Origin of the sequence: Algoriphagus sp. Y33, assembly GCF_014838715.1 — a bacterium.
Classification (GTDB): Bacteria; Bacteroidota; Bacteroidia; order Cytophagales; family Cyclobacteriaceae; genus Algoriphagus.
The window spans coordinates 4791372-4849042 of the sequence record NZ_CP061947.1 but is presented as its reverse complement, the minus strand read 5'-3'; the positions used below and the strand labels follow the sequence as shown (position 1 = coordinate 4849042).

51 protein-coding genes (2 of these 51 cut by a window edge) are annotated in these 57671 nt (G+C 42.4%); 24 read left to right on the top strand and 27 right to left on the bottom strand.

The annotated features are described in order from the left end of the window. Nucleotides 1–404, bottom strand: partial view of a sensor histidine kinase gene (locus ID165_RS19695; RefSeq protein ID WP_192347138.1) — the beginning only. It extends 1414 nt beyond the left edge of the window; the window shows 404 of its 1818 coding nt (coding positions 1–404); the start codon lies at nt 402–404; the stop codon falls past the left edge of the window. Nucleotides 405–855: 451 nt separating this feature from the next. On the opposite strand from ID165_RS19695, the gene ID165_RS19690 reads away from it, so the two are divergent. The 3 genes from ID165_RS19690 (at nt 856) to ID165_RS19680 (ending at nt 4780) form a co-directional block, all read left to right on the top strand. Next, nucleotides 856–3303, top strand: coding sequence for a TonB-dependent receptor domain-containing protein (locus ID165_RS19690; protein ID WP_192347137.1), 2448 nt, complete (start codon nt 856–858; stop codon nt 3301–3303). Nucleotides 3304–3331: 28 nt separating this feature from the next. Continuing rightward, nucleotides 3332–4051: a DNA alkylation repair protein gene (locus ID165_RS19685; RefSeq protein ID WP_192347136.1), complete on the top strand. Its 720-nt coding sequence runs from the start codon at nt 3332–3334 to the stop codon at nt 4049–4051. Between the two features lie 126 nt (nt 4052–4177). Beyond that, nucleotides 4178–4780 carry a nitroreductase gene (locus ID165_RS19680; protein ID WP_192347135.1) on the top strand — a complete coding sequence of 201 codons (603 nt, stop codon included), beginning with the start codon at nt 4178–4180 and terminating at the stop codon, nt 4778–4780. Nucleotides 4781–4844: 64 nt separating this feature from the next. On the opposite strand, the gene ID165_RS19675 is transcribed toward ID165_RS19680, so the two are convergent. Continuing rightward, on the bottom strand, nt 4845–5375 hold the full coding sequence (locus tag ID165_RS19675) for a DinB family protein (protein ID WP_192347134.1): 531 nt from the start codon (nt 5373–5375) through the stop codon (nt 4845–4847). A 76-nt stretch (nt 5376–5451) separates the two neighbouring features. On the opposite strand from ID165_RS19675, the gene ID165_RS19670 reads away from it, so the two are divergent. Continuing rightward, nucleotides 5452–6024, top strand: a complete 573-nt coding sequence (locus tag ID165_RS19670) for a gliding motility lipoprotein GldD (RefSeq protein ID WP_192347133.1) — start codon at nt 5452–5454, stop codon at nt 6022–6024. On the opposite strand, the gene ID165_RS19665 is transcribed toward ID165_RS19670, so the two are convergent. Further along, nucleotides 6021–7796: a sodium:solute symporter family protein gene (locus ID165_RS19665; RefSeq protein ID WP_192347132.1), complete on the bottom strand. Its 1776-nt coding sequence runs from the start codon at nt 7794–7796 to the stop codon at nt 6021–6023. The genes ID165_RS19670 and ID165_RS19665 overlap by 4 nt on opposite strands. Before the next feature lie 462 nt (nt 7797–8258). Between ID165_RS19665 and ID165_RS19660 the strand changes: the two genes are divergently transcribed. Together ID165_RS19660 and recG are read left to right on the top strand one after the other, a co-directional pair. Next, entirely contained in the window at nt 8259–9323 is a 1065-nt protein-coding gene (locus ID165_RS19660) for a phosphotransferase enzyme family protein (protein ID WP_192347131.1), read from the top strand. An 85-nt stretch (nt 9324–9408) separates the two neighbouring features. Beyond that, nucleotides 9409–11502 carry an ATP-dependent DNA helicase RecG gene (recG, locus tag ID165_RS19655; RefSeq protein WP_192347130.1) on the top strand — a complete coding sequence of 698 codons (2094 nt, stop codon included), beginning with the start codon at nt 9409–9411 and terminating at the stop codon, nt 11500–11502. 2 nt (nt 11503–11504) lie between these two features. Here the strand turns inward: recG and ID165_RS19650 are convergent, their stop codons facing one another. Both ID165_RS19650 and ID165_RS19645 read right to left on the bottom strand, forming a co-directional pair. Continuing rightward, entirely contained in the window at nt 11505–12128 is a 624-nt protein-coding gene (locus ID165_RS19650) for a family 16 glycoside hydrolase (protein WP_192347129.1), read from the bottom strand. Between the two features lie 338 nt (nt 12129–12466). After that, nucleotides 12467–13858 carry a hypothetical protein gene (locus tag ID165_RS19645; RefSeq protein ID WP_192347128.1) on the bottom strand — a complete coding sequence of 464 codons (1392 nt, stop codon included), beginning with the start codon at nt 13856–13858 and terminating at the stop codon, nt 12467–12469. 164 nt (nt 13859–14022) lie between these two features. Here ID165_RS19645 and ID165_RS19640 point away from each other — a divergent pair, with 164 nt between their 5' ends. Continuing rightward, nucleotides 14023–15321 (top strand): hypothetical protein, encoded by a 1299-nt coding sequence (locus ID165_RS19640; protein WP_192347127.1) that lies wholly within the window; start codon nt 14023–14025, stop codon nt 15319–15321. 1 nt (nt 15322) lies between these two features. Here the strand turns inward: ID165_RS19640 and ID165_RS19635 are convergent, their stop codons facing one another. The 5 genes from ID165_RS19635 to pdhA form a co-directional block, all read right to left on the bottom strand. Then, nucleotides 15323–15649 (bottom strand): DUF6787 family protein, encoded by a 327-nt coding sequence (locus ID165_RS19635; protein ID WP_192347126.1) that lies wholly within the window; start codon nt 15647–15649, stop codon nt 15323–15325. Nucleotides 15650–15826: 177 nt separating this feature from the next. Continuing rightward, complete coding sequence (locus tag ID165_RS19630) at nt 15827–17146, bottom strand: aspartate kinase (RefSeq protein WP_192347125.1); 1320 nt, start codon at nt 17144–17146, stop codon at nt 15827–15829. A 35-nt stretch (nt 17147–17181) separates the two neighbouring features. After that, the gene (gene ribH, locus ID165_RS19625; protein WP_192347124.1) at nt 17182–17658 is read right to left on the bottom strand and encodes a 6,7-dimethyl-8-ribityllumazine synthase; all 477 of its coding nucleotides are present in this window, start codon (nt 17656–17658) and stop codon (nt 17182–17184) included. A gap of 166 nt (nt 17659–17824) precedes the next feature. Beyond that, nucleotides 17825–18538, bottom strand: coding sequence for a tetratricopeptide repeat protein (locus tag ID165_RS19620; RefSeq protein WP_192347123.1), 714 nt, complete (start codon nt 18536–18538; stop codon nt 17825–17827). A 115-nt stretch (nt 18539–18653) separates the two neighbouring features. Further along, entirely contained in the window at nt 18654–19673 is a 1020-nt protein-coding gene (gene pdhA / locus ID165_RS19615) for a pyruvate dehydrogenase (acetyl-transferring) E1 component subunit alpha (RefSeq protein WP_192347122.1), read from the bottom strand. 92 nt (nt 19674–19765) lie between these two features. Between pdhA and ID165_RS19610 the strand changes: the two genes are divergently transcribed. Continuing rightward, nucleotides 19766–20875, top strand: a complete 1110-nt coding sequence (locus ID165_RS19610; protein WP_192347121.1) for a DNA replication/repair protein RecF — start codon at nt 19766–19768, stop codon at nt 20873–20875. 25 nt (nt 20876–20900) lie between these two features. Here ID165_RS19610 and ID165_RS19605 read toward each other — a convergent pair whose 3' ends face one another. After that, nucleotides 20901–21806, bottom strand: coding sequence for a sugar phosphate nucleotidyltransferase (locus ID165_RS19605; protein ID WP_192347120.1), 906 nt, complete (start codon nt 21804–21806; stop codon nt 20901–20903). Between the two features lie 278 nt (nt 21807–22084). Here ID165_RS19605 and ID165_RS19600 point away from each other — a divergent pair, with 278 nt between their 5' ends. Beyond that, nucleotides 22085–22423, top strand: a complete 339-nt coding sequence (locus ID165_RS19600) for a P-II family nitrogen regulator (RefSeq protein ID WP_192347119.1) — start codon at nt 22085–22087, stop codon at nt 22421–22423. A 36-nt stretch (nt 22424–22459) separates the two neighbouring features. Then, nucleotides 22460–23689 carry an ammonium transporter gene (locus tag ID165_RS19595; RefSeq protein ID WP_192347118.1) on the top strand — a complete coding sequence of 410 codons (1230 nt, stop codon included), beginning with the start codon at nt 22460–22462 and terminating at the stop codon, nt 23687–23689. A 63-nt stretch (nt 23690–23752) separates the two neighbouring features. On the opposite strand, the gene ID165_RS19590 is transcribed toward ID165_RS19595, so the two are convergent. Next, nucleotides 23753–23941: a hypothetical protein gene (locus tag ID165_RS19590; protein ID WP_192347117.1), complete on the bottom strand. Its 189-nt coding sequence runs from the start codon at nt 23939–23941 to the stop codon at nt 23753–23755. Nucleotides 23942–24054: 113 nt separating this feature from the next. On the opposite strand from ID165_RS19590, the gene ID165_RS19585 reads away from it, so the two are divergent. Genes ID165_RS19585 through ID165_RS19575 form a run of 3 tightly spaced genes read left to right on the top strand, consistent with a single transcriptional unit; the run spans nt 24055 to nt 27927 of the window. Then, nucleotides 24055–25503: a BatD family protein gene (locus ID165_RS19585; protein WP_192347116.1), complete on the top strand. Its 1449-nt coding sequence runs from the start codon at nt 24055–24057 to the stop codon at nt 25501–25503. Continuing rightward, complete coding sequence (gene aroC / locus ID165_RS19580) at nt 25503–26588, top strand: chorismate synthase (RefSeq protein ID WP_192347115.1); 1086 nt, start codon at nt 25503–25505, stop codon at nt 26586–26588. The genes ID165_RS19585 and aroC overlap by 1 nt, the downstream gene beginning before the upstream one ends. Nucleotides 26589–26598: 10 nt before the next feature. After that, nucleotides 26599–27927, top strand: coding sequence for a dicarboxylate/amino acid:cation symporter (locus tag ID165_RS19575; RefSeq protein WP_192347114.1), 1329 nt, complete (start codon nt 26599–26601; stop codon nt 27925–27927). A gap of 224 nt (nt 27928–28151) precedes the next feature. Here ID165_RS19575 and fumC read toward each other — a convergent pair whose 3' ends face one another. From fumC to mazG, 4 genes are all read right to left on the bottom strand, one after another. Next, on the bottom strand, nt 28152–29552 hold the full coding sequence (gene fumC / locus ID165_RS19570; protein WP_192347113.1) for a class II fumarate hydratase: 1401 nt from the start codon (nt 29550–29552) through the stop codon (nt 28152–28154). A 76-nt stretch (nt 29553–29628) separates the two neighbouring features. Then, nucleotides 29629–30114, bottom strand: coding sequence for a hypothetical protein (locus ID165_RS19565; protein WP_192347112.1), 486 nt, complete (start codon nt 30112–30114; stop codon nt 29629–29631). A 6-nt stretch (nt 30115–30120) separates the two neighbouring features. Continuing rightward, a complete protein-coding gene (locus ID165_RS19560; protein WP_192347111.1) occupies nt 30121–30501 on the bottom strand; it encodes a RidA family protein in 381 nt (126 codons plus the stop codon). 72 nt (nt 30502–30573) lie between these two features. Continuing rightward, on the bottom strand, nt 30574–31374 hold the full coding sequence (gene mazG, locus ID165_RS19555; RefSeq protein WP_192347110.1) for a nucleoside triphosphate pyrophosphohydrolase: 801 nt from the start codon (nt 31372–31374) through the stop codon (nt 30574–30576). Nucleotides 31375–31446: 72 nt separating this feature from the next. On the opposite strand from mazG, the gene ID165_RS19550 reads away from it, so the two are divergent. Genes ID165_RS19550 through ID165_RS19540 form a run of 3 tightly spaced genes read left to right on the top strand, consistent with a single transcriptional unit; the run spans nt 31447 to nt 34316 of the window. Beyond that, on the top strand, nt 31447–31677 hold the full coding sequence (locus ID165_RS19550) for a hypothetical protein (RefSeq protein WP_192347109.1): 231 nt from the start codon (nt 31447–31449) through the stop codon (nt 31675–31677). Nucleotides 31678–31737: 60 nt separating this feature from the next. Next, a complete protein-coding gene (gene glmM / locus ID165_RS19545; protein WP_192347108.1) occupies nt 31738–33132 on the top strand; it encodes a phosphoglucosamine mutase in 1395 nt (464 codons plus the stop codon). 41 nt (nt 33133–33173) lie between these two features. Continuing rightward, nucleotides 33174–34316 (top strand): cysteine desulfurase family protein, encoded by a 1143-nt coding sequence (locus ID165_RS19540; protein ID WP_192347107.1) that lies wholly within the window; start codon nt 33174–33176, stop codon nt 34314–34316. A 325-nt stretch (nt 34317–34641) separates the two neighbouring features. Here ID165_RS19540 and ID165_RS19535 read toward each other — a convergent pair whose 3' ends face one another. Continuing rightward, entirely contained in the window at nt 34642–35382 is a 741-nt protein-coding gene (locus ID165_RS19535; RefSeq protein WP_192347106.1) for a hypothetical protein, read from the bottom strand. A 246-nt stretch (nt 35383–35628) separates the two neighbouring features. Between ID165_RS19535 and ID165_RS19530 the strand changes: the two genes are divergently transcribed. Further along, a complete protein-coding gene (locus ID165_RS19530) occupies nt 35629–36897 on the top strand; it encodes an APC family permease (protein ID WP_192347105.1) in 1269 nt (422 codons plus the stop codon). A 206-nt stretch (nt 36898–37103) separates the two neighbouring features. After that, nucleotides 37104–39224, top strand: coding sequence for a PQQ-binding-like beta-propeller repeat protein (locus tag ID165_RS19525; RefSeq protein WP_192347104.1), 2121 nt, complete (start codon nt 37104–37106; stop codon nt 39222–39224). A 300-nt stretch (nt 39225–39524) separates the two neighbouring features. Here the strand turns inward: ID165_RS19525 and ID165_RS19520 are convergent, their stop codons facing one another. The 10 genes from ID165_RS19520 to ID165_RS19475 form a co-directional block, all read right to left on the bottom strand. Beyond that, nucleotides 39525–39935: a DoxX family protein gene (locus ID165_RS19520; protein WP_192347103.1), complete on the bottom strand. Its 411-nt coding sequence runs from the start codon at nt 39933–39935 to the stop codon at nt 39525–39527. A 160-nt stretch (nt 39936–40095) separates the two neighbouring features. Next, nucleotides 40096–40818 carry a sugar transferase gene (locus tag ID165_RS19515; RefSeq protein ID WP_192347102.1) on the bottom strand — a complete coding sequence of 241 codons (723 nt, stop codon included), beginning with the start codon at nt 40816–40818 and terminating at the stop codon, nt 40096–40098. 162 nt (nt 40819–40980) lie between these two features. Next, a complete protein-coding gene (locus ID165_RS19510; RefSeq protein ID WP_192347101.1) occupies nt 40981–41907 on the bottom strand; it encodes a glycosyltransferase family 2 protein in 927 nt (308 codons plus the stop codon). Between the two features lie 10 nt (nt 41908–41917). Further along, entirely contained in the window at nt 41918–43618 is a 1701-nt protein-coding gene (locus tag ID165_RS19505; RefSeq protein WP_192347100.1) for a right-handed parallel beta-helix repeat-containing protein, read from the bottom strand. Nucleotides 43619–43683: 65 nt separating this feature from the next. Next, on the bottom strand, nt 43684–44685 hold the full coding sequence (locus tag ID165_RS19500) for a glycosyltransferase family 1 protein (protein WP_192347099.1): 1002 nt from the start codon (nt 44683–44685) through the stop codon (nt 43684–43686). Continuing rightward, on the bottom strand, nt 44682–45899 hold the full coding sequence (locus ID165_RS19495; RefSeq protein ID WP_192347098.1) for an O-antigen ligase: 1218 nt from the start codon (nt 45897–45899) through the stop codon (nt 44682–44684). Before ID165_RS19495 ends, ID165_RS19500 begins: the two co-directional genes overlap by 4 nt. Continuing rightward, nucleotides 45896–47107 carry a glycosyltransferase family 4 protein gene (locus ID165_RS19490; protein ID WP_192347097.1) on the bottom strand — a complete coding sequence of 404 codons (1212 nt, stop codon included), beginning with the start codon at nt 47105–47107 and terminating at the stop codon, nt 45896–45898. Before ID165_RS19490 ends, ID165_RS19495 begins: the two co-directional genes overlap by 4 nt. A 166-nt stretch (nt 47108–47273) precedes the next feature. Then, complete coding sequence (locus ID165_RS19485) at nt 47274–48344, bottom strand: glycosyltransferase (protein ID WP_192347096.1); 1071 nt, start codon at nt 48342–48344, stop codon at nt 47274–47276. 5 nt (nt 48345–48349) lie between these two features. After that, entirely contained in the window at nt 48350–49294 is a 945-nt protein-coding gene (locus ID165_RS19480; RefSeq protein ID WP_192347095.1) for a glycosyltransferase family 2 protein, read from the bottom strand. Then, nucleotides 49281–50828 carry a lipopolysaccharide biosynthesis protein gene (locus ID165_RS19475; protein ID WP_192347094.1) on the bottom strand — a complete coding sequence of 516 codons (1548 nt, stop codon included), beginning with the start codon at nt 50826–50828 and terminating at the stop codon, nt 49281–49283. The genes ID165_RS19480 and ID165_RS19475 overlap by 14 nt, the downstream gene beginning before the upstream one ends. A 224-nt stretch (nt 50829–51052) precedes the next feature. Between ID165_RS19475 and ID165_RS19470 the strand changes: the two genes are divergently transcribed. From ID165_RS19470 to argJ, 6 genes are all read left to right on the top strand, one after another. Further along, a complete protein-coding gene (locus ID165_RS19470) occupies nt 51053–52246 on the top strand; it encodes a polysaccharide pyruvyl transferase family protein (protein ID WP_192347093.1) in 1194 nt (397 codons plus the stop codon). Nucleotides 52247–52289: 43 nt separating this feature from the next. Next, complete coding sequence (locus ID165_RS19465) at nt 52290–53435, top strand: ATP-binding protein (protein ID WP_192347092.1); 1146 nt, start codon at nt 52290–52292, stop codon at nt 53433–53435. Nucleotides 53436–53783: 348 nt separating this feature from the next. Then, nucleotides 53784–54596, top strand: a complete 813-nt coding sequence (gene argB / locus ID165_RS19460; RefSeq protein ID WP_192347091.1) for an acetylglutamate kinase — start codon at nt 53784–53786, stop codon at nt 54594–54596. Between the two features lie 6 nt (nt 54597–54602). Then, nucleotides 54603–55796 carry an aspartate aminotransferase family protein gene (locus ID165_RS19455; RefSeq protein WP_192347090.1) on the top strand — a complete coding sequence of 398 codons (1194 nt, stop codon included), beginning with the start codon at nt 54603–54605 and terminating at the stop codon, nt 55794–55796. A gap of 1 nt (nt 55797) precedes the next feature. Next, on the top strand, nt 55798–56841 hold the full coding sequence (argC, locus tag ID165_RS19450; RefSeq protein ID WP_192347089.1) for an N-acetyl-gamma-glutamyl-phosphate reductase: 1044 nt from the start codon (nt 55798–55800) through the stop codon (nt 56839–56841). Between the two features lie 11 nt (nt 56842–56852). Continuing rightward, a protein-coding gene (gene argJ, locus ID165_RS19445; RefSeq protein ID WP_192347088.1) for a bifunctional glutamate N-acetyltransferase/amino-acid acetyltransferase ArgJ crosses the window boundary here: on the top strand, nt 56853–57671 show its 5' portion. It continues 393 nt past the right edge of the window; only the first 819 of its 1212 coding nucleotides appear in the window; its start codon is at nt 56853–56855; its stop codon lies off the right edge, out of view.

Below are 57671 nucleotides of genomic sequence, written 5' to 3'. Positions count from 1 at the left end.
TGCACGTATTCATTATCCCCAAGTGCCGTATAGATATCTCGGGCAGTTTGGTAATCCCCCATGCCGCCCAGTAGCTCTCCTTTATAGTCCTTTGCCTGACCTCTGAAGAAGAAAGAGTCTGCGATGAAAATAGAATCCATCTCAGTGAATCTGTCGATGGCTTCACCGTATTCGTAAATAGCCGAGTCAAATTGTTCGACACTGAAATATATGCCGGCCAATTTTAGGTGAAGATTTCCTCTGTCCTCCGATGTGCTTATCTGATCTTCATGTGCAATTACCTTTTTGAGCACTTTCTTTTTTAATACCGGGTCTTGGACTGAAGGAGAGGGAAGGTTGCTAAGACGAATGGCAAGGTCAGCCATATAGTCATATTTACTTTCTTTCTCACTGATATTAATCATCTTTATCATATAGATTCCCGCGATAGAATCACTTGGTTCTACACTGTCTAGTAGAACGTTTAGTTCACCAAGAGTGCTTGAGTGAACATCGCTTTGAGTGGTTTGGGCGAGGGAACTTATACCTGCTACACATGTGGCTAGTATGCAGCAGAATGAGAGGGGTATTCGAATCATTTTTAAAGATAAGTATATCGCCGATTGGCAGATCATTTATTTCTCTTCGGATATAGATGCTGACATGTAGGCGGAAAAGTAATACCGTTTGAACAGTTAAATTTCTCACCATCCTGACATCTCCCCATCGAACAAGTTTTATAAAAAAATTAAAACCCTATACTGATTTTTAAGGTTGTAGTAGAGAGGGGTCTTATTAATTGATTGATATGTAGTTGTTTATCAGAATATTTGGTGAGAGTCGCCTCATTTACATAACCCGCTCCAACCTAATAGTATGAACAAGATTTCGCTAATTACCACTCTTTTATTTTTCACAATTTTATCTCTAGATTCCTTAGCTCAGGATGTACGTTTAAGGGGAAAAGTGATGGATGGAAATCGCGAAATAGCTCTTGAGTTTGCAAATGTTGCATTGCTTTCATCGTCAGATTCTACAGTCGTCACGGGAGGAATGAGTGATTTGGATGGCAGTTTTGAGTTTCCGGCACCTGCCGGAGCTTATATTTTGAGAGTAGGTTTTATAGGCTATGTGGAATTCTATGAGAGGATTACATTAACTGCAAATAAGAACTCGGTCAATTTAGGTACGATCACCTTGGTGGAAGATGCGCAAAATCTTGACGAAGTGGTAGTGGAGGGAGTGACATCGATGTTTGAATCCGATATTGATAAGCGTACTTATAATGTCGAAAATAGTATTGTGGCAGAAGGTCAAACGGCTTCGCAATTGTTGAGCACATTGCCGTCCATTCAGGTAGATGATGAGGGGGGAATCACGATGAGGGGAAGTGGAAATATTTTGATTTACATCAATGGACGGCCATCTAATCTTTCGGGCGATGACACGGAGAGTATTTTGTCTCAATTTCCCGCAAATAGTATCAAGTCAGTGGAATTGATCACTAATCCATCTTCGCGTTATGATGCTACCGGAGTCGGTGGGATTATCAATATTGTGTTGAAAAAAAATGAAAAAACGGGCTTCAACGGCCAGGTGAATGCCTCTATAGGAACTAGGGAGAAATATCAAGCAGGCATCAATCTTAATTATGGGATCGAAAAAGCGAATTTCTATGCCTCCTACAATTGGCAGGATCGCCGTCAATTGGAAAATGGTGAAAGTGCTAGAAACAATTACCTCGAAGGATTTTCTCCCCGGCTTGAGCAGATTCAGGATGGGCATGAAGTAGAACAAACCCATTTAATCAGAGCGGGTGTGGATTATAATATTTCTGACAGAGGATTGTTGGGTGTTTATTTTCAGGGGAATTTCGACGATGAAGTAGAATTTTCTGATATAAGACAGCGTAACTTAAGCCAGAACGGCTCATTGGATTCGAGTTCTGTCAGGATTAATGATGAGTTTAGTAACAGTGGAAATTATGAAGGTGGGATAAATTATACATGGAACATCGACAGTCTCGGACAGAAGCTTTACACTTCACTTTCTTACGCTTATGATGACAGAGACCAGATGGATTTTTCAGATCAGGCATATTTCGATGCCGATGGGAATTCTGATCTGACCAAGCGTTTTATTCAAAGAAACGATAGACCTAGGACGAGCACGCTCTATGTAGCTCAGATGGATTATGAAAAACCTTTTCAAAATGGAGCATCCGTCGAAACTGGGCTCAAAGCCACAATCGGTAATTGGCAGCGGAGTCAGGAGTTCGCTCAGGGGGATGAGTTTACGGATTTCGTGCCTGCTGTAGTAGATTCGCTGAGCGATGGATATGACTTCAATGAGAAAGTTTATGCTGCCTATTTTACATATAGAAATACCATGGGCAAATTTGGCTATCAGCTCGGTCTGAGAGGGGAGTATACAGAGACTCTGGGAGAGACTGTCCGAGATCAGGAAAGCATCCCAAATAACTATTTTAATGTGTTCCCAAGTGCTTTTTTGAGTTATTCTATAGCTGAAGAGAATGAGCTTACACTTAACTATACACGAAGGATTTCTAGACCAGGTATCTGGGGTTTGGCACCTCTCTATAGATTAAGGGATCAGTACAATTTCAGTATTGGTAATCCGTATTTGCAACCGGAGTTTACAGACAGCTATGAAGTAGGCTACATGAAAGGCTGGGAGAGGTACCTTCTCAATGCGACCGTTTATCACCGCTACAGTACGGATGTGGAAACCAGAATTACAATTCTGACAGATGATAATGTGGCAATCCAAAGCCGTCAAAATGCAGATACCAGATCCAGTACAGGTTTTGAGTTGATCAACCAGGTCCAAGTCTTTAATAATCTTGATGCGACATTGACCGGAAATCTTTTCTATTCCAAGGTCAATGCAGAGAATATAGAGGAGGAATTTAGCAATGAGAACTTCAGTTGGACGCTAAACCTACTGGCAAATTGGCTGATCCCCAAATGGTTTAACGTACAGGTCCAGGGGAATTACAGAGGCCCTATTGTCTTACCGCAAGGACAAATAGAGCCTCAGTATAGTGTGAATGTAGGGTTGCGGAAAGACCTATTTAATGGTAAAGCAACCATATCGGCCAATGTAAGCGACATCTTCAATACCCGGAATTTCAGAATCACGACCAACAATCCACGATTTGACGAAAAGCGGGTTTTCCAGAGGGAAACCCGAATAGGAACTCTTGCATTCACATACCGTTTTGGGGGATTTAAAGAAAAAAACGGAAGTAATAGAAGCCACAGAGAAGGCGGAGATGATTTTGGTGGAGGTGATGACTTTTAATAAAAGGTAGAGTTATTTACCTTTATCCATGAGTTTACTGACGGAGCAGATCGTAGCATCACTTACAGATAATGTAATTCCAGGAAAAGCTGAATACTTTCCCCGATTCTTCAAGTCAGGGCAGGGAGAGTATGGCGAAGGGGATCAATTCCTGGGTGTAACCGTGCCAGTGCAAAGAAAAATAGCTAAAGCGGTATATAAGGAAATCAGCTTAGGTGAGATCGAAGAACTTTTGCATAACAACTATCACGAAGTAAGGCTTACTGCCTTGTTCATTCTTGTTTACCGTTATCAAAAGCTAACAAACGAAGCAGAACGCAAACTGCTAGTTGATTTCTACCTGAAAAATCTCGACTGTGTGAACAACTGGGATCTAGTTGACAGCTCTTGTCATCATATTTTAGGACATTATTATCTGGAGAAGGAGAAGGCGCTTTTTTTTGCCTTGGCGGATTCAGGTCACCTCTGGAGACAGCGGATAGCCATGATCAGCTCATACTATTGGATCAAAAGGGGCTTTTTCGAGGATGCTTTGGGACTTGCTGAGAAACTAATCAATCACCCTCATGATCTGATCCATAAGGCTGTTGGTTGGATGCTAAGGGAGATAGGAAATCAGGATTTTGAAGTAGAAATGGCCTTTTTGAGAAAGCACTATGCTATAATGCCCCGAACGGCTTTGCGGTACGCTATTGAGAAATTTGATCCAAGCTTGAGAAGGCTATTCCTTGACGGATCATTTGAGTAAGTATTTTAGTGTTTGATAAATTGACCCAGTCAGAAGTACGAAAATGTAAATCCGTGATCAAGGAAACTTTTGTTGATTAATATTACTTAATCTCATTCAACCCCAGAATTAAACGTTACCCTAGTTATGCAAAAACCCGATTTCAATATCGAAGAAGTAAACAAAATTATCCGTGGACGCAGATCCATGTTTGCGGCACAGTTCAAAGAAAATGATCCGGTAGATGATTCTATTATCGAAGAAATGCTGGAAAATGCACGCTGGGCACCGACACACAAAATGACCCAGCCATGGAGATTTATAGTCTATACCGGTGATGGTTTGAAGAAGTTTGCGGATTATCAGGCTGACATGTATAAGCTTCGTGCAGAAAAGAACGGCACTCCATTTTTGGAACCTACCTATGAGAAATTCAAGCAGCAACCGCTAAAAGCTTCTCATGTGATCGCTATACTGATGAAACGCTCTCAGGGAATTCCTCTGATGGAGGAGATAGCTGCTGTTTCTATGGCTGTCCAGAACATGTATCTCACTGCTTCTGCCCATGGATTGGCGGCATATTGGGGAACCGGCGGCCCTACCTTCTGGCAGGAAGCCAGAGAAGATTTTGGCCTGGAAGGTGAGGATACGCTAATGGGATTTTTCTATGTAGCCAAACCGGCAACAGACAGCTGGCCCGAAGGAAAACGGGAAAGTATGGATGAAAAAGTAGCTTGGATAAGGGAATAATTTCTGAAAAAAAACCGGCAATGAATTAATTTCATAGCCGGTTTTTTATAGGTGCTTTAACAGGTTAAAAACCTACAAATGCAGGAGGCTCTACTCCTTGCACACGTAAGTAGGCAATAGCTGATCCTCTATGATGAGTACTGTGATCCATGAGCAGGGCCATTACCTGCCGTCTGGTGACATTGTTTCCGAAAACTTCGATTGTTTCTGCTCCATCAGCCTCCGAAAGGGCTTTCATCGCAGAAGTCCCGTAATCGTAGCATTTAGAGACATAATCTGCCAAGTCTGCTCTGGAGGCAGTAGCCAAATCGATGGTAAAGCCCGGATCCCCGCCTTTTAGGAATCCTTGGGAAATTCCCACGATGGCATTTCCAATATGATGAATCTGTTCTTTAAAGGACATGGCTCCGGGATCAGTCTTATAATCCATGCCAGAATCAGGCATTTTATCCAAAACATCAAGTGTAAACTGTTTGCTGTTGACCCATTTGCCAAGAAACTCGTCTTTTGTGGTCTGGGCAGAAGCGGCCGTAGCAGCAATCATAAAAATGGCGGCCATGAAGACACCGGCAAGTAATTGTAGTGATTTTTTCATTTGTATAGAGATTGGTTATTTGGTTAAATTTCAATTATTCTCCGGCCAAATCAAACTCTTTACCTAATTTTAAACCATGAGGAAACATCTATGGATTGGTCTGTTGCTAGTTGGATTAGTAGGATGCGATCAGACTTATTTGCCCAAGCCTCCTGGGTATAATCGTATTGATTTACCTGTTCATTCTTTTGAGAGGCTGGCAGAGGGCTATCCGTATCAATTAGACTATTCCAGTTATTCGAGAGTGGAAGTGGATTCTTTTAATATAGAAGAAGATGCTTGGGTCAATTTGAACTATGCTAATTTTGGGGCAAAAGTACATTTGACTTATAAGCGGATCGGAGATAAGGTGGATTTTAAAAAATTGTCCAATGATGCCTTTAAGTTAACGGCACAGCATCAGGTCAAAGCATATGGAATAGAGGAAGCTGTGCTATTAACTCCCGAAGGATATACAGGAGTGGTTGCAGAACTTACCGGAGAAGTACCGACACAGTTTCAGTTCTTTGTGACCGATTCTACTGAGAATTTTCTCCGAGGGGCCCTGTATTTCAATACCGCAATGAAAAATGATTCTCTTTCTCCTGTAATAGAATTCATCAAGGAGGACATGGCCCACTTGATGAATTCAGTAAAATTTGTTGACTAACTCAGCTTTTTCCAAGAGCGTATAATAATTATTCCTCCGATCAGGGCGATGGCGCCCGCAATAAATCCTGCCATCATATTTCCATAGATGAAGAATCCTGTGGAGAATAAAGCCGAATACACCATTACAGACCCGATCATCATCAGGCCGATTTCCTTTGGCAGTTGGCCGATTACCTGCTTTTCGGCAGGGTATCTATCGAGTACTTTTTTCCAACCAAAAGCGGCAGGAGTTACTTTTCTGTAGAAAGAAAGCAATACTTCATCCTTTTCCGGAGCAGTCATGAACGTAACGATTAACCAACCAATCGTAGTGATGCTGACACTATAGATTAGCTTCAGGTATGCTTGGTTTTCGGGAATCATGATCCAGTTTACCTTCGGATTGATCACTTCGAAGAAAATGGCCACTACAAATGAAATTGCCATGGCGGAAATTTCAGTATAGGCGTTGATTCTCCACCAGAACCATCTTAGAATAAAAATCAGACCTGTTCCGGCACCGATTTGCAGGAGGATGTTGAAGGCATCCAAGGCACTGGAAAGCGCCAGTGCCAAGATTGCGGATAGGATCATCAAGACCACCGTGGAGATTCTTCCCATTGCTACCAGTTCTTTGTCTGAAGCTTCCGGCTTCAGAAATCTCAGGTAGAAATCATTTACTATATAAGATGATCCCCAGTTTAGATGCGTAGAAAGCGTAGACATCACCGCCGCTATCAACGAGGCTAGTACTATACCAATCAATCCTGTCGGTAGATAGGTCAGCATGGCCGAGTATGCCAAATCATCTCCCAGCTTATCCACGGGGATGTTTGGAAATGCAGTTTGCAAATCCGAAATATTAGGGAAAATAATCAGGGACGAAAGTGCAATCAGGATCCATGGCCATGGACGCATAGCATAATGTGCGATGTTGAAAAATAAGGTTGCGCCGATGGCATTCTTTTCATCTTTTGCAGAAAGCATTCGCTGGGCTATGTATCCTCCACCTCCAGGCTCCGCACCCGGATACCAAGTGGCCCACCACTGTATAGCGATAGGCATCAGGAAAAGCGGGATGTAAGCATTGGGATCAGAGAAATCAGGGAGAAAGTCCAGCTTTCCCGCCACATTCTCGTGCGTCAGGAGATTATTCAAACTTCCGATCTCAGGCAAATCTAAGATGTAATATGCAGCCCCAAACGAGCCGATCATCGCAATAAAAAACTGAAAGAAGTCAGTCAATAAAACGCCTTTCAAACCACCTAATGAGCTATAGACCACGGTGACAATAGAAGCAATCAGTAACGTCTGAATAGGGCTCAGTCCCAGCATTACCCCGCCGATTTTGATGGCTGCGAGCGAAACTGTCGCCATAATCACCACATTAAAGAATACACCAAGGTAAAGTGCCCGGAATGCCCTTAAGAAGGCGGCTCCCTTGCCTGAGTATCTTAATTCATAGAATTCCAAATCAGTGGTAACCTCAGACCTTCTCCATAGTTTGGCATAGACAAATACGGTCAGCATGCCTGTAAGCAAAAACGCCCACCATGCCCAGTTGCCGGCGACACCGTTTTTCCTCACGATGTCCGTCACTAGGTTTGGAGTATCGGCAGAGAAGGTAGTCGCCACCATAGATACACCCAGTAACCACCATGGCATATTCCTACCCGAAAGGAAAAATTCCTTGGCAGAAGATCCGGCTTTTTTCGATGTATAAATTCCTATCAATAGGGAAATAACAAAGAAAGCGGCAATGATCGCCCAATCAATAGAGGTTACATTCATAATATACGGGATTAATATATTCTTTAATTTTTTTTATAAAATACCTTCTACTTAAATAATAAATTTCGCTAATGTATTTATTTTCTGTCAAATGGAAAAAGTCTGATGCAGAAGTTTACTCAGATTTTTGCCTAATTTGATCAAATCCAAAATAAAAAGGAATAAAAAGATCAGCCTTTTGGCTAAATGGATCGGTTTCACGGTGGATTCAGCATTTACTTTTTGCTGATATCAGTCATTTTAGATGAATAGCCAGAGGATCAAAGCCCGATCTCCCCTGTATTCTTAAAACTTCGGCGAGTTAGGATGATGGATTGAATTGCTTTGATACCGGCATTAATGGCAGTTTTACTGGATTAGTTGAATGATGGGCGAAGATTGAATTATTTTAAGGATGATCAATAGGAAGATTTTTTTTGTGCTGATAATTCTGATTTGTAAGCTATCCTATAGCTTTGGAGTATGGTAAAAGAAAACATAGCCGGTATTCTTGCTGCATATTCTTTCAATTCTTTTGAAGATTTTACATTTCATCCTTTTGGGGCAGGCCTCATTCACGGTACTTACCTGGTCGAATCGGGGGATTCAAAATACATCTTACAGGAGTTTAACAATGCAGTTTTCCAATTTCCGGAACGGATTTCTACCAATCAGCGATTGGTAAAGACACAGCTTGACGAAAAGCTATTGCCTTTCCAGTTGCCTCTGCCCTTACTAAATTCAGATGAAAAACTAATTACAGGATGGAATGGAAAGTTATTCCGCTTGTTTAAATTCATATCCGGACAAACCATCCAAGAAATAACCTCCTTAGATCAGGCCTATTTGGCGGCAAAGGCTTACGGGATGTTTGCAGAATGGGGAAAAGTGGTGGATACAAAGCAACTGCAGGAATGTATTCCGGATTTTCACCGGCTGGATCTACGCTTTGCAAAGCTTAAGGAAGTCGCAAGTGAACGAGGAAATCTATCTGCCGAAGAGCAGGGACTATTGGCTTTCTACTTAGGACAGCATGAGCTGATTGCTGAATATAAAGATTATCAGGAAGTCTTACCGAACCGATTGACGCATAATGATACCAAAATCAACAATCTGATTTTTTCCCATGATCTTCAGAAAGTCGAGGCCTTGGTGGATTTGGATACGCTGATGAGTGGATATCTGATGTATGATTTCGGAGATATGGTGCGTACCATTGCATGCTCTGAGTCAGAGATCAGCGGAAATTGGGATGCTATAAAAGTTGAAATCCCTGTATTCGAACAACTGCTTAAAGGCTATTGGGAAGGAGTAAAATCCCTGTGCTCAGAGGAAGAAACAATGTCCCTGCTCTTGGCGGGAGAAGTGATGACTTGTATTATGGGACTTCGGTTTTTGACAGATCATTTGCAGGGCAATATTTACTACAAAGTGAATTATCCCGGGCAGAATTTTCACAGAGCAAAAAACCAGATGATTTTGCTTCAAAGCCTTCAGGCAAATAAGGCTGAATTGGAGAAAATCTGGAAGTCGATCACCCAATCTTAAAATTGATTTCAGACAATTCCAGTCATTTTTATTGGCAATTGCGCTAAGTGGGTTTAATTTGTCTTATCCCAAAAAACAAATTTCCTTGTCCGGTTTTTTTGATACCAAGATAGAATTTCTCAAAGGAGTAGGTCCTCAGCGTGCCGCTCTGATCAACAAGGAGTTGAATATTTTCACCTTCGGGGAATTGCTACAGCATTATCCGTTTCGCTATGAAGACCGCACAAAATTTTTTAAGATCAGGGAGCTTCACTCGGATATGGAATCTGTGCAGGTGATTGCCAAAATCCGAAAGGTAGAATTGGTGGGAATGGGCAATAAAAAACGTCTGGTTGCCCATGTGGCTGATGAAACTGGAGAGATGGAAATGACTTGGTTCAAGGGAATCGCGTGGGTGCAAAAAAATATCGTGGGGGGTGCAGCGTATGTTTTCTTGGGAAAACCTGCCCAGTTTGGCAGAAAGTGGAGTATAGCACATCCTGAAATGGAGCCCTTGACTACAGCCAATGAAAAAAGAAACAATTTTCAACCTATTTATTCCACTACTGAAAAGCTAAGAGCAAGATTTTTAGATTCCAAGGGGATTTCCAAAATCATGGAACAATTGGTTCAGGTGTGTTTTCCGCACATCCAAGAGACCATGTCTGGCGGGATTTTGGAGCAATATCAGCTGATAGGAAAAAAGGAAGCGATACGGCAGATTCATTTTCCCACAGAGCCCACTCTTCTGCAGCGTGCTAGAAAGCGTTTGAAGTTTGAAGAGTTTTTCTATTTACAGCTTCGTCTGCTCATGCTAAAAGTAGCTAGAACAGAGAAGTACCGCGGGCAGGTATTGAATAATACCGAATTGCTGACGGAATTTTATACCAATCATATTCCCTTCGAACTCACCAATGCCCAGAAGCGGGTAATTCGGGAGGCTTATGGGGATTTGAAGTCTGGTAAACAGATGAACCGCCTGATCCAGGGCGATGTGGGAAGTGGCAAAACCATGGTGGCATTTATCTGCACATTGATAGCGATCAGTTCCGGTGCACAGGCTTGCCTGATGGCGCCTACTGAGATTTTGGCTACGCAGCATTATTCAGGGTTGAAAGAATTTGCTGATATGATGGGGTTGAAAATTGCCTTGCTGACAGGATCAACCAAGAAATCGGCCCGTAAAGTAATTCACGAAGAGTTGCTTTCCGGTGAACTCAAGATTCTGATCGGCACGCATGCGCTTTTGGAAGATATAGTACAGTTTCAAAACTTAGCACTGGCCATCGTGGATGAGCAGCACCGTTTTGGCGTGGCTCAGCGGGCCAAACTTTGGGCAAAGAATGAAGAATTTATCCCCCATGTGCTGGTCATGACGGCTACACCTATTCCACGGACGCTGGCGATGACGCTATACGGAGACTTGGATGTGTCGGTAATCGATGAAATGCCTGCAGGTAGAAAGCCGATTCAGACCGTGCATCGCTATGACAAAGACCGACTGAAGGTTTTTGGCTTTATCAATGAGGAAATCAAAAAGGGTAGGCAAGTTTACATCGTCTATCCTCTGATCGAGGAATCCGAAAAAATGGATTTGAAAAATGTCATGGATGGCTACGAAAGTATTTCCCGAGCATTTCCAAACTATCCGATCAGCATAGTAAATGGCAGTATGAAGGCAGACGCTAAGGAGTACGAAATGCAGCGTTTCGTGAAAGGTGAGACGAAAATCATGGTGGCGACCACGGTGATTGAGGTGGGTGTGAACGTACCCAATGCTTCGGTAATGATCATTGAGAACGCAGAGCGTTTTGGGTTGTCCCAATTACATCAGCTTCGGGGAAGAGTAGGTAGAGGTGCTGAGCAGAGTTATTGCATACTGATGAGCAAATATGAGCTTTCTAAAGATTCCCGGGTCAGACTGGAAACCATGGTTCGGACGAATGATGGTTTTGAGATCGCCGATGTGGATTTGAGATTACGCGGCCCCGGGGATTTGATGGGAACCCAGCAAAGCGGAATCACCGATTTGCTGATTGCGGATCTGAGCAAGGATGCACCGATATTGACTTTGGCCAGAGATGCTGCGCAGCAACTATTGGCTGTAGATCCTGAATTGGCTCAGCCCGAAAATGCACCTGTGCTTCGACAAGTAAAGCAGCAGAAGAAGAGTGCGGTGAATTGGAGTAGAATTTCTTGAAATTATAACGTGATTTTAAGATTTTTAAATTCTCCCTTCGACAAATGTCCTACCCAAAGTCCAATCATCCCATGATTATTTTTAGAGAGGCTTGACACTACCAAACAAGGGTCGGGCTGGTTGTTTACGTAAACGCTGATCTTACCGTTGAGCTTAGTGATACGTACATGAAACCAGTCATTTGGATTCAGAGCAGGTTCAAGAGAGTTTTCGTATTTACCCGGGAATTTTTCCCGAAGCACATCCCATGTATAATCAGGATTATAAGTATACTGGACAGCATGGGCCTTTCGTGCTTCGTTTTGAAAATTAAAAGGTCTAAAGTAAAGTGTTTCATACTCATACTCACTTTGGATATTGAAAGCCAAGCCTACAAAACTTGCACCCTGTTTATCTTCCCCTTTGACATCAAGCTCTATACTTCCATTTTCAAAATCAAAGTTTTTTAAGACCATCATTCCATCTCCTTCCTGAGCATTCAGTTTTATGCCGTTGGTCGTTGTTTTTGATGCGGCTCTATTCTGGACATACCAGAGATTGACATCGTGTAGGTTTGGTGTAAACTCTTGTGCAAATGCAACTTGAGCTAGCGTCACTAATACAAAAGAAATTATGGTGTTTTTCATGTGGTTGTATTTTTAGTTTTTAGCGAAATAATCGAGTGAGTTTACTGAGTTTTTAAATATCCTCTTGTGTAAAGCTTGAGTGATGCTTGATTTCATATGATTATATTTTTTTTCAGTCGCCATATGGAATCTTGCATGGCTTATAATCATCCCAGTATGTGTCGCTCTCGACATGCTCGATTTCATGTGTTTATTAATTTGTTTTTCAAAGGGCATAACCTGTCTCGACCTTCGGGAGAATCTCACCTGATGGATAATCATCCCAGGATAGGCCATTTAGAATTATGCTCTATTTATCTTAAAATTATTTTCCAGTTATTTATCATTAGAATTCGGAGTTAATCCTTTTTCTTTTTCAAAGTCGCAAATTTTTCTCCATTGAAAATAATCTCCAACCCTGATACTACCTTATTGCTATCAAAGAGAAACTGAAATTCAGCATCGAAATCTCTCACAAAAAAAAGACTGTCAGATTTTGGATAGGCAGTTGCGTTTATATAATTCTGACTTTTAAAAATTAAGGAGTAAGTATCGCTGGCGATGGTAAGTTCGATTCCATCATTTGTGAGGTATTTTCCTTCAAATAGTTGCAAACGCTCAGCTGACAGTTGGACTATACGATGGTCGAAACTAGGGTCAGGAGAGATGGTAATACCTTCCAGATTTTCCATTCTGGCAATTGCACCCGATCCCCAATATTGATTTGCAATACCAATCAACAACTCGTTAGAGCCTTTTTTTAAAGACAGTTGAAAAGAGGTATTCTCGACAGAGATCCGACCGTCTGGATTTTTTGCCATCAGTCTTCCTTCCAGATTCTTGTCCAAATAAGTAATTTGACCATTGAGGAAAACCCAAACTCCTGTCAAAAAGCCGAAGTCAACCCGCTTTTCTTGATCTGTTTCCGAGTCGACTCTTACTTTGAGCCAGACAAGCCTGTTTCCTTCTGTATTTCCAAATTGGCGTATGATATTTACCAAGCCTCTCCGCTCCGTACTGATCACTTCCCATTTAGTAGCCGGACTGGGTAGAAATCCGTAATCAAAATCAATTTTTCCCGGTACTTGGATGGGTTCACTAATCGCCCACTTCCGGATGTACCTTGGATTATTGGTTGTTGGGTCTATTCCGGATTTTGGAGTTAATCCAGTGACAGTAGCGGTGTCAATAGACAAGTTTGAGATTTCGGTATCTCCCTCAAAGCCTAATAGTCCTGTCTCAAAATTTCCCTCCAGATGATCCACTTCTAAAGTTGGAGTTTCACTGTTGATATAGATTTCCATTCTGGAACCTGAGACTACAAACTTGAAATGGTTCTTTCCCTCCAGACTAAAATTGGCATTTGATTGAAATTGAGGATAAATATTCCACATTAATACGCCATCTATGTAGGGGGCATACTGAATAGCATCCATGGCGGTGGAATCTCCGGCCCTAGCAGTTCTTAGGTAGAAATACTCATTTTCATCCTTATCTTTCATTCTGAAGAAAAAAGAGAGTGCCTTGGTGGCAAATGAATCAAACTCGATAGTCCCATTGCTAAACTCAATGTTCTTGGCAATTACTTTTCCTGACGAAGGAGAAATAAGCATTTTTTCAACCCCATTCTCAGTTTTGAATTCAACAGAATTCGGCTTGAAATTCCAACTTTCGGGATTAAGCGGAATTGATTGACTATACGCATTGAAAAAAAGGAAAAGTACAGCGCTATGTAGAATTAGTTTTTTCATTTTTGTTGGTTTAGGGAGCGAGAATATGGTTGCCAATTTAAGAGCACACTCATTGAACCAAGGCTCAAAGGCTGTTCAAAAGCTGTTCAAGGCTTTTCACGAACTTTTTTCTGTTGACAAAAAAGCAAACTGTTATCTTTCTTTGTAGAAATTGAAAAGAGCAAATGCCAATTGATCCATCCAGTTTAAAAAAATGCTTAGCACTGATTGAAGAAAATCTAGGTTGGGGTGACAGCCAGCATTGGAAAAATAGTGATTTCGAATTATTGAGTGAGAAGATTTTTTCCAAAACAGGAGTAAACCTGAGCACAAGTACCCTAAGGAGACTTTGGGGAAAGGTGAAATATGAGAGCGAACCCCAGATTACCACCTTAAACGCATTGGCTAAATTTGTTGGATTTGATAGCTTTAGAGCTTTTAATGACTCAATTCACGAGGAGGATGAAATAGAAATCCCTGAACCCGGGAAGCCGGAAGATGCACCGTTGCATAAAAAGGGGATGTTGAAGTGGCTTTCAAAGCAAATTTCCGCCTTATTAGTTGTTGCTGCTTTGATTACAGTGATCCTAGTCGGATGGGACTTTTTGGATAAGAAACCTGAACAGGCAGTGGATCCGGCAACATTTACTTTTAGTAGCCAGCCTGTCACTTCCGGGGTTCCTAATTCGGTAGTATTTGAGTTTGATGTTTCAAGTGCGTCCACAGATTCTCTTTTTATTCAGCAATCCTGGGACACAAGCAAGAGGTTTAAAATCGACAAAAATCAAGATCAAGCTACTTCCGTCTATTATTATCCGGGCTATTTTAGGGCAAAACTGATCATGGGAGAAGAAGTGATGCAGGAACATGACCTTTTAATAGCCACAGATGGATGGCTTTCACTTGTCGAAAAAGATCCAGTCCCCATTTATTTCAAAAAAGAGGTAGTTATCAAAAATGGCAAATTAGCTCTTTCTGAAAGCGATCTTCTGAGCAAGAACGTCAGTTTACAACCGGAATTGCCAATTTCCCGGTTTTATTATGTGGAGGATTTTGGGGGGCTATCCAGTGATTCTTTTTCTTTGGAAACGCGTTTTAGGAATACCTATTCGGAGGGTAGTGGAACCTGTCAGTTTTCCCAGTTGGTAATTATTTGTCAGAATAGTGCCTTAATGATCCCGGTTTCGATTCCGGGATGCTCCTCTGAGATTGGTGTGTTTTTGGCAGGGGAAAGTATAGAGGGGAAAAAGGCTGACTTGTCAGGTTTTGGTGTGGATTCTTCAGAATGGGCTGAAATGCAAGTTTCTGTAATAAATAAGGAAGTGAAAGTTCACATGGCTGATAAATTGGTTTTACAAAAATCATTTTCTGAAGATGCGGGGGATATAGTTGGTGTTGCCTACTTTTTTGAAGGTATAGGTGAAATTGATTTTCTAAGACTTTTCGATAAAAACCAGAAGGTAATCCTTAAGGAAGAGTTTTAGATTATTTCTTTTTAGAAAACAATCCCCCAATCCTTCTGAAAATCTGCTTTTCCTTTTCCCAGAAGAAGTTAAACTGGCCGAAAATAAAGCCGTAGATCAGCAAAAAAATCTGGTACAGCGGCAACACCAACAAGAGGTATAAAAGTGTGTTGACAAAGCCGCCTTTCTCAACCCCGAAAAAATCCAGGATTGGGTTTTTGATAAAAAGTATAGTGAAACCCGTACAGGCAAAAACGACCAAAACCAAAATGACTTGGAGCAGGCTTTCTAATTTCCACTTGGTTTGTAGGCGTTGAAGAAAGCCCGGCTTATCGTTTTTCGCTGACATCCTCCAAAAGTAATAAGAATCAGTCTAAATAAAATGAGGGTGTCTCAAAAGTCAAAGAAAACGTCATCGCGAGTGAAACGAAGCGATCCCAAAGTTGATTTAAATGGAATTTGCTAAGATTGCTTCTCCGCCTGTGGCGGATCGCAATGACGAAATACTTCTGACCCATCCTTGTTTTTACCAAATAAACAAATCCTTATTGAGGCTTTGTAATGCCTCCTTTTTGAATTTGGAATCCACCAAGACAGACACATTGTGGCGGCTACCGCCAAATGAAACCATCCGTACAGGATATTCTATCAGAGAATCGATGACGGATTGGATTGCACCTTTGCTTTCCGAAACCATATTTCCCACGATACAGATGATGGTCTGATCCCGGTCTACTTCCACACTGCAGAATGTGCCTAGTTCTTCCAGAATATGCTCCAAATGACTCAAATCGTCAATAGTGACAGAAACCGCCACTTCAGAAGTGGTAATCATGTCAATGGGTGTTTTATATTTCTCGAAGATCTCAAAGACCTTTCTCAAGAAACCGTATGCCAACAGCATGCGGCTGGATTTGATTTTGATAGCTGTGATTCCGTCTTTAGCGGCGATTGCTTTTACTCCCACAGAATCTACTTTTGCTTTGATCAGCGTGCCGTGGGCTTCCGGTTGCATGGTGTTGAGCAGTTTCACGGGCACGTTGAATTGCTGGGCTGGCCAGATCGACGCAGGGTGGAGAATTTTGGCCCCGAAGTAGGCGAGCTCTGCCGCCTCGTCAAATGACATCTCTGCGATGGGGCGGGTTTTGTCGACTATTCTAGGATCATTGTTGTGCATGCCGTCGATGTCTGTCCAGATCTCACAGGCAGTAGCTTGGATTGCCGCTGCTACCAATGAGGCAGTATAATCGCTTCCACCACGTTTTAAGTTATCCACTTCATTTAGGTGATTTTTGCAAATAAACCCTTGAGTGATGAAAATAGTATCATCGGGATGCTGGGCGAGAATTGACTTCAACCGGTCTGAGATTTTTTGCAATTCCGGTTCGGCATTTTCATCAATACTCATGAAATCCAGTGCGGACAAGAATACAGCAGGAATCTCCAGTTCCTCCAAGAGGGTGTGAAAAAGCTTGGTAGAAAGCAATTCTCCCTGAGCTAGAATATCACGGTTGATCGCTTCATTGAAGGATATTTTCAGCAGGATATTCAGAAACTCAAAATGCTCTTTAATAATTTCCTGAGCTTTTTCTCTAGCTGTTTCAGTAGTGACAAGCTTGGGATAAAAGTCATTGTAATGCGCATGAAGTTCATCTATTCGGGATTTCGCAAGAACTTTATCTGCCGCTGCCAAAGCCTCACCGATGCTCACCAAGGAATTGGTGGTACCTGAAAGAGCAGAGAGAACTACGATTTTTGATTCATCACCACGGGTGATCAGGTCTTTTACCTGGTGCATGCGTTCTGGACGGCCCACAGAGGTGCCTCCAAATTTCATGATCTTCATAAGGATTTTATTTATAGGTTAATAGGTTTTTGCTGTTAGAACCCAAGCATTTTGACAGCGGTGATTGCTGCTTCGTCGCCTTTGTTGCCATGCTTTCCCCCTGCACGATCCATAGCTTGTTGCTGGGTATTTGGAGTCAATACTCCGAAAATCACAGGCTTGTTATATTTCAGAGCTACGTTGGTGATGCCATGAGCTACCGCGTCGCAGATAAAGTCAAAGTGTTTAGTTTCACCTTGAATTACACAGCCTAGACAGATTACCGCATCTATGCTTTCTTCCTGGGCTAGCCATTGAGCTGCCAGCGTGAGTTCAAACGACCCCGGAACATTTTTACGGATTATATTTTCTTTTTTTGCGCCATTTTCCAACAATGTCTGGTAGGCACCGGAATAGAGTGCTTCGGTCACATCCTCATTCCATTCGGAGACGATGATTCCAAACGTTTTTTTGCTGATGTCCTGAATGTTTTTGGAGGAGTGGGAACTTAGGCTTTTAAGGGAAGTTGCCATATGGAGAAGCTTTTAGAGTTTAAGATTTAAGAATCAAGAATCAAGAACCAAGAACCTGGATTTTGGAACCGTTGGATTATCGTATTCTGGGAAAGTAGAACTGATTAAACAAAAAAAGAGTAAGACCATAGGGTCTTACTCTTCTTAGTATGCTGTTCAAGAAGCATTACTTAGAGGCAAGACCTTCTAAGCGAGCTTTATGTTTTCGTGCATTAGCAAATTCGAATGACTCGAAATACTTGTCCTCGATCTGTCCGTAAGCTGCGATTGCTTCAGCGTTTTTACCTGCTGCTTCGTATGCAATAGCCAATTTGTTCAAATATTTAGGCGTGAAAAACTTGTTTTCATCGTACTCAGCCGCTTTTTTGTAGTTGGAAATGGCTTTGTCGGTGTTACCAAGTTCCATGTGGGCATCACCGATAAGTGAATAGGCCTTTGCCTGTACCAGAAAATCATCAGCTGAGAATTGCTCCAATTCTTTTAATGCTTCTTCGTATTTTCTCTCAGAAAGGTAAATAGAGCCAATGTAGAAATGGGCAAGATTGGCAGCATCCGTACGCGGATAGTTATCCACTATGGTTAGAAACCCGGCATTGATGCCATCACCGTTCAATGCTAACTGCACACTGTCCTGCTCGTAGAAATAAACAGCTTGGAACATTTCCTTCTGTGCTTTCTCATTTTGATTCTGTGTGTTGATTTGGAAAAATAAGATTCCTCCTATCAAAACCACCGCCGCGATTAATACGCCAGCCAGTACCTTGCTATTCTGCTTTAAAAAAGCCTCACCTCTGCCTAGTCTTGATGCTATCTCGGAAGGATCTTCCAAAATATCATTGTGATGTTCCGGGTGTACTTTTTTAGTTTGTTTCGTTGCCATGCTACTCAAATTTCAGCCGCAAATATACGGTTTTTATAATTTCCTCAAAGCCCAATAAAAAAGCCATGAAAGCTTTCTGTCTTCATGGCTTTTAAGACGTTAGGATTATGTTGATTTATTCCATTACAAAAGGATAGTCTTCTTGGATGTAAACATCCTTGAAGGCATCCTGCCCATCAGGCCAAGGGGATTCTTCGGCAAATTTCACTGCGTCGGTCACTTTTTGTTTTACCCCTTTGATGATTTCTTCGATTTCTTCTTCGCTAAGGATATTATTTTCCTTGATCGTAGCAAGTACCTGCTCCACAGGATCGCGCTGCTTGTACTCTTCTACCTCCTCCTTAGTTCTGTATTTCTGAGGATCGGACATCGAATGGCCTTTGTATCGGTATGTTCTCATCTCAAGCAAAGTTGGACCATCGCCTCTTCTTGCTCTATCAGCCGCTTCCGCTACTGCTTCGTGTACAGCCTCTACACTCATTCCGTCTACGGCAAAAGAAGGCATGTCATAAGACTCGCCCAATGTAGAAAGATCTTCCACGTTGGATGATCTCCTGACAGGCGTTCCCATAGCGTAGCCATTGTTTTCAATTACGAAAATCACCGGAGTTTTGTAAAGCATGGCCAAGTTTAATGCTTCATGAAAAGCCCCTTGACGTACAGCACCATCTCCCATATAGCAAATTGCTAGGTTTTTAGTGCCTTTATATTTCTCTGCGAAGCCCATTCCAAGACCCATAGGAATTTGTGCCCCTACGATTCCATGCCCCCCCATGAAGTTCTTCTCTTTGTCAAAAATATGCATAGAACCACCTTTTCCTTTGGTAGTACCTGTGGCTTTGCCGAAAAGCTCTGCCATGACAGCTCCCGGATCAGTGCCCAGGCCAAGTGGGTGTGCGTGACATCGGTAAGCTGTAATCCACTTGTCATCTTTGGTCAAAGCAGAAATTGCACCTGAAGCACAAGCTTCCTGACCTATATATAAATGACAGAATCCTCTGATTTTTTGTTGACCGTAAAGTTGTCCCGCTTTTTCTTCAAACCTCCTCATTAAGAGCATGCTCTCGTACCAGAAGGTGTAAGTTTCCTTCGAATATTTTACTTTGGACTTAGTTGCTGCAGTTTTCTTTGCCATATCGTAATGATGAAAATATGCTAATTTTAGGTTCCAAATATAATCAACCCGCCCTAAATAACAGGCTCCCTTCGAAATAATTACCCAAACTCATGCACTTGAAGTCTCTCGAACTCTTACAATTCAAAAATCATGAGAAGACCCAACTCCAATTTTCCAATGAGATAAATTGTTTCGTAGGTTTGAACGGCAGCGGAAAAACCAATGTGCTCGACGGGATACATTATTTGGCTTTGACCAAAAGTGCAGTCCAATCCAGTGATAGCCTAAATGTGCAGCACGAGCGGGATTTCTTTGCGATCAAGGGGCTATTTGAACTGGCAGACGAAAAGCCGTTGGAAGTGAGATGTACTGTGGAATTGGGAAAGAAAAAGCAGATTTATCAGAACGGAAAGGCACTGGCCAAAACATCAGAACATGTGGGGTATATTCCTTTAGTTTTGATTGCGCCGGATGATACTGAGTTGATCAAAGGTGGAAGTGAGGGGCGTAGAAAGTTTTTTGATGGGCTTATTTCTCAGCTTGATCATGCATACCTGGACCAGCTGATTCGGTATCATCACTTTTTAAAGCAGCGAAATGCTTTGCTAAAGAAGTTTGCAGAGACGGGACGTCGCGATTTGACTCTTTTGGATAATTACGATACTGAGCTGATCGAACTCAGTTTAAAATTGGCATCACAGAGAAATGAGCTATTGACAGAAATGGCTCCTTTATTACAAAGTCATTATTCAGAAATATCTCAAGGGCAAGAACTTGTAAGCGTGATTTATGAAACAGAGGCATTGCGTGATGACTTTAGGGATTATTTTAAAAACTTGAGAAAAAAGGATTTGATCACCAAAAATAGTAATGCAGGTATTCATAAGGATGATTTTGCTTTCATGATAGGAGGTCATCCCATCCGTAAGATTGGAAGCCAGGGACAGCAGAAATCCTATATTATTGCACTGAAACTAGCCCAATTTCAGATTTTTGAGAGAGAAAAAGGAGAAAAACCCATTTTGTTGCTGGACGATATCTTTGACAAACTGGATGACCTGAGGATTGCCCAGCTGATGAAATTGATCTCACAGCATATGTTTGGCCAGATATTTTTGACAGATGCAAGACCAGAGCGGTCAAGGAAGATATTGACTGACCTTGATCCTGAAGTTTTTTACTTTTCACTAAAAGAAGGGATGATTGTCCCTGAAAATTAATAAAGGAGCCGAAGCCCCTTTACCTTTATTTCCATAGATCATCGGGATAATCCCCTGCATCATGCAGTTTTTTCAGGGAATCGATCACCACTGGTTTGTCTTCCGTATAGGTGACGCCAAACCATATTTTACCTCCTTCAAGTATGTCGAATGCTGCTTCATTAGCTTGTATCAAGTTGTTTGCTACAGTAGGAATGTAGAATTCAGATTTAAGATTATCGAGATTTTCCGGAAGAAATGTATTCCACATTTTCTCGATATCAGTAAACACCTCATGGTGAAAGCCCCAGAAGTTCATGCTTACCGGTGTGTCTTCCACAATTTCCAACACTTCACCTTCGCCTTTGCTAACTATTTTGCCGTCTTCACGGGCAATGGAAGTTCTTTCCACCATTCCGATTAGGTGGCCTTTTTCATTGGTCTCGCAGACACCACGACTTACCGTGCCATTTTCAGAAAGCACATTCTGAATAGCATACCCCACCATCGCATGAAGATCCGGCTTTACTTCAGCGGTCAGGAATTTGCCGATTGCATCAAAAGCTTCTTTTCCATAAAAATCATCCGCATTGATCACTGCAAATGGCTCTTTGATAACATCCTTGGCACATAGCACAGCGTGAGCAGTTCCGAATGGTTTCTTGCGGTCTGCCTGCTTCAATTCTGTAGGGACAAAGCTGTCCAGCGATTGGATTACAAAGCCAACTTCGATTTTACCCTGAAGTTTTGGTAGGAATTTCTCTTTGGCTACTTCCAGAATTTCTTCCCGCACGATAAAGACCACTTTGCCAAAACCTGCTCTGATAGCGTCAAAAATAGAATATTCCAAAATGGTTTCTCCGCTTGGGCCGAATCCATCGATTTGCTTGTTTCCTCCGTAGCGACTTCCCATTCCGGCAGCAAGTACAAGTAAGGTGGGTTTCTGGTTCATATGTAGGTTTTTAAAACGTTGGCAAAATTAAGTTTTTATGTTAGCGAGGCAAGTGGAAGTAGGGGGTTCTGGAAAAGCTATTCGTTTTGATTTAAACCAATATTATTAATCTTTATATTTTTCAAATAGAAAGATGGTGTTCTTTATCTCTTCAAATCCATTATTCCGCAAGAATATTTGGATTAATGGGTTAAATTTTATCTTGAATATGAATTATTTTAATTTTCTGTTTAGTTTTATGCCATAATCTCAAAAAACCATTAGACCCATTGAAAAAAATGAAAAAAATTGAAGCAATTATCAGGACTTCGCGCTTTGACCAAATCCACTCCTGTGTGGCTGGTCTTGGAGTGAAGTTTCTCACTTTTTATGAAGTGAAAGGGATGGGCTTGGAGCATGCCAGGCTTGAAATGTACCGCGGTGTTCCCTATGAGCCTGCTTACATCCCGAGGACGAAGATTGAAATCGTCACAGTAGATGAACTGGTCGAGCCTGTGATCAACTGTATTCTGACTGAAGGAAATACAGGCCAGGTGGGTGACGGGAAAATCTTCGTCTATGACGTGCTGGATGCTTATCGTATCAGAAATAGCGATACAGGCGAGCAGGCACTTTAATCTTATTCTCATAATTCACCGAACCTATTTTATCAAATGCAAGAATTATTTACTGTCAATAATTTATGGATGATGATCGCCACGACTATGGTTTTCATCATGCACTTGGGATTTGCCAGCTTGGAAGCCGGACTTACCCGTTCTAAAAACACCGTGAACATCCTGTTCAAGAATACCATTATTCCAGCCATTGGACTTTTGACATATGCTTTCGTGGGATTCAATTTAATGTACCCCGGAGAAGAGTTTGCAGGCTCATTCTTTGGATTTGCAGGTTTTGGACTTACGCTTCCCGAAGGTTGGGATACCAGCAATTACAATGAAGGGTATACCTTCTTTACTGATTTTATTTTCCAGGCCATGTTTGCAGCTACTGCCGCTACGATAGTATCGGGTGCTGTGGCTGAGCGGGTGAAATTGGGGCCATTTATCTTTTTTTCCATCCTGTATGTAGGAATCTGCTATCCAATTGTAGGAATGTGGAAATGGGGTGGAGGGTTCCTTAATGCCCTTGAGACACCATTTTATGATTTTGCGGGATCTACTATCGTGCACTCAGTAGGCGGATGGGGAGCACTGATTGGCGCTGCACTCTTGGGGCCTAGAATTGGGAAGTATACTTCCAGGGGTATGACTGCGATTCCCGGCCATAACATTCCATTGGCTACGTTTGGAGTATTCTTATTATGGTTTGGGTGGTTTGGATTCAACGGAGGCTCTGTTCTAAGTGCTGATCCGGGACTGGTTTCCAAGGTTTTTGTAACCACATGTATGGCTGCTGCGGCAGGAGCAGTTGGCGCACTGATTGTTTCTTATCTGATGTTTAAAACATACGATATTACTATGGTGTTGAATGGGATTTTGGCAGGCTTGGTAGGGATCACTGCCGGTGCCGATTTGATGGGAGTTAATTCATCGATCATCATCGGTTTGATAGGCGGTGGTTTGATCGTCTTGGCAGTCGTTTTCTTTGATAAAATCAAAGTGGATGATCCTGTAGGTGCGATTTCAGTTCATCTGGTAGGTGGTATCTGGGGTACGTTGGCCGTGGGTATCTTTGGAGATTTGGCCGGAGTGAGTCAGTTTTTCTCTCAGTTGATTGGCGTGGCCGCGGTAGGCGTGTTCTGTGTTATTTTCGCAGGGGTGATTTTCTTTATCATGAAGAAGACTACCGGTATCCGAGTGGATGAAGCGGAAGAAACGGAAGGTCTGGATATCAATGAGCACAGTATGCGTGCATATCCGGATTTTGCGACAAAAGATTAATTAAAGAGAACCAACTATTCTATATGAAAAAGCCCCGTCCATCATTTGGCCGGGGCTTTTGAATTAAATTGTCGGTTCGAAATATCTATTGAGAATTAAATGGTGCATTTTGCCAAACATCAGGTAACACCATTCTCTGAATTCCTGAACCTCAGTAGGGGAAATAAGCCTTAAGCCTTTTCTCAGCTCACGCTCAAACAAATAGGTTGAAAAGCTGACCTTTTGTAAGATAGTCTTCACATATTCGATCATAGTCTAAAGAGTTTAGGGTTTTAACTGATTTTAAGTTTCAATACGGAGGCATTTCTCTATATGTTGCGTTATTTTAGAAATCAAAGAGTAGAATATTCCCTATTTTCGCAACCATGATTAAAACGCTTGCCCAATTCATTTTCGTATGTGGCCTTATCTTATTTTCAGGATTGGCTATAGCTCAGGATGTTCAGATTGAGCTTGGACCTGGTGAGATCGGCTTGAATGAAACTTTCACTATCAAAGTAACTCTCAGCAACGAGAAAATCAAATCCTATGATCAGTTTCCCGAAATACCGGGGTTTCAGAAACAGGGGATTTCCCAATCCTCCTCTATGAATCTGATTAACGGGCAGATGAGCAGTTCCAACAGTATCATCCAATATTATAAGCCGAGCAGAAAGGGGGAATTTACGTTACCTTCTTTTGAGCTTGCCATCAATGGCCAGGCATATTCTTCTACCGGCAAAAAAATCACTGTGGGAGATGCGGCAAGTGCCAACAGCAGAAGCGGTTCTGCTACTGATCCCTTTGCGGATTTCTTTGGTCGATCAGCTGTAGAAGACCCCGAATATGTGGAGTTGGAAGATGATGCGTTTTTTTCCGTATCTGTGGACAAAGAAGAAATCTATCAGGGTGAGGGATTTGATCTGAGTCTGGCATTTTACATATCAGAATCCAATCAAGCTCAGTTTAATTTTCATGAGCCCGGCAGGCAGTTGGATGATATTTTGAAGAAGATAAAGCCTAAAAATGCATGGGAGGAGAACTTCAATATCAGTAATATAGATCCCGAGCAAGTTACGATCAACGGAAAAAGATGGACAAAATTCAAGGTGTATGAGGCTACTTTTTTTCCATTTTCCGAAGGAGAAATAGCCATCCCAAGAATACCCTGGGAGATGATCAAATATAAAATTGCCAAAAACCCGAGTTTCTTTGGAGCCAATAGGCAAGAGGATTTCAAGACTTTTTATTCTAATCCAAAGACGATTAAAGTCAAACCTCTTCCGCCGCATCCTTTGAAAAATGAAGTGAGTGTAGGACAATTCCAGATCAGAGAAAATATCACAACAATTGAAGTGGAAACCGGTCAGGGTTTTGACTATAATTTTGGGATAAGCGGTGTCGGAAATATCAATGCCGTTTCCGCCCCCAAAAGACTCTCGACCGCCAACCTCAACACCTACGATCCGAATGTGCGCCAGCAGATCAACCGCGGATATGGAAGGGTGTCGGGAATCAAGGAATTCAATTATTACATCACCATCAATGAAGCAGGAGAGATTGATCTGGAGAATAACTTTGAATGGATTTACTTTGACCCTGAGCGTGAAGTCTATGATACGCTGAGACCGAAGGCGAAGATCACTGTGGTGGGGGAAAGTAAAGTAAATCAGGCAATTTCCAGTCAGCGGTTAGGAGGGCTATATGACCGCATTTCCACTGAAGATAACCGGTTTTTAAACGAGAAATATAAATACTATTTTACGGTCTCAATCAACGTTTTGCTGCTTTTAGCAGTGGCTTTGTTGGCTGTATTGATAATCAGGAAAAAATAATGGGCAATTCATTTGGAAAGCTATTCAAGATCACCACTTATGGCGAGTCTCATGGATTGGCTTTGGGGGTAATCATAGAGGGATGTCCGGCAGGGCTGAAAATAGATGTGGACAAACTTATTGCAGAGATGCAACGGAGAAAACCGGGACAGTCCAAAATCACCACTCAACGTAAAGAAGAAGATGAGTTTGAGATCAAGTCGGGAGTTTTTGAAGGGGTGACCACAGGTACTCCCATTGGTATAGTGATCAACAATTCAGATCAGAAAAGTAAGGACTACTCTCATATTTCAGATAAGTTTCGTCCTTCTCATGCAGACTTTACCTATTTCCAAAAGTATGGGCTAAGAGATTACAGAGGAGGAGGAAGAAGCTCCGCCAGGGAAACAGCTGCCAGGGTAGTGGCGGGAGCAATTGCAAAGCAACTTTTGGAGACCAAAGGAATCAGCATTCAGGCTTATGTCTCTCAGGTAGGAGATTTGAAGCTGGGGAAAAATTACTCTGAATTAGACCTCGCAAAGGCTGAGGAAAATATCGTGAGATGTCCTGATCCTGTTGTCGCTGAGGAAATGATAGCATTGATTGATTCTGTAAGAAAAGATCGGGATACCATAGGCGGAGTAGTAAGCTGTGTGATCAAAAACACCCCTGTGGGAATAGGTGAGCCGGTGTTCGACAGGCTTCATGCCGAGCTGGGTAAAGCTATGCTAAGCATCAATGCAGTGAAGGGGTTCGAATATGGAAGTGGCTTTGAGGGAGTGAAAATGAGGGGCTCCGAGCATAACGATACATTCGTTCAGGAAGGGGAAGCAGTACGTACCTTGACCAATCATTCTGGAGGTATACAGGGTGGAATATCCAATGGAGAAGATATTTATTTTAATGTAGCTTTCAAACCGGTAGCTACTATAATGCAAGATCAGGACTCAGTGAATGAAGCAGGTGAAGACGTGGTGGTTTCGGGAAAGGGCCGCCATGATCCATGTGTAGTACCTAGAGCTGTGCCGATTGTGGAAGCTATGGCGGCTTTGGTCATAGTGGATTATATTTTGTTGGCAAAAAGTAATAAACTGCAAGACTTCTAACCCAAATATGATGTTTAAAAAGATACCCTTACATACCCAAATTATCATCGGACTTGTTCTGGGGTTGATTTTTGGTTTAGTGGTCATTAAAACTTCCATTCCTAATTCTTTCACTATTGATTATGTCAAGCCATTTGGAACGATTTTCATCAATGGCCTGAAAATGATCGCCGTGCCTCTAGTGCTGGCTTCGCTGATTGTAGGTGTTTCTAACTTGGGAGACATCTCCAAACTCAGCCGGATTGGCGGGAAAACAATTGGGACATACCTGTGTACAACCGTCCTGGCAATTACTATAGGCTTGTTGCTTGTCAATATTTTCAAACCGGGTAAAAGCTTGCCTCCGGAAACCCGGGAGAATTTGATGTCTTTGTATGAGGGCGATGCCGGGTCTAGAGTGGGACAGGCAGCTGAATTGCAAAAGCAAAGCCCGCTACAGCCTTTGGTGGACATCGTTCCTGAGAATGTTTTTCAAGCCACAACAGATAATGCCGCTATGCTGCAAGTTGTGTTCTTTGCCATTTTGGTCGGAGTAGCGCTTTTGCAAGTGCAAAAGAGTAAGGCGGCGCCTGTTGTAGCATTTTTTGACGGGATGAACGATGTCATTATCCAGATCGTGAATTACATTATGATGATAGCCCCTTATGGAGTATTTGCTTTGATGGCATCTTTGATCGTGGAAATTGCAGGAGAAAATCCAGATTCCGCTCTGCAGCTTTTGATGGCATTGTTGAAATATAGCTTAGTGGTATTGGGAGGGTTGTTTATCATGATTTTGGTTGTTTATCCCGCAATTTTGATGGCGTTCACCAAGGTGAAATACAAGGATTTCTTTAAAGCGATAAGGCCGGCTCAATTGTTAGCATTCTCGACCAGTTCGAGTTCTGCTACGCTTCCTGTCACAATGAAGCAAGTGGAAGAGGAATTGGGTGTGTCGGAAGAGGTTTCCAGCTTTGTGTTGCCATTGGGTGCCACAGTGAATATGGATGGAACCAGTCTCTATCAAGGAGTTGCAGCAGTATTTATTGCACAGGCATTGGGAATGGAATTGAGCTTAACTCAGCAGTTGATGATCGTATTGACCGCCACACTGGCATCAATCGGTTCTGCGGGTGTTCCCGGAGCAGGATTGATCATGCTTATCATCGTGTTGGAATCGATAGGTGTACCTGCTGCAGGGATTGCATTGATTATTGCTCCTGATCGTATTTTGGATATGTTCCGAACGGTGGTCAATGTCACCGGCGATGCGGCAGTTTGTACCATTGTCGCAAGCACTGAAGGGGAATTGCCGGATGGCTTGATACGAAAGTCAAATCCGTTGACTCCGAATGATTAGTTAGAAAGAGTAGCTTGTTATGATTATTCGAAATGTTGCCGGTGATCTTGTCCTCTTAAGAGGCAGGAAGACCGAAGACGGATGAAGCGCAATTCTTGGATTTGCCATCTCTTATATCGCTTTTAAAGCCCTACTGGCAGAAAAGCAACATGTAGTCTGTAAAAAAACAAAAATGGTCCCGTCAATGCGACGGGACCATTTTTGTTTTTAGGGTAAATCGAATCTTACTTCAGACTTCCTGTCATCGCTTCCGGTTTCACCCACTCTGAGAATTGCTCCGAAGTTAGCAAATCCAAAGCGATAGCCGCTTCTCTTAGGCTTGTGCCTTCTTTATGTGCTTTCTTGGCAATAGCAGCTGCGTTTTCATAGCCAATGTGTGGATTCAACGCAGTTACCAGCATCAATGAATTCTCCAGATGTCTTTGAATCATTGCCGTATTTGGCTCAATGCCAACGGCACAATGATCGTTGAAAGAAACGCAGGCATCACCGATCAGGCGTGCAGAGTTAAGGAAGTTGGAAGCAATCAAAGGCTTGAATACGTTCAATTCAAAATGCCCATTTGAGCCCCCGATGGAAATGGCAACGTCATTTCCCATTACCTGGGCGGCAACCATAGTCAAAGCTTCTACTTGGGTAGGATTGACTTTGCCAGGCATAATGGACGATCCGGGCTCGTTTTCAGGGATCAAAATCTCACCGATTCCGGATCTAGGTCCTGAGGACAGCATTCGTACATCATTCGCTATTTTCATCAGTGAAACTGCCAACTGCTTCAATGCACCATGAGTTTCCACCATGGCATCATGCGCCGCAAGAGCTTCAAATTTATTTTCGGCAGTTACAAATGGCTGACCTGAGAGCTCAGCGATCTTCTTTGCTACCAACTCAGCATATCCTTTTGGAGTATTAAGACCAGTCCCTACAGCCGTGCCTCCCAGTGCTAATTCTGAGAGGTGTGATAATGTGTTTTTCAAGGCTTTTAAGCCGTGATTGAGCTGTGCTACATATCCACTGAACTCTTGACCCAGCGTAAGAGGTGTGGCATCCATGAAGTGCGTACGTCCGATTTTTACCACATCTTTGAACGCTTCGGCTTTTTGGGTAAGCGTGTCTCTGAGTTTTTCTACTCCCGGGATCGTAGTTTCCATCACCATTTTGTACGCAGCGATGTGCATAGCCGTAGGGTAGGTGTCATTGGATGACTGTGATTTGTTGACATCGTCATTTGGATGAATTTTCTTTTGGGTATCTTCCAAAGAACCGCCAAGCAGCACATGGGCGCGATAAGCGATCACCTCATTGGAGTTCATATTGGATTGGGTACCGGAACCGGTTTGCCAGATTACCAGCGGAAACTGCTCGTCGTGTTGCCCTTCCAAAATCTCATCACATACTTTGCTGATAATATCTGCTTTGGCTTGGTCCAGTACTCCCAACTCCGCATTGGTCAGCGCCGCGGCTTTTTTCAAAATCGCAAAAGCTCTCGTGATTTCGATGGGCATGCGGTTTTTCTCGCCGCCGATTTTGAAGTTATTAATGGATCTTTGGGTCTGTGCGCCCCAGTATTTGTCAGCAGGAACTTCTACAGGACCCATGGTGTCTTTCTCTATGCGGATGCTCATTATAGTATGTTTTATTGAATCTTTTTTGCGGTGCTAAATTAAACCCAAAAGCCATTTTTCCCTAAGAATAGAAGGCTTAATCCTTCATTTGGAAATTGATCAGTTGGTGGAAAACTTTTCGGGAGGTTTTCACTTGTCTGTTGAAGAAATACATGGCTATTAAGTAATTGACTAAGCCTACTAAAAAACATAGGATGGCATATCCGTAGTTGGGGTTTAGAAATAAGTAAACCACCGTGAATGCCAGCAAAATAATGGACCAGAACGCAATGAAAAAAAGTGCGCCGGGAAACAGGCGGTAATTTATGAATAAAATACATCCCCGTGGAGTGGCTTCAATTTTTCCCAAAATCAAAGGGAGAAACGTATCCCCTCTGTTTACAACTTTTGAGATTCTAAACCCTTTTTTCCCTACCAAACCATTAAAGAGAATGTCTTCTGCGGCTTGGGATCTTGGATCTAGGTAATTTACTTCCCTTGTCACCCTATTCAAGTGGCTGAGGACCTCTTCTTTCGAAAGGGCGCTGACTAAGGTTTCGCTATCGTAGGGAAAAAGATTCAAAATTTGCTATTTCACAGCAATGCAGGAGATTTCTACATTGACGTTTTTTGGGAGCTTACTTACTTCTACTGTTTCTCTGGCAGGAGGGTTTGATTTGAAGTACTGACCGTAGGCCTCATTGATAGTGCCAAACTCATCCATATTTTTGATGAAAATACTGCATTTGACAATATCCCCGAAAGTGAAACCGGCAGTTCGGAGGACAGCTTCCAGGTTTTTCATCACTGCATGAGTTTCTTCTGTGATGTTCTCGTTGATCAATTCGCCAGTCTCGGCATCCAAGGCAATCTGACCTGAGACATAGAGCGTATTTCCTGCCAACACTGCCTGAGAATAGGGGCCGATCGGCGCAGGAGCTTCGTTAGTGAAAATGATTTTATTTGACATTCTTATTTGTTCTATAGTTTAGATTTCCGGAACTTGTTTTCCATTATTCCAATTATTTTTGACTGCGACAGCTTACTTCCTTTTCGCTTCATTCCAATATACATCCATTTCAGCGAGCGTCATCTCGCTTAGTGTTTTGCCTGAGTCTTTTGCTGCAGCTTCCAAGTATTGAAAACGTTTAATGAACTTTTTATTTGTACGTTCAAGCGCTTCTTCCGGATTGATATCTATAAATCTGGCATAATTGATCAGAGAAAACAACAAGTCTCCGAATTCTCCACTGGCTTTTTCCTGATTGATCTCAATAGCATCTGCCACGTTGAATTCTGCCTTGAACTCCTGCATTTCCTCTTCTACTTTCTCCCAGACTTGACTTTTCTCTTCCCAGTCAAAACCGACTCCCCTGGCTTTTTCTTGGATACGCATTGCTTTGATCAGTGCGGGAAGTGATTTGGGTACTCCGCCAAGTACAGATTTATTGCCTTTCTCGGTAAGCTTTATTTTCTCCCAGTTCTGCTTTACGGCTTCTTCATTATCGGCCTGAGTGTCTCCATAGATATGGGGATGTCTTCTGATTAGCTTTTCGCAAAGTGCATCAATCATCGTCTTCATATCAAAGTTGCCCTCTTCTGAGCCGATTCTCGCGTAAAACACGATGTGAAGGAGAATGTCACCCAATTCTTTCTTGATCTCATCAGGATCACCCTCGATTATCGCATCAGAAAGTTCAAAAGTTTCCTCTATAGTTAAGTGTCTAAGACTTTCCGTGGTTTGCTTTTTGTCCCAAGGGCATTGTTCCCTGAGTTCATCCATGATGGTAAGAAGTCTGTCGAAAGCTGCCAATTTCTCGGCTCGGGTACTCAAATTTGTCATGGGTGAGGAAACTATGCTGTAATTAGGAACGTTTTCGAAGTAAAGCCTTAAATTTGCGCAAATTTATCCGTTATGACAACCGTATTTCTAACTCTTGGTTTCGTTGCTTTATTCTTCATTTTGATGTCGGTAAGGCTCTTATTCCTTAAAAACGGCGAATTCAAGGGCACTTGTGCCTCTCAAAACCCTTATTTGAATAAAGAAGGGGGAACCTGTGGTTATTGTGGAAAAACTGTAGATGCAAGTAGCAGCTGTGGCAATCCGGACAATGAAGTGGATAAGGTTCTGGCGAAATTCAAGTAAAAGCAATATCCTGTCAGCCGGCAGGATTCATCAGTTTTTAACCTAATCAAATTACTGTACGTGTCACTAATTAAATCAATCTCTGGAATCAGAGGAACTATCGGCGGTAAAGCCGGCGATGGGCTTACTCCCATTGATATTGTCAAGTTTACCTCAGCATATGGAGCTTGGGTAATGGAAAAAACAAACAATCCTAAAATAATCATCGGTAGGGATGCCCGTCTTTCAGGTGAAATGGTTTCCGGTTTGGTTTCAGCTACGCTACAAGGTTTGGGGATCCACGTGGTCGACTTGGGCTTGAGTACTACACCTACCGTAGAATTTGCTGTGCCTCTGGAAAAAGCGGGGGGGGGGATTATCCTTACTGCCAGCCATAATCCGGCGCAGTGGAATGCACTCAAACTTCTGAACGACAAGGGAGAATTTATTTCAGATGCTGAGGGAAGGGCTATTTTAGAGAAAGCTGAAAAGGAGAATTTTACCTTTGCGGAAGTGAAAAAACTCGGGAAATATTCTCAGATCAGCGATTACATAGAGCGTCATGTCCAGCATGTGTTGGAGCTGGAATTGGTAGATGTAGAAGCGATCAAAGCCCGGAATTTCAAAGTAGTGGTGGATGCGGTAAATTCCACAGGTGGAATAGCGGTACCTATGCTTTTGAGAGCTTTGGGGGTGACGGAGATTGAAGAAATGTACTGTACACCTGATGGGCATTTCCCACACAATCCAGAACCATTGCCTGAGAATTTGAGGGATATTTCCCAGAAATTGGAAAGAGGAAGCTACGATCTGGGCATTGTAGTGGATCCTGATGTGGATAGATTGGCGTTTATCAATGAAGATGGATCTGCATTCGGAGAAGAATACACCTTGGTCGCTGTGGCAGATTATGTGCTATCAAAGACTCCGGGGAATGCGGTTTCGAATCTAAGCTCTACGCGCGCACTGCGTGATGTGACAGAGAAAAGAGGTGGAGTTTACAATGCTTCGGCCGTAGGAGAGGTGAACGTAGTCAATCAGATGAAAGCCGTGGATGCCGTGATCGGCGGTGAAGGCAACGGTGGAATCATCTACCCAACGTCTCATTATGGACGGGATGCATTAGTTGGAATAGGGTTGTTTTTGACTCACCTAGCCAACTTTGGTAAGTCAATTTCCAGACTTCGTGCAACCTATCCGAATTACCACATTTCAAAAAACAAAATCGAACTCACTCCTGAGATCGATGTGGATAATATATTGCTTGAAATCAAGAAGAAGTATAAAAGTCATCCTATCAATGATATAGACGGTGTCAAAATCGAATTTGAAAAGGAATGGGTGCATCTGAGGAAATCAAATACGGAACCTATTATTCGTATTTATTCCGAATCTGAATCCGAAGCTACGGCGGAGCATTTAGCCAAAAAATTAATTGCTGATATCAAAGAAGTGGTGAATGCTTCCATGATTTGATATATACTTAGATAAAGAATATACAACCCAATACGAGTAGAATGAAAGTTTATTTAGACAACGCCGCCACTACTGCCATGGATGATCGGGTGATCGAAGCCATGATCCCCTTTATGAGAAATCATTATGGTAACCCTTCTTCTGTCCATAGCTTTGGTAGAGAAGTCAGGACGGCTATAGAGCGATCTAGAAAAAAGGTGGCTGAGTTGCTAAATGCTACTCCTGCAGAAATTTTCTTTACTTCAGGCGGCACCGAGGCAGACAACACTGCTATTGTGTGTGGGATCGAAAGTCACGGCATCGCCCATGCGATCACTTCCCCGCTGGAGCATCATGCCGTCTTGCACACCTTGGAAATGTGTGAGAAAAAGGGACATGTAAAGCTCAGTATGCTGGATGTAAGTGAAAAAGGGGAATTGGATATGCACCAGTTGGAGAATTTACTGAAGGAAAATCCCAAAAGTTTGGTTTCGCTGATGCATGCAAATAATGAGATCGGAAATTTAAATGATCTCAACCGCATTGGATCACTTGCGAAAGAATACGGTGCATTTTTCCATTCGGATACAGTTCAGACCATGGGGCACTATGTCCATGACTTGAAATCTCTGCCCGTGGATGCGATCGTGGCGGGAGGGCATAAATTTCACGGACCAAAAGGCTCTGGGTTTCTTTATGTGAAAAAGGATAAGAAAATCCATCCTTTGATTCATGGTGGTGCGCAGGAGAGAAATATGCGTGGAGGAACCGAAAATGTTATCGGGATTATCGGAATTGCAAAAGCACTGGAAATCGCCTATGAAGATATGGCAGAACACCAACTTCATGTGGAAGCAATCAAAAAGCATTTTATTCAAAGCCTTATTCGGGAGATCCCCGGTGTGGATTTCAATGGGCTTTCCGCTGATATGGATAATAGCCTATATACTGTTTTGAGTGTGAGTTTGCCTCCTTCGGAAGCAAATAGTGGCATGTTACTGTTCAATCTGGACTTGGAGGGCATTTCTGCTTCAGGAGGATCAGCTTGCAGTTCGGGAGCAACAGTGGGTTCGCATGTGCTTAGAGCGATCAATCATACTGCGGAGAGAGATGCTGTTCGGTTCTCTTTCAGTCGATTTAATACCATTGAAGAAGTAGATTATACGGTCGGGAAACTGAAGGAGCTTTACGTGGTAGAAGCATAAAAAACTAAAAAAGGAGCTCAAGAGGCTCTTTTTTTAGTTAAACACTGTTTTATTCAGGTAGGAATATGGTAAGTGATAAAATACCGTTCCACATTCCATGGAATACCATTGCCTTGATTAACCCTTCATGCAAGCGTATAAAGCTCAAAATCATTCCCCCAAGAAATCGGGAAAACACCAATAGGGGAGTTCAATAGGAATTAGGCATCCAATTTACTTCCTGATAATTGGAAAGGTGGACAAAGACAAAAAATCCTGAAAAGGTAGGGAGTTCCATTTTTAATAATGACACCTAGTCTAATTATTAAATAATTTAACCCGATAATCACTTTTTATACCCTATCGCATAAGGTGTCCAAATCTCATAAATCGGATCTCCTTTAGAACTCAGTCCGCTGTGGTGCCATTCACCATCAATTACTTTATAATTGAAATCCAAGCTGGCCCCCACACGGCTGTCATCCCGTGAGAAGAACGTGATATTCTCTACGTATTTTCCATCCTTGGCACTATAAGTTCCGCCTCCGGTTCCTGAGAATTCTTTGGTTTCTGAGTTGAAAGCAATCCACTGAAATCTGCCTCCGCTGAGGATTTTCACGGTTCTTCTGGCTCCTGGCGTGGATCGGGATATTTCGTCATTTCTTTTTCTGCCAGTAATTACCCAGTTTCGGGTAAGATCATCTTTCGCATCAGAAATTTTTTCCCAGATTTCCACCAGCATTTTTCCGTTGATTTCGGAGGAAATAACCATTTTTTCATTGACCCAGTCCAAGGTATACGTATTTGTGGTTCCTATCTGAGAGGGATCTACTGTATAGAAATCCAGACTCTCGATGTATTTCCCATCTGTAAAATTATAAGAACCGCCTCCTGCACTGACAAAATGGTTATCGGAGATCCGTTTTGCACCAAATGCGAAATAATCATCCTGATAGATTTTGATGTACTCCATGTCATTCATTTCCTTGCCATCTTGGTGTGTGAGTTTCCAAGCTCCATCAAGGTTTTGAGCGTTTGCCAAACCGAAGAAAAATATAGCGGAGAGGAAAAGTAGTAATGCTTTCATGCTTCCTTAGAAATTTATTGTCCTATAAATTCATCAAGATTCATCAAAAAACCAATGGTTTATGTATGTTACGGCTTGATTTTCTTTTGAACAGAAAAAAATAGCACATGAAATCTAGCTTAGGAAGGATGGTTTGAATAGTTGATTTCTATAGACTTGGGCTTGTTCGTACCGCACATCATTTTTTCCGGTTCAAAAGTTGGTTTTTCTAGCTACTTTAAGTTTTTATCCACCCAAGCTTATCCAATGCTAAAGAGAGAAATCCGCAAGTGGGATCTGGTTTTTCTGATAATTAATTCTGTGATCGGAGCAGGGATTTTTGGTCTTCCGGCCAAAGCTTTTGCGCTTTCCGGTACCCATTCCTTGCTAGCCTTTGGGGTTTGTGCTGTGGTGATGCTGGTGCTGATTTTAGTTTTCATGGAAGTGAGCTCTAGATTTGACCGTACGGGAGGACCTTACTTATATGTTAAAGAGGCTTTTGGCGATCTTCCAGCCTTTGCTGTTGGGTGGGTTTTGATGTTGACCAGGCTTTTCAGCTACGCCACTTTGGTCAATTTGCTGGTGATTTATATGTCTTTTTTCTCACCTGTCTTTCAAGAGGAATGGATGCGGATAGTAGTGATCGTGGTGATCACTGCTGTTTTGACGGGAATTAATTTGATTGGGATCAAAGACTCCACCAAGACGACTAATGTATTGACAATTGCCAAACTGGTTCCACTGTCCCTATTTATTATAATTGGTCTGTTTTTTCTTAATGTAGAGGCGTTTGATTTTAGTTCTCCGCCGCCAATGCCCGAGTTTGCAAATTCTGCCTTACTGTTGATTTTTGCCTTTGGCGGTTTTGAGGCTGGTCTGGTGATCTCCGGAGAAGTAGAAAATCCCCGTAAAAACCTTCCCTTTGCCCTGATGACAGGAGCACTCATCATTACGGTGTTCTATGTACTGATTCAAGTAGTTGCCATAGGTACCCTTCCTGATTTGGCTACTTCTGATAAACCACTGGCAGATGCTGCGTCAAGGATAATGGGCTACGGCGGAGGATTGTTTATTACAATAGGTGCGATAGTGTCTATATTGGGGACATTGAATGTGCAGATTCTAAGTGGTTCGAGATTGCCTTTAGCACTGAGTGAATCCGGTCAATTTCCTGAAGTATTTTCCTTTGTCCATCCCCGATTCCGCACGCCTACAGTAGCAATCGTATTTTTTGCATTCTTGATTATCATAGTCGCAGTTGTTTGGGATTTCATGGGGTCTCTTGCAATCTCTGTAATTGCCAGATTATTGATTTACCTGTTGGTATGCGGGGCATTGATTCGCTTGCGCAAAAGTCAGCCGGGTGCAGATTATTACAAGTTGAAGTTTGGAGTTCCACTAGCGGTAGCAGGAATCGCAGCAACCGTCTGGCTGCTCAGCAGCACCAAGATAGAGGAAATCACCGATATGGTACTTTGGACTGTGTTTGGGTTTATGATTTATGGGTTGCATCGGGTTTTTTCGAGAAAAATATAAAGCATTATTCTGCGTCTTCGGGAGCTACAATGCTATTTTTTTAATTTAATAGCACGGACCTCAAAGCTGAAGCGAAACTTGATTCTGTTTTATAGCACTCGCTGAATTTTTCGAGGTTAATGGGATTGTTTTCCCAGAGTCTGATTAACTGGTATTCCAAATTTATTTCCCGATATTTTGCCTTCAAACCCTTCCTAACCTATTTCATGAAAGCTCTCCTTAAAGTTATCTGTGGCTTACTTTTACTTTTTTCGGCCTGCCAATCGAAAACATCCGAAATTGACTACAGAGATTGGTCACACTACGGCGGCCCGGAAGATGGTTCCCGATATTCTTCTTTGACGCAAATCGACAAAGAAAATGTATCTCAACTGGAAGTAGCTTGGACATATCATACAGGTGATGCTACTGAGCGCTCTCAGATCCAGTGTCAGCCAATTGTAATCAAAGGGCTGCTTTACGGTTCCACGCCTACACTGAATGTTTTCGCCGTTAATGCGGCCACCGGGGAGGAAGTTTGGAGATTTGATCCATTTGAAGTGTTGGGCGGGGAAAATTCCTGGGCGGGGACCAATCGGGGTGTTAGCTATTGGGAAGATGGAGGAGATAAACGGATACTTTTCGGTGCTGGAAATTGGTTGATGGCTGTAGATGCCGAAACAGGAGATCCTGTTATGAGCTTTGGTGAAAAGGGAAAAGTTGATTTGAGAAAAGATTTGGATTCGGATCGGGAAGACTTTTTGATTGTAGCAAATGCTCCGGGTGTGGTGTATGGAGATTTGTTGATTATTGGGATGCGACTGTCTGAAGGATTGGATGCTGCGCCTGGACACATTCGGGCATATAATATCCGAACAGGCAAACGGGAATGGATTTTTCATACAATTCCGCAAGAAGGTGAGCACGGTTATGATAGCTGGGATCAGACACATATCAAGCAAATAGGAGGAGCGAATAATTGGGCAGGTATGACCGTGGACCGGCAGCGGGGAATTGTATTTGTGCCGACAGGATCAGCCACCTATGATTTTTGGGGAGGCTATCGCAAAGGGAATAATCTGTTTGCCAATTCTTTAATTGCTTTGAACGCTGAGACAGGGGAGAGAATCTGGCATTTTCAGGCTGTTCACCATGACGTATGGGATCGGGATTTTCCTGCGAATCCCAATTTAGTTCGAATTCAGAAAGATGGGCAGTGGATAGATGCTGTGGCTCAGATTTCCAAGCAAGGAATGACCTACGTACTTGATCGGGAGACTGGCCAGCCTGTATGGGATATTGTGGAGACTCCGGTCATCCAATCTGTTATGCCTGGAGAATATACTTCTCCCACGCAGCCAATTCCTTCATTTCCACAGCCCTTTATGGATCTGGTGTTTAATGAAAGCAACATTCTTAATCTTCGATCGGATTGGGAAGCTGATATCAGAATGCAATTAGAAGGAGCCGTATACGGCAATACTTGGGCTCCTCCACATCCCGATAAGCCCGTTGTTCTTTTTCCCGGAATGGATGGCGGGGGCGAATGGGGTGGTGCTGCATTTGATCCCACCACCCAGACTTTATATGTGAATGCCAATCAAATTCCGTGGATAATAAATATGACTCCAAATGCTGATTTTGAGAATGTGGGGAAATCCGTTTACACGAATTACTGCGGTAATTGTCATGGGGTGGAGCGAAAAGGAAATCCCCCAACCATTCCGGGATTACTGGATGTGAAGGAAAAATACACCTACGATTCACTTGATTATTTGCTTAGAAAAGGGAGAGGAGCGATGCCTGCTTTCGCACATGTATCAAATGAGAACAGAAAAGTTTTGTTGGAATATTTATTGGATAAAGCACTGGCAACCGAAGGGGATAAGCAGGAAATGGAGGGAGAATCACCTCAGCTTTACCCGCGATACTATATGGATGGTTATAAGAAACTGGTAACTAAAGAGGGACTGTATGGATCCAATCCGCCGTGGGGACTTTTGACTGCGCTCGATATGAATTCCGGTAAGAAAAAATGGCAAGTCCCCTTGGGAGAGATTGATTCGCTGAGTGCCCAAGGCTTTTCTCCTACAGGTACAGAGAATTATGGAGGACCAGTGGCTACGGCGGGTGGATTGTTATTTATAGCGGCGACAAAAGATGAGAAAATCAGAGCTTTCGATAAGCATACCGGTGAAATCCTCTGGGAAGCCAAACTTCCTGCCTCTGGTCATGCGACTCCCGCTGTATATGAAATCGGCGGTAGGCAATTTCTTGTAATAGCCTGTGGAGGTGGAAAAGGTACTAAAAGTGGCGATGCATATGTGGCTTATGCCTTACCAAACTAAGTTTTGATTTATGACCTTTTCGAGTCGGGATTAAAGCCGGATTATGCATTAGGTTTCGTCATAGCCTGTCCCTATTTTAATCGGGAAGCAATTAATGGCTGCAGTAACTTGTGCGCCGTGGCGTAGAATTGCTAATACATATTTCGGGTTAAAGTTGTTTTAAAACAAATCTAGCAAAGGAATGTACTGTACTAGGAAGGAAGGGTAATTTCAGCCTTCCTTAGTTCTCTAGTTTTCTAAAAAGTTAACCAACCGGTGAAACTGTTAATTGGTCTCTTCAAAAGGCTTTTGGATGAATAATTAACCTTTGTAGTATACAGATTTGCGGTTGCTGAATCCGTCAACCGAAAATTTACCGGATCCAAAAATCAAAATTCCGAGGAAAACGACAAAATAAAGCAGAGGAAGTTCTTTTTTGCCAAAAGGATCTGCCGCATGGGCAATGAAAGCTGCCGTAAGCATTGTAACCATCAAAGGGATAGTCGCCAGCCGTGTTTTAAAGCCAATCATAACCAAAATTGAACAAACAACTTCTGCAAACACAGCAAGTGAAAGTGAAGCTGCAGAGCCAATCCCAACGAAATCCATGAACTTGATGGGCTCATCTCCGAATAACCGCATAAGTTTCGGATACCCGTGGGTCAACATCATTCCTCCTGCACCAATTCTCATTATCAATAGCCCTATATCTTCAATAGCAGTTTTCTTCATCTTATACCTGTTTAATTACATCATCTAAAATAGAATTTGATATTTAAAATTATAGGGTGTTTTACATGACCTGCGTATTTTTGTTATAATCAAGCACAAAAAAAATCGGCGGCCAATTTGGCAACCGATTTTAAATGTCCAATGATTGATACTTTTTATATTACTTACCTTTTTTATTGATCATAGTCATCACGGTCTGGCCGATTATGCTCAAGTCAGTCAATAAGTTCACGCTGCTCAAGTACTTCAAATCCAAAAGAACTCTCTGACACATTTCCTCTACAGTCTCCGCATAGCCATAATCAACTTGACCTATAGAAGTGATTCCCGGTCGGATGGCAAGCAACTGTACATATTGGGGTTGTCTTGCTACAATCTGCTGAATGAAATGAGCACGCTCAGGTCTAGGTCCTACTACAGACATATCACCTACCAGTACATTAAAGAACTGTGGAAGCTCATCCAGATGTGTTTTCCTCATGAAATTACCCCATTTGGTAATTCGAGGATCATTGTCGGTAGTCAATTGCGGTCCGTTCACTTCGGATTCTACAATCATACTTCTGAATTTATAGATATTGAAAGGAGAACCGTTTCTGCCTATTCTTTCCTGCTTGTAGAAAACAGGCCCTTTTGAAGTAAGTTTTGTGATCAACATTAATGTAAGGAACACAGGAAGACCAGCCAGAATTGCTACAGAAGAAAAAAGGATATCAAAAGACCTTTTTGCAATTCTGGTTGTTAATTCTATACCCTCATTTACTGTCTCGGATACTGAACTTCTAGAAATGTTCGTTAAAGTAAACAGGTTAGGGATAATACTTCCCGATTGGTAGCCTTTGAAGACAATCTCTTGTTGATGGGATGAATAATTACGTATCATTGGTTTAGTATTTAAAGTCAAACATTTTCGTACTAGCTATTATTCAATAGGGATGCCAAGCGAGAACAAGCCTATTTCAGCTATTTGAGAGCTTTTTCGGAAATTGTTAACATAAATTATGGGGAGTGCGTCCCCATATTGCGAGAGTTATTACCTGATGGACTAGTTGTGTTGGGCTTTTCCCCAATACGCCTTTGTCATGGAGAATGATTTGCGAAGTCCTGCCGGGAGCGATTGGTACTGAAGGCCTAGTTTATATCCAAGCAATTTAGCTCCGGTAGCGATCAAGCATTTCGGGATCAAAAGTGGGTTCTGTTTGAAAGTATAGGTGAGTTCTGATTTGAGATACTTGAAGCCCTCACTTTCAGCTCTGCCAAATTTTTCGAAGATCCATTCGTTGTTGACATGGAAGACTCCAATGTCAAAATACCTCTTAAATTCTTCAATGGCAGAATAATCGTGTGAGTGGTGTATTTTCGAATTCGAAAGGTACGCCATTTTCCATCCATCTAGCAACATTTTGCCTGCAATTAATACGTCTTCGCCTAAAATAGAGCCGGTAGGGAAACCATTGACGGCAAAAAAGGCTGTTTTTCTGTAGGCAGCGAAGGAATTAGAGCAGGAAATTGTTCTAATCCCATAGCGATCAGCATCTTCCATACTCTTTACTCTGGACTCAGGGGGGTAATTAAAAAGTCTTGCGTGGGTTTCCAGAACCTTTGCATTTTTGTGTGGAAGCTGGCGACCGTAGACCATTCCCAGGTCAGGATTTTCTTCCAAAGCTTCCACCATCGCCTTAATTGCATCAGGATCAGCAAGAATCGCATCTTGGGTAAGAAATACAAATATATCCGCATCGGGAAATGTCTCAACAGCCATTTGTCTCGTCCCGCCATGGTCAAAATCCTTCTTGTCAATCCGGATCAAGTCGCAGGTATCTTCATTGATCAAATCCAATGTACCATCAGTGGAGCCGGAATCAATAATAACTAACCTGGAAATGGGATAATTTTGCATAGCTACACCGTCCAGCACTTCCTTCCAGATTTTTCCTGCGTTCAGCGTAGGGATAAAAAGATTCACCTGCATAACTTAAAAATTAATATTTCGAAATTTCTACTCCTCCATAATTAGCCGTACCGGAAATGAGTTTTTCTTTTCCAACGGTCGCTTTTCCTTTTCCCACAAGAAGAACCGTCTCGGTATTTTCGATTCCTCTGTATTCATTTCCAACCAAAGTTAAGTTCTGGGGGTAGTGACTTCGAAATGCCTGATTTTCCTTTCCACCGGCAATGGATGTAATGATGTTATTCTTTACGGCCAATTCTTGAGAGTTGTCGTCAAAAATGGCTGTGTTGAATGAGTTGATCTGATTTCCTATGATCTGGACTTTTTTGGCGGTGTTTCTGATAACAATCGCTGAGGAATTTTGACTTAAAATTGTGTTGTTTTCCAAAAGCGCATTGTCTGCTTTGGTAATTAATATTGCTTGATTTTTAGAGCTGTTTTTAATTTGATTGCCTATCAGATGCACCTGCCCTGTCATGTTAAAGTTAAAGTTTGCATGAGTAAAGCTATTGTTTTCCACAATAAACTCATCTACCTGAATTCCATTGGGCAAGGAAAGTGAGCCAAGGTTATTTTCCCTGAGGTGGATTTTCTTTGCATTGGTATTTGCTATCAAATTGATGCTGCTGAATCTATTGTTGTGCAGATGCAATTCTTCCAGATCAAGGGTGATTTCTACCTGATTGTCAGCCCGGTTTTCCTTTGCCAAAACCAATCCACAGCTTTCCAAATAGATCGCAGGACGGTTGTTTTTGTAAGCTTCGTTTTTATAAATCACGACATTTGATACATTAATCAACGTAACTATGCCGGAGCCATCGGGAGTTGATTCGTTTTTCACAAAGCCATTTCCGCAGGTTATGTTTTCCACAATCAAACACTCAATGTCTTTTGCTTTTTCTTTGGACCGGTTGTTAATATCTATTGCATCGGCAGCATTCCCATCCATGATATTATTGGAAAAATTATAGTCTTTTTCCTTTCCCGAACCTCCAAAGGCAACTTGTATAGCAGACATTCCATTGTGGTGAATCACATTGCCAGACACTTCTACTTTTTCGCTCCCGTGGATGAAAACGCCATTTTCTCCATTCTTATAAATCTCAGAATCATGGATTGAAATTGAATGACTGGATAAAATCCGTATTCCTGTACCCGGCTGATAACTGTGCGTTTCGGAGCGTGGCATTCCGAAATGATGAATTCTTGTATTAGAAATAACAACTTCACTAGACTCAAAGGTCATAACACCCGGAAAAGCCCTCCGTTTAGTCGAATCACCGATTAACTCAGTGTTGTAAATGCGGATTTGGTGACTGTTTAAGAGATAGATACCCTCGTTTTTGGATTCTCCTTTGAGTGAAATACTCACGTTGTTTACTTCCTTTCCCAAAATCAACGGATTGGGAGAGTTTTGTTTTTCTATAGAATATTCTCCTGCTTTGGCCGCTCCATGATGTTTAATGGTGCCCTCGGATAGGATATTTATTCCTGATCTCAGCAGAATTGTACGGATAAGGTATTGGCCATTCGGAAAAAACACGGTGTCGCCCTCACTGGCTTGATCAATAACCTTTTGAATAGCCTCTGTTTGGTCAATCTCTGAAACAGCAGAAATTTCAAAGTCAAGCACATTGATTCTTTTTCCGCTTTCAGATGAATCAGTCTGGCAAACCCCCGAAACAGGCAGTGCAAAAAGGAGTAAAAGCAGTAATTGAATATATCTAATCATAATAATCTTAGTTATGAATTTACTAGTTAACGGCTGCGATCCCGTTAGGGTAGAGCCGTCATGGGCTAGGAATTTTTTGATAAAATGGTGTCCCATGTTTCTTTAGCCGTTTTTTCCCAGCTAAATTCCCTGGCCCGTTCTAGTCCTTTAAGTATGCATTCTACATAGAAAACCTCATCATCCACGAGTTTCTCTATCCCTGTTTGAATGGCAGAAACTTCTGTGGGATCCACGCAAAGTGCAGCACCACCGGCGATTTCTGGAAGTGAGCTGGTACATGAAGTCAATACAGGAGTGCCCGAGGCCATTGATTCTATGACAGGTAGACCAAATCCTTCCATCAGTGAGGCAAACAAAGTAGCATGGGCGCCTTTGTATAGCTTGGGTAAATCCTGTTCTTCTATAAAACCCAAAAATTGAACCCTTTTCTGAATTCCAAGGCTGTTGATCAATGCATCAAGCTCCGAATCCGGATTTCCGGAGAGATAAAACATAAACTCATCAGAGATTCTAGCATTTGAAAATGCCGTGAGCATTGCCGTCAAATTCTTGTTTTTTCGGCGGTTTCCTACATATAGAAAATAAGGGCGGTCACTTTCATATTCCTCATTATTTTCAAGAAAATGGCCGTCTACTCCATTATAGATCACTTTTATTAAGCCATCAGGAATTCCGAGGATGTCCACCAGTTGGCTTTTGCTGAAATGGGAAACAGTGATGATTTTCTGCGCTTTCTTTGCCAGTCTGGCAATGATCTGCTCATAATAGATCTTATGCAGCTTTGAATAGTAGAATAAATGCATTAAATCATGTACCGTGAAAATGAAAGGGATCTTCGAAAAAGCAGGTGGCATAAAGGAGGGGCTGTAGAAAACATCCGCATTTGACTTCTTTATTTCCTCGCCCAGCATCAAAGGAGTCAGTAAATTCCCCAAACCCATTTTGTTCCCAACATACTCGCAAGAAAGTGTACTTGGGGCATATTTTATCACTTCTTGGTACAATCTTCCAATACCCGTGTTCCCCACCCAGCGACTGTCTATTAGTATTGTTTTTTTACTTTTCATAGACTGGGGCTTATGTTTTTGAAGTTGACTGTGGACTGGGTTCCGATCAGGTAAATGAGACAGAAATATATGACGACATCGTTGTCATATCCGGAATAAAGGATCATCATAATGGCGATGATCGGCAAGAGAAGGATCGCCCATAAGGTAACATGTGGTGTTTTTCGGAAGCAGTCTCTAATAAACCAAACCAAAAAAGTGAGAAAGGAAGTAAACCCTACAACACCCATCTCTAGGTAAGTGGATAGGAATGTATTATGAATATGGGGTTCGCCTCGGTAGAATTTAGCATACTTTTCAAGAAATCCTGGAGCGCTCAAGAACCCATTTCCCAAAGGAGAAATTGTATCAAAGTGATCAAAAAATGCCGTCCAATAAACCAGTCGAATTCCCATCCCGTCGTTGGACGAAGTCAGAGAATCTACCCGGATTATTTTTTGGAGGACAAATGGCAGAGCTACGGCGATCAAAACCAGCATGCCGATTTTCCATTTTCTATCTACAGAAATCCAGACCAGAACGAATATACCCAGTATCAATGCCACTATGGGCGTACGGGAAAGACTCAGAAATGCGATAACAAAAACAAAGGCAATTCTTCCGAGGGATAGCTGGCTTTTTGACACTATGGGAATGCAGATATAGGAAAAACCCACCAAGGCAATTCTGGCTCCAAACATATTTTTGTCATCCAACCCCCAATAATAGAGCGACTCCCTGTAGAGCGAGCTCGCTTGACCTGAAGAGTCACTTCCGGTGATCAATTTGAAATCATAGGCTTGGTGATAGATCAAAAGTTGCACCAGTGACAAGGTAAGCACCCCAAGGAGTGTCAAATCCAGCTTGGCGATTAGGGACTCATTATCTCTCGAGCCCAGCCAATTAATTGCAAAAAAGAGGTAAAGGAAATTGGTGACTAGTTTGATGATGTTCGTTAAGGCCAGAGGCTCTCCCGGGTAATGGATAAGGTAGCTCAATATCGCATAGCTGCTGAAAACAGCGAGTGCGATTGACCAATTGGGGAAATTCAGCTTTGGAGTTTCCCGATAGAAAAAATAACAACTTATCAGAAAAACCGGAGGATAGATTTTCACCGGCAGAAATATGCAAACCAACGAAATCAAAAATAGGTACTCCGCAATTGACACGGCTTTCCAGTCATTTCCTTCAAGCACGGCTGCTTGACCAGCAAGTGTAGTTTGAGGAGTGCTCATAGTGAAACTTCGAGTTTGTACTTTTTCAAGGTCTCTTTCAATACTGTTTCATATTCTCCGATCATCCTATCCGCATCCAGAATGGAAGCCACAGATGCACGGGCAGCAGTGCTGAACTGATTGTATAGCTTAGGATTATCATAAAGCTTGCTCATTGCCTTGCTCAGAGAGTCTGGGGCACTGTCATGGCAATACAAGCCGTTGACTCCGTCTTTTACAGTCTCTTGCAGGCCGCCTCTCTTATTGGCGATGACAGGTACGTGGTTGGCTAAAGCTTCAATCGCAACCATTCCCAGTGGCTCTTCCCAAAGTGACGGCACTATCAAAACATCAATTTCAGCAAGGAATTCAGTAGAATCCACATAGCCTACAAACGTGATAGCGTCTCCTGAGGAAATTTCTTTCAAATGCTTCTCGTATCCCATATCACCTTTTCCCGCAATGCTCAAGCCTGCATTAAAATCCAGTTTCTTAAACTGCCCAATTAGCCATTCCAACCCTTTGACTTTAGAAAGAGTGCCTAAATAACCAAATCTTATAGGCTGCCCTGTCCGGCGAGGAAGTTTAAGCTTCGGGGTAGGCACAGTACGGGTATTATAAATAATGTGCTTAGAAGCGTTTACGAAGTAGCCAAAATCCACAAATCGCTGCAAAATACTGTTGCTGATACCTACTACTGCCGAAATTTGCTTTGATATCTCTGCGTGATTAGTGCGTAAAAGTTTGCAACTGAAGCATTGATTTTCACAAGTCTGCTCGTTTTTAAACATGTTACTGTTTGGGCAAAGCAGGTACAGGTCATGTAAAACCTGAACAATAGGGATTTCTGCCTTATAAATCGGAGCCCATACCGCGGCAGACCATCCTGCAAGGTTATGACAAGAGGCTATATCCGGTTTTTCAGTAACCATAATTTCTTTCACTACCTTGGCCATAGCCTCATTTGATTGGTCACGGTAGTGCCAGGCAAGTCGGGAAAGCTTATTTTTTTTAGCTTTTGAATAAGGCCAATAGGCATTTTGCAGCCCTGCTCTATATACTGTCACTCCATCTACCTGTTCTTTTTTTAGCCCTTTCTCCGGCATCAGACTCAAGACCACTACCTCATGCCCCAGAGATTTCATTCCTTCCACGATCAGCTTCAGGGAAATCTCCGCACCACCTTCGATCAGCGGACTGTAAAGAGAATTGATGTACACTATTTTCATGTGCTTTTAATTAGCTTTTTAGAGCTCATAATCTATCCCTTGACGATGGAAACGGGATAGCCCGTCCCGATTCTCGGGAGAATCCCGCAAGGTTTATAATCATCTTTCGGGCGTAGTTCTTCGTCATGTTCGATTTCATGTATTGGTTTTGACGAAAAAGGGATGTTTAGTGTAATAAGCTTCCGTAGAGCTCAACTAATTGACGGACTACGTTTTCTTTGTTGTTGTTTTTGAGAACCAGATTCTGCATTCTATGACCTTTCCCAATCAATGAATTAGAATCATTTTGATGAAGTTTTATAGCTATTTTAATCTGCTTTTCAAGCGCCTCTAGGTGTTCTGTTTCGGTGTCATAACTATAGTCAAATACATCCTGACCGGCATCTAAATCATCAATAGTGCCAATTCTTGGGCAGATTACTGTTCTCCCATACGAAAACCCCAAAATGACAGTTCCCGAATTCAGACTGCTTTCCAGCGAATAAGGAAGAATAAGTAAGTCTGATTGATGAATGTAGTTGGGTAGATCTTCATCCGGAATAAATTTCAGATCCAGGGAAATGTTGCCTGTACCCTGTGCTAACTTCTTCAACTCTTCCCTGTAAGAGGAGGAATTCGGATTTCCTGCTACAGTCAACTGAACTTCCTCACCAAATCTTTTTGCCACCTCTATAAGCAATTCAATGTTTTTATAGGGCTTAATTGCTCCCAGAAAAAGAAGTTTTAGCGGGGATGATCTGTTTCCTCGGTCTTCAGGAATCATCGGGCCATACACATCCATAAAGTCAGGATGGGGGATATGGACGATTTTTGCCTGTAGAGTTGGATATTGGCTGCGCAAAATCTCTTCGGACACGGCCGAATGAATCACAATCGCATTGGCCTGTGAGACCAGCTTCCGGGTGAGTGACCTACTCAGTTTTCCGGACTTTTTCTCATGGGAAAGCCTGTTATGCATGGTCCACACCAGTTTCTTCTTTCCGAATTTCACAGCTGCCAAAACTACCAGTTTTCTGAAATAACTCTTCCACATGCTTTGCCGACTACTATCGTCCAGATTTTCAAACCAGTTCAAATGAACCAGTTGGAGGGAGCGGTAATGATCTCCGGAGGATAAGAAATCATCCAGTTTACTTACGTCAAAGCCGTGCTTTTCAAGCCCATTTACCAGAATGGCGATGTATTGATTTTCCTTGTTTTCACAGGGATTGAAGATGATTTTGGTGGTTAGGCTCATCGGCGTCAAGAGCTTTTTTTATTTATGCTTTTCGCCATGGCAACTCCAATATCCTTGATTGACAGTCCAAATCGGCCTCGGCTGCTCATCCAGATTTTTGCTTTTTCCACAGGATTGCTGCGCATAGACAGCATCATCGTGTAAAGCTTCTTTTGGTGCATGTAGTTGCCTAGCTCTTCCAGCAAGTGCTCATAAATCACCTTGTCCGAAGAATGAGGCGGGTTGGTTTTCATGAATTGGTTCAGCCACTCGGCATAACTCAGGTCCGCCATCATCTTATGCAGGTCATTTCCCGTGGAAGTGATGGAGAGGCGATTGCTACGGTACTCAAATACGGGCTTGTTGCTATGTGCAATTCCCGTCGTTGCAGAAGCGATAAATGCCGTGATATCATCCGAACCCCAAGCCAATGGAAGCTTGTAGAAACCTCCTTGAGCTTTCAGAGCAGAAGTATTATACATATAGTCGGAGATGTAATTGGACCGCAACTGACGTAGACGGTGCCAGATCGAGTCATAGACATATTCAAACGGGGGCAGTGCCGGGGTGAGCACGACATCGTTTCCATCGTCATCGATTATTTTGCTGCGACAGTGATAGACATTTAGTGTTGGATAGCTATCGATCAATTTGGAGAACTCGGCTAGGTAATCCGGTGCTAATCGGTCATCGTCACCCATTATGACGAGATATTCCCCAGTTGACAATTCAAGGCATTTGTTCCAATTATCCACCAAATCATACGCTCCCACATTCTTTTCATTTTTGAAATAGCGGATTCTCGGATCGGAATTTTTTAAAACAATCTCCTCAACCTGCTCTGGCGAGCAATCATTCAAAATGATCAATTCGAAGTCCGCAATCGTCTGGGCCAAGATGCTGTCAATGCATTCTTGGAGGTATTTGCTCTTGTAGGCAGGAATACAAATCGAAAATTTATTCTTGCTCATCGGATGGTTTTCTTTTCAAAATTTTAGTGCGCAGAAATTCAATATCAGCGGCTTTGATGATAAACAGAAAATGGAATGCGGCAAAAACCGTAGTGAAAATCACCGAAAGCACGATCATTCCAAGCAAACTTTCAGGAATATCTATCAATTTGCCTGCACCAAAGGCAACGGCAAATGCCACGATAGCGCCCAAGACGGAAGGTGAAAAAGCACCCAAGAAAATCTTCTTGCTATCTAACTTTAGCACTTTAGGAATGTAATAAACATAGAAAAAACCGATTTGTATCAGCATATAGGCCAGATAGCCTATAACTGCTGCTCCCACATTCAATGTAGGTGCCAGTACAACAGTGATGGGAAGCGAAAGAATACACGCTGTCGCTGAGGAGTAAATCAAGAAGCGGGTCTTGCCCGAAGAAAGCACCAAACTTGCCACTGGGGTATTGTGCATATTAAGTAGCACTGTGAGGAGCCAAATATTCAACCAAACAGCCAAATGGAGGTAGTCTTTCCCCATATAGAGGAGAAGAATTGATTCAGAATTCAGCACCAGCAGGAATACGATAAAACTTAGAAAGATTGAAATGTACCGGGTGGCGGTAAAAACCATCTTTTCCATTTTAACGTGGTTTCCCTCCTGGTATACTTTGGATGCCGATGGCAGCAGCACCTGGAGAAAGATTGTCCCAAAGGAAATAATCAACATTGCAATGGTCTGTATCACACGGTAATCTGTGAGAACATCTATGCCTGAAGCGAATTTTGCCAGTAGGATAGGGCGCAACTCGTTTGCGGTCAGCTGGAAAAGCCCCATGAGAAATATCGCTGAACTATAGCCCATGATTTCTCTAAAAATCTTACCATCCCATTTTGGTTTAAGGAGTTGCCCCACAGGAATGGGGAAAATCCGTAACCGAATAATATTCAGTGGAATAGGAACCAGTGTCGAAAGTGTGTAAAACAGAAAATAAACCGGTAATGACCACTTAAAATGTATGGCCGCGATTGCCATAATAAAGTTGAGCAAGCTGCTTACCACCGTAACCCGGTTCACATAACCCAGTTCGTCTTTGGCACTGAGTAATTGGATGATGACATTCGATAACCAATTCAAAACTGTACTGGCCGAAAGTATATACATCATGATCCTGTAGGTAGGGATCTGATCAGAATTTAGATTGAAGAAAAATTGGCCATAATTGGCCATAAACATGAAAATCAGTGCGTTGATAAGCCCAATTGTGCCATAGAAAATGATACTGGAGCGGGAAGCTTTTCCGATGTTTTCCCAGTCAGCTTTGGCTTCCCACATGGAGAAAAAGCGTACAGAACCCACATTCATTCCTAAATCCATCAGCCTTAAATAGGCATTTAACGAGAATGCTAAGGCGATCAATCCATAGTCTGCTTTTCCATAATAGCCTACCAGTAGTGGAATGGTTACAAACTTAGCAGCTGCATCCAGAATTTTGGCTAAAATTCCCCAGACTGAACCTGAAAAAATACGATTGACGGCAACTGGTTTGGTGCTCAAAATGGTCTTTTGATAATTTTGTAATGAATTTACGTGCTACTTACCAAAAATAGTTCCTATGGTTAATTTCTCCGGATTTAAAATTAAGTATCTTTTTTGCAGGGAGTCTTTCACGCCATGCAAAAACAAGTTTCACACTATGCTTTAGGTTAAGTCTGGGAGCTTTTGAGGCACCATAATGGGCTGTAGACTTTAATCTATGACCTACAATTTAAAACAAACACATGACAAAAGTCTTAATCATAGGAGCTTTCGACCGATACAATTACGGAGATTTACTTTTTCCATTGGTGATCGAAAGGCAATTGAGTTCATACGGGAAAGATTTCGAATTTGAATATTTCGGGTTAGTAGAGAGTGACCTGTCCCGTGTGGGGGGACTGCCTACCAAAGGTCTTCAGCAGTTTTATAAAGCATGTAATAATCCGTCGGATCCGGTACATGTGATCGTAGCAGGCGGCGAGGCGTTGGGAGTGACTTGGAATTCGCTGTATGCTGCTTTGAATCCCCTTTTTCAGCGAATCAATAAAAGTCATGTAAAAGTCAATAAGGTGCTGGATTTGAATGCCTGGACCAAGAAAATCCTCAAAGGAAAAACCACCCTTCCTTTTGTGTTTGACAAGTCTGATTTTGCCGGAGTACAGTCTGTGGCTTTGAATTCCTTGGGAGGTTCCGGTCTAAGCCCTGCAGTTTTTGCTAAATATGGTTTTCTGAAGGAGAAGCTTCAGAATGCGGATTATTTCGCAGTGCGCGATCAGCTGACTGTAGATAATTTGAAGAAAAACGGACTCCATGCCGATCTGTTTCCTGATTCAGCCATCTTGATGTCGGAATTTTATCCATTGGATTTTCTCAAAAAAAGAATCACCTCTGAAGTAGCGGAGTATGTGGAAAAACATGCCGGTAAGTACGTGTTTGCGCAGATAAACAAGAAGACTACCCGTGGGCACGAGCAAGTAATTGCCGGTGGACTGGATGAAATTTATCAAAAAGGGAAAACTGAAATCTGCCTTTGCCCTATTGGAAAGGCTTTGGACCATGACGATCATGAAGCTCTGCAGGAATTGGGTTCGCTTATGAAAAGCCCCTATAGCTATTTTGATGCGGATAATATCTGGGACATCATGTATCTCATCGCCAATGCCAAGTGCTATGTGGGTACGAGCTTGCATGGAGCAATTACGGCTTTAAGCTATGCCGTGCCGCATGTGGGATTGAAAGTAGAGAAGCTTGGTGCCTACTTGGATACTTGGGGATTGAAAGGCAATCAGCGTTCGATTGAGTTTTCGGAAATCTATAGTCAATTCCTAATTGCCACATCAGCTCCAAAAGAAGCGTTGGAAGGTTCCAGAGACCACCAGTTAGCAGAAATCAAAAAGGGATTTGATAAGATGGTGAAGGTGTTGGAAAAGAGTTAAATCACAAAAATGATATTAAATTTGTGATTACACTTTGCTTGATATGTCATCAGCCCCAATCGTAAGGACTATAATACCATCAATCAAGGAACGTTTATTTCGGAATAAGGCGATATTGCTCTTAGGGCCACGGCAAGTTGGTGAAAGCACTCTATGTGAAACCATGCTTGCGGAAATAGCAGATCCACGCTTATATATGAATGGGGATGAGGCTGATGTCCGGTCCGAACTTACTGATGTCTCTGCGGCTCGGCTTAAGAGCATTCTTGGAGATAATAAAATACTTTTTATTGATGAAGCTCAACGAATCCCCGGAATTGGGCTGACATTGAAAATAATCGTAGATCAGTTGAAAGATATCCAAGTTGTTGCGACGGGATCGTCTGCTTTTGATTTGGCAAATCTTTCTAACGAGCCCTTGACTGGACGTAAATTTGAATTTTTCCTATACCCTTTGAGTTTTGGGGAAATGGTTAATCATCATGGTTTGCTGGCAGAAAAACGCATGATTGAGCATAGGATGATTTATGGATGCTATCCTGAAATCGTAACAAATCCGGGAGAAGAAAAGGAGCTTTTGAAGCTTCTGACAGGAAGTTATCTTTACAAAGATCTGCTAATGCTGGAGCAAATTAAAAAACCTGTCTTGTTGGAGAAATTGCTCAAAGCTCTAGCTCTTCAGTTGGGCAGTGGAGTTAATTACCATGAACTTGCCCAAATAGTAGGCGCGGATAAGGTTACAGTAGAAAAATATATTGACCTACTGGAAAAAGCCTTTGTGATCTTTAGAGTTCCCGCGTACAATAGAAACGTGAGGACTGAATTGAAGAAAGGAAAAAAGATTTATTTCTATGACTGTGGAATTAGGAATGCGATTCTAGGCAATTTCAACCAACTGATCAACAGGACTGATTCTGGGGCACTTTGGGAGAATTATTTTCTCGTGGAACGCATGAAATACCAAGCCTATAAAAATGTGGATGCTAAGTACTATTTCTGGAGAACTACAGCTCAGCAGGAAATAGATTTTATTGAAGAGGTGGAAGGACAAATGATTGCAATAGAATGCAAGTGGAGTGATAAATCGAAAGTCAGGTTTTCCACAACGTTTACTGATGCATACCCTGAGTCTAAGCTAGAAGTACTTACTCCCAAAAACTTTGAGGGGATGTTAGGGTATCATCTTTAATTTACCCAAAAATGAGTTCATTAAGGAGACTATAGTAGGGAGATTTGGGTCGGTGTTTTAGTGGGGTTTACTGACAGGCTGTCACCTTGCCAAGTCGGGTAAGTATTTTTCGTTTGGCTTTTAAGAGTTTTTTGTTTCACTATTCCAATAACATCGCAGTATTCTGAAGAATATTCTCTTTCGGTACGAAGGTTGTTTGATAATAACGGGTTAAGTAAGTTAAACCTGTATATGTCAAGTTCTCAACACTTAAAAACTGAAATTCAATTCTGATTTGTTTCCAATACTGTCTAGCCATAAGGGGGAGCCGGATTTGGAAAAAGTCAATTTAATATAAAAAAAGTAGAAATGTCTAAGCAAAGAATTCTCATCAAATATGGTGGGAATGCGATGATAAACCCCCAGTTGCAGCAGGAAATTGCTGCGCAGATTTTTAAACTTCAAGAAGCAGGATATGAAGTAATCATGGTACACGGGGGGGGGCCATTTATCAATAAAGCACTGGAAAAGGCCGCCATCAAATCACATTTTGTAGATGGTCTTAGGGTCACGGAGGCTATAGCTTTTGCAGAAATTCAAAAAGCCCTGATAGGAGAAGTCAATGCAGACTTGATCTCCACGCTCAATCAAAATAAACTGAAAGCCATCGGTCTTTCCGGCAAGGATGCGGGAATGGTCCGGGCTAAAAAATATCTCCACACCTCAGCCGACGGTAGTAGGGTGGATTTAGGCATGGTGGGTGAAATCACCGACATCGACAATAGCCTGATCAATCTGCTTTGCAAATCAGGTTATGTGCCTGTGGTGGCCTGTCTGGCTGATGGGGCGGATGGCACGTCCTACAATATCAATGCGGATACGTTTGCGGGAAAACTGGCTGCTGCTGTGAATGCCGATCAACTTATTGTTCTGACGGATGTAGATGGACTGTTTCTCAATTACCCGGATCCGGCTTCAATCATCGATCAACTTAATGAAACTACCGTGAAGGCCCATATGGGAACTACCATCCAAGGAGGAATGATCCCAAAAATTCAATCCTGTATGCTGGCTTTGCAAGAAGGGGTGAAAAAAGCAATTATTCTAAATGGCACCAAACCTAAGCAGATCTCGGATTATGTAATTGACAGGGAGAAAATTGGAACTACTTTGACACTATAAAAGACTATGACTAACCAAGATTTATATACAAAAGACAAAGAGAATTATTTACCCACATTCAATCGCTTTCCTTTAGCTTTTATAAAAGGAAAAGGGAGTAGACTCTGGGATGCAGATGGGAAAGAATACATTGATTTGTTGGCCGGTATCGCTGTTACCAATGTGGGGCATTGCCATCCGAAAGTCGTAAAAGCGATTCAGGAGCAGGCAGCTCAGTTGATGCATGTTTCCAACTTCTTCGTAAGTCCTCAGCAGGTTGCATTGAGTGAATTACTCGTGAAAATCTCAGGGTTGGATCGCGTTTTTCTTACAAATAGTGGAGCAGAGTCAGTGGAGGGGGCAATCAAAATTGCAAGGAGGTATGCGCATAAGCACGACAGGGGTGGAAAAATCATTTCCATGCATAATTCCTTTCATGGAAGGACTTTAGCGACTATTGCTACGGGCCAAGAGAAATATCAGCAGGGCTTTGGGCCTATCCCCACCGGGTTTGCCCAAGTATCATTTAATGATCTTGCGGCTGTTGAAGCTGCAATAGACGAGGATACAGCAGGCGTTATTGTGGAGCCGATTCAGGGAGAAGGGGGCGTTGTTCCTGCGGAAAAAGCTTATTTGGAAGGATTGAGAAAGCTTTGTGATGAGAAAGGGGTTTTATTGATTTTTGATGAAATCCAGTGCGGAATCGGTAGAACCGGGAAATGGTTTGCAAAAGACCTTTTTGGAGTACAGCCAGATATCATGACGTTGGCCAAGGGGTTGGGTGGCGGTGCGCCGATTGGGGCTGTGCTTTGCAATGAGAAAGTGGCAAGTGCTATAGAGTTTGGGGATCACGGGACTACTTTTGGAGGCAATCCATTGGTGGCGGCTTCGGCGATAGCAACTATTGAGGTGATCAATGAAGAGCAGCTTTGCAAGCGGGCGACAGAAACGGGCGAATGGCTGAGAGGAAAATTGGATGAATTAATTACAAAGCATGATGAGCTTGAATCCGTTAGGGGCGTAGGGTTGATGCTTGGAATAAAAATGAAATCTGAAGCCAAGCCGGTTGTATTGAAATTGCTCGAAGAAGGAATCGTTGCCAATGCGACTGCCGGAAATATTTTGAGACTTGTGCCAGCCCTTAATATCAGCAGAGATGAGCTGAATATTTTTCTTGAAAAATTGGACGAAATCTTAACAGAAACCGCAGTTACTGCCTAATATGAGCAATCAGAAATTAAAAGCGGCCATAGTAGGAGCATCCGGATTTACAGGATCTGAGTTAGCGAGATTACTTCTCAATCACAGTGAAGTTACTATAGAAATAATCACTTCTGAATCGCATGTGGGTAAGCCTTTCTCGGATTTGCATCCACAGTTTTTCAATCGATTGGACATTCCTTTGGTAAGTGCAGATGAGGTTGGGAATAGTAATCCGGATGTGATTTTCTTGGCCTTACCACATGGGGTTTCCATGGATTTTGTAGCCAAATGGAAAGATTCCGGCGCAAAGATCATTGACCTTTCAGGAGATTTTAGGCTTTCCGGCAAAGAAGTCTATGAACAATGGTATGACAAAAAACATAGCTATCCGGAAGGATTTGATGCTGCGGTATATGGTTTGCCTGAGCTTTTTGCGGAGCAGATCAAAGGAGCCAATCTGGTTGCTAATCCGGGTTGCTATCCTACAGCGTCTATACTTAGCATGGCTCCGCTTTTTGCGAAGCGATTGGTACGGGAAAAATCGCTCATCATAGATGCGAAGTCAGGCCTTACGGGAGCAGGCGTGAAGGCGAGTGCGACAACTCATTTTTCCAGCGTGAATGAGAATTTCAAGGCATATGGAATTGCAGGGCATCGGCATACCATTGAGATAGAGGAGCAATTGGGTGCGTTGGCAGGACATCAGACGGCAGTCCAATTTACCCCCCATCTACTTCCGGTAGATAGGGGTATTTTGGTGACAGCTTATGCCAAAGTCACAGGAGATATGAATCAAGAGAAGTTGACGGAAATTTATAGGGACTTTTATCAAGACAAACCTTTTGTAAGATTGAGAAATCAAGCTCCTGGAATCAAAGATGTGAGAGGAAGTCATTTTTGCGATGTTTTCCCTGTGTGGGATGAAAGAACAGAACGGGTAATTGTGATTTCTGTCATTGATAACTTGCTGAAAGGCGCCGCCAGCCAAGCGGTCCATAATATGAATTTAATGTTTGGTTTGGCGGAGTCAGAAGGATTGAATCAAGTGCCGTTAAAACCTTAATAAAGAAAAAGATGATTAAAAATATTACCAATGTACGTGGCATTAAATGCTGGGGGGCTCACACTGGAGTGAAATCCATGAAAAGGGATTTGGCTATCATATATTCTGAAGTTCCGGCTGCAGCTGCGGGAACTTTGACCCAAAATAAAGTGCGTGCCGAGCCTATTAAAATCACCGAAAAGCATCTGGCCAACAATAGAGCTCAGGTTATTATCTGTAATGCGGGTAATGCTAACGCATGCACAGGAGATCAGGGTCGTGAAGGCGCAGAAGCGATGGTTCGTACTACTGCCAAGGCTTTGGGGATTTCGGAAGACGACGTGATCGTAGCATCTACAGGCATAATTGGAGTGGAATTTCCTACTGAGGACGTAGTAGAAGGTCTGAAGGTCAATATTCCCAAGCTTAGTAATGAGTTGAAGGCAGGCTCATTTGTCGCGAATGCTATTTTGACGACAGATACCTTTGCTAAGGAAGGTTTTATCGACTTTGAGCATGACGGAGCGATGATCAATATGGGGGGCGTAGCCAAAGGTTCTGGGATGATTCATCCTAATATGGCGACTATGCTGGCTTTTGTAGTGACGGATTTTAACATTGACGAGAAACTCCTTCAAGAGGCGGTGACTTACTGTGTGGATCGATCGTTCAATATGATTACTGTGGATGGAGATACTTCTACCAATGATATGGTGGCTGTATTGGCCAATGGATTGGCAGGAAATCGAAAAATATCAAGTAAGGAAGATCCAGGCTATGAGGTTTTTTTAGAAAAACTACTTGAGCTATTGACTCATTTGGCTAAACTGATTGTGTCGGATGGCGAAGGG

What these genes read in the sequence shown, in the direction of transcription:
- ID165_RS19690 (WP_192347137.1), top strand. Translation starts at nt 856, where the DNA reads ATGAACAAGATTTCGCTAATTACCACTCTTTTATTTTTCACAATTTTA.
- ID165_RS19685 (WP_192347136.1), top strand. Translation starts at nt 3,332, where the DNA reads ATGAGTTTACTGACGGAGCAGATCGTAGCATCACTTACAGATAATGTA.
- ID165_RS19680 (WP_192347135.1), top strand. Translation starts at nt 4,178, where the DNA reads ATGCAAAAACCCGATTTCAATATCGAAGAAGTAAACAAAATTATCCGT.
- ID165_RS19675 (WP_192347134.1), bottom strand. Translation starts at nt 5,375, where the DNA reads ATGAAAAAATCACTACAATTACTTGCCGGTGTCTTCATGGCCGCCATT.
- ID165_RS19670 (WP_192347133.1), top strand. Translation starts at nt 5,452, where the DNA reads ATGAGGAAACATCTATGGATTGGTCTGTTGCTAGTTGGATTAGTAGGA.
- ID165_RS19665 (WP_192347132.1), bottom strand. Translation starts at nt 7,796, where the DNA reads ATGAATGTAACCTCTATTGATTGGGCGATCATTGCCGCTTTCTTTGTT.
- ID165_RS19660 (WP_192347131.1), top strand. Translation starts at nt 8,259, where the DNA reads ATGGTAAAAGAAAACATAGCCGGTATTCTTGCTGCATATTCTTTCAAT.
- ID165_RS19650 (WP_192347129.1), bottom strand. Translation starts at nt 12,128, where the DNA reads ATGAAAAACACCATAATTTCTTTTGTATTAGTGACGCTAGCTCAAGTT.
- ID165_RS19645 (WP_192347128.1), bottom strand. Translation starts at nt 13,858, where the DNA reads ATGAAAAAACTAATTCTACATAGCGCTGTACTTTTCCTTTTTTTCAAT.
- ID165_RS19640 (WP_192347127.1), top strand. Translation starts at nt 14,023, where the DNA reads ATGCCAATTGATCCATCCAGTTTAAAAAAATGCTTAGCACTGATTGAA.
- ID165_RS19635 (WP_192347126.1), bottom strand. Translation starts at nt 15,649, where the DNA reads ATGTCAGCGAAAAACGATAAGCCGGGCTTTCTTCAACGCCTACAAACC.
- ID165_RS19630 (WP_192347125.1), bottom strand. Translation starts at nt 17,146, where the DNA reads ATGAAGATCATGAAATTTGGAGGCACCTCTGTGGGCCGTCCAGAACGC.
- ribH (WP_192347124.1), bottom strand. Translation starts at nt 17,658, where the DNA reads ATGGCAACTTCCCTTAAAAGCCTAAGTTCCCACTCCTCCAAAAACATT.
- ID165_RS19620 (WP_192347123.1), bottom strand. Translation starts at nt 18,538, where the DNA reads ATGGCAACGAAACAAACTAAAAAAGTACACCCGGAACATCACAATGAT.
- pdhA (WP_192347122.1), bottom strand. Translation starts at nt 19,673, where the DNA reads ATGGCAAAGAAAACTGCAGCAACTAAGTCCAAAGTAAAATATTCGAAG.
- ID165_RS19610 (WP_192347121.1), top strand. Translation starts at nt 19,766, where the DNA reads ATGCACTTGAAGTCTCTCGAACTCTTACAATTCAAAAATCATGAGAAG.
- ID165_RS19605 (WP_192347120.1), bottom strand. Translation starts at nt 21,806, where the DNA reads ATGAACCAGAAACCCACCTTACTTGTACTTGCTGCCGGAATGGGAAGT.
- ID165_RS19600 (WP_192347119.1), top strand. Translation starts at nt 22,085, where the DNA reads ATGAAAAAAATTGAAGCAATTATCAGGACTTCGCGCTTTGACCAAATC.
- ID165_RS19595 (WP_192347118.1), top strand. Translation starts at nt 22,460, where the DNA reads ATGCAAGAATTATTTACTGTCAATAATTTATGGATGATGATCGCCACG.
- ID165_RS19590 (WP_192347117.1), bottom strand. Translation starts at nt 23,941, where the DNA reads ATGATCGAATATGTGAAGACTATCTTACAAAAGGTCAGCTTTTCAACC.
- ID165_RS19585 (WP_192347116.1), top strand. Translation starts at nt 24,055, where the DNA reads ATGATTAAAACGCTTGCCCAATTCATTTTCGTATGTGGCCTTATCTTA.
- aroC (WP_192347115.1), top strand. Translation starts at nt 25,503, where the DNA reads ATGGGCAATTCATTTGGAAAGCTATTCAAGATCACCACTTATGGCGAG.
- ID165_RS19575 (WP_192347114.1), top strand. Translation starts at nt 26,599, where the DNA reads ATGTTTAAAAAGATACCCTTACATACCCAAATTATCATCGGACTTGTT.
- fumC (WP_192347113.1), bottom strand. Translation starts at nt 29,552, where the DNA reads ATGAGCATCCGCATAGAGAAAGACACCATGGGTCCTGTAGAAGTTCCT.
- ID165_RS19560 (WP_192347111.1), bottom strand. Translation starts at nt 30,501, where the DNA reads ATGTCAAATAAAATCATTTTCACTAACGAAGCTCCTGCGCCGATCGGC.
- mazG (WP_192347110.1), bottom strand. Translation starts at nt 31,374, where the DNA reads ATGACAAATTTGAGTACCCGAGCCGAGAAATTGGCAGCTTTCGACAGA.
- ID165_RS19550 (WP_192347109.1), top strand. Translation starts at nt 31,447, where the DNA reads ATGACAACCGTATTTCTAACTCTTGGTTTCGTTGCTTTATTCTTCATT.
- ID165_RS19540 (WP_192347107.1), top strand. Translation starts at nt 33,174, where the DNA reads ATGAAAGTTTATTTAGACAACGCCGCCACTACTGCCATGGATGATCGG.
- ID165_RS19535 (WP_192347106.1), bottom strand. Translation starts at nt 35,382, where the DNA reads ATGAAAGCATTACTACTTTTCCTCTCCGCTATATTTTTCTTCGGTTTG.
- ID165_RS19530 (WP_192347105.1), top strand. Translation starts at nt 35,629, where the DNA reads ATGCTAAAGAGAGAAATCCGCAAGTGGGATCTGGTTTTTCTGATAATT.
- ID165_RS19525 (WP_192347104.1), top strand. Translation starts at nt 37,104, where the DNA reads ATGAAAGCTCTCCTTAAAGTTATCTGTGGCTTACTTTTACTTTTTTCG.
- ID165_RS19520 (WP_192347103.1), bottom strand. Translation starts at nt 39,935, where the DNA reads ATGAAGAAAACTGCTATTGAAGATATAGGGCTATTGATAATGAGAATT.
- ID165_RS19515 (WP_192347102.1), bottom strand. Translation starts at nt 40,818, where the DNA reads ATGATACGTAATTATTCATCCCATCAACAAGAGATTGTCTTCAAAGGC.
- ID165_RS19510 (WP_192347101.1), bottom strand. Translation starts at nt 41,907, where the DNA reads ATGCAGGTGAATCTTTTTATCCCTACGCTGAACGCAGGAAAAATCTGG.
- ID165_RS19505 (WP_192347100.1), bottom strand. Translation starts at nt 43,618, where the DNA reads ATGATTAGATATATTCAATTACTGCTTTTACTCCTTTTTGCACTGCCT.
- ID165_RS19500 (WP_192347099.1), bottom strand. Translation starts at nt 44,685, where the DNA reads ATGAAAAGTAAAAAAACAATACTAATAGACAGTCGCTGGGTGGGGAAC.
- ID165_RS19495 (WP_192347098.1), bottom strand. Translation starts at nt 45,899, where the DNA reads ATGAGCACTCCTCAAACTACACTTGCTGGTCAAGCAGCCGTGCTTGAA.
- ID165_RS19490 (WP_192347097.1), bottom strand. Translation starts at nt 47,107, where the DNA reads ATGAAAATAGTGTACATCAATTCTCTTTACAGTCCGCTGATCGAAGGT.
- ID165_RS19485 (WP_192347096.1), bottom strand. Translation starts at nt 48,344, where the DNA reads ATGAGCCTAACCACCAAAATCATCTTCAATCCCTGTGAAAACAAGGAA.
- ID165_RS19480 (WP_192347095.1), bottom strand. Translation starts at nt 49,294, where the DNA reads ATGAGCAAGAATAAATTTTCGATTTGTATTCCTGCCTACAAGAGCAAA.
- ID165_RS19470 (WP_192347093.1), top strand. Translation starts at nt 51,053, where the DNA reads ATGACAAAAGTCTTAATCATAGGAGCTTTCGACCGATACAATTACGGA.
- ID165_RS19465 (WP_192347092.1), top strand. Translation starts at nt 52,290, where the DNA reads ATGTCATCAGCCCCAATCGTAAGGACTATAATACCATCAATCAAGGAA.
- argB (WP_192347091.1), top strand. Translation starts at nt 53,784, where the DNA reads ATGTCTAAGCAAAGAATTCTCATCAAATATGGTGGGAATGCGATGATA.
- ID165_RS19455 (WP_192347090.1), top strand. Translation starts at nt 54,603, where the DNA reads ATGACTAACCAAGATTTATATACAAAAGACAAAGAGAATTATTTACCC.
- argC (WP_192347089.1), top strand. Translation starts at nt 55,798, where the DNA reads ATGAGCAATCAGAAATTAAAAGCGGCCATAGTAGGAGCATCCGGATTT.